Source organism: Pseudomonas sp. UYEF17 (assembly GCF_040546125.1).
Taxonomy (GTDB): domain Bacteria; phylum Pseudomonadota; class Gammaproteobacteria; order Pseudomonadales; family Pseudomonadaceae; genus Aquipseudomonas; species Aquipseudomonas putida_Z.
Genome location: NZ_JBEPNE010000012.1, coordinates 114,505 through 170,289 on the forward strand (window position 1 = coordinate 114,505; position 55,785 = coordinate 170,289).

Genomic DNA, 55,785 nt, shown 5'->3' on the forward strand with positions numbered 1-55,785 from the left:
CATCGAGCTCGTTCCGTCAGTCACTGCGTCGCCTGTGGGGTCAAGACAAGTTCAGCTACAGCATCCGGGTCACCATCGCCCTCACCGGCAGCCTGGCCCTGTGCTGGTACCAGAACGAAATGGCCCTGCTGATTCCGCTGTTCCTCGGCATCATCGCCAGCGCCCTGGCCGAAACCGATGACAGCTGGCAGGGTCGCCTCAGCGCCCTGGCCGTCACCCTGGTGTGTTTTGCCATCGCCGCACTGGCGGTCGAACTGCTGTTCCCCTACCCGTGGGCATTCGTCATTGCCCTGGCCTTGGCGGCCTTCGGCCTGACCATGCTCGGTGCCCTGGGCGAGCGCTATGGCGCCATCGCTTCAGCGACCCTTATCACTGCGGTGTACACCATGATCGGCGTGGACCAGCGCGGCGGCCAGGTCACCGACTTCTGGCACGAACCATTGCTGCTGGTGGCAGGTGCGGCCTGGTACGGGCTGCTGTCGGTGCTGTGGCAGGCGCTGTTTTCCAACCAGCCGGTGCAGCAGAGCCTGGCCAAGCTGTTTTTCGAGCTGGGCAGCTACCTCAAGCTCAAGGCCAGCCTGTTCGAACCCATCCGTACCCTTGACGTCGAAGCCCGGCGCCTGGAGCTGGCCCAGCAGAACGGCAAGGTGGTAGCGGCGCTCAACGCGGCCAAGGAAATCATCCTGCACCGGGTGGGCAACAGCCAGCCGAACTCCAAGGTCAGCCGCTACCTCAAGCTGTACTTCCTGGCCCAGGACATCCATGAACGGGTCAGTGCCTCGCACTATCCCTACAACGCCCTGACCGAGGCTTTTTTCCACAGCGACGTGATGTTCCGCTGCCAACGCCTGCTGCGCAAGCAGGGCTCGTCCTGCCAGGAACTGGCCCGCTCGATCCGCCTGCGCCAGCCGTTCGTGCTGGCCAGCGGTTATCCCGAAGCCCTCGAAGACCTCAACGCCTCGCTGGAACACCTGCGCATGCAGAACAACCCGGCCTGGCGTAGCCTGCTTCGCTCGCTGCGGGCGCTGGCGGCCAACCTGGCGACGCTCGACCGCCTGCTCAGCGCCGCCAGCAACCCGGACAGCCTTGCCGACACCAGCGATAGCAGCCTGCTCGACCGCTCGCCACGCTCGCTGAAGGATGTGTGGACCCGCCTGCGCACCCAATTGACGCCGACTTCGCTGCTGTTCCGCCATGCCCTGCGCCTGCCGCTGGCGCTGTCGATCGGCTATGGCATGGTGCACCTGATCCACCCCACCCAAGGCTACTGGATCATCCTCACCACGCTGTTCGTGTGCCAGCCCAACTACGGTGCGACCCGGCGCAAGCTGGTGCAGCGGATAGCCGGCACCGCCGTCGGCCTGACGGTGGGCTGGGCATTGTTCGACCTGTTCCCCAACCCGGTCATCCAATCGTTGTTCGCCGTGGTCGCCGGGGTGGTGTTCTTCGTCAACCGCACCACCCGCTACACCTTGGCCACGGCCGCGATCACCCTGATGGTGCTGTTCTGCTTCAACCAGATCGGCGATGGCTATGGCCTGTTCCTGCCGCGCCTGTTCGATACCCTGGTCGGCAGCCTGATCGCCATCCTCGCGGTGTTCCTGTTCCTCCCCGACTGGCAGGGGCGGCGGCTGAACAAGGCGCTGGCCAATACCCTGGCCTGCGCCAGCGTGTACCTGCGGCAGATCATGCAGCAGTATGCCCACGGCAAGCGCGATGACCTGGCCTACCGCCTGGCCCGGCGCAACGCCCACAACGCCGACGCGGCGCTGTCCACCACCCTGGCCAACATGCTGATGGAGCCGGGGCATTTCCGGAAGGAGGCCGACGTCGGCTTCCGCTTCCTGGTGCTGTCGCATACCTTGCTCAGCTACCTCTCGGGGCTGGGCGCGCACCGCGACACGGCCTTGCCGGCGGAGGTGCAGGAACAGTTGATCGAAGGTGCTGGGCAAAGCCTGGCCAGCAGCCTGGACGAGATTGCCAACGGTCTGGCCGCGCGGCTGCCGGTGGCGATTCACAGTGATGCCGAAGAAGCGCTGGCCAATGCCTTGGAGCAGATGCCGGAAGAGCTGGATGAGCACCAGCGGCTGGTGCAGACGCAGCTGGCGTTGATCTGCCGGCAGCTGGGGCCGCTGCGGACCTTGGCAGCGCATTTGATCAAGGAAGGTGCACCGGCCTGAATGCATTGTTACCTGCTCTGGCCTCTTCGCGGGCACGCCCGCTCCCACAGGAACATCACAAACCTCAAGTCCTGTGAGATACCTGTGGGAGCGGGCATGCCCGCGAAGAAGCCAGAACAGGCGTTAAAGATCAGAAGCCATGCTGCCGCATGAGCCGCGCATAGCTGCCATCCGCCTTCATCGCTGCAATCGCCTGCTCGAACCGCTCGACGATCCGCGCATGCTCCGGGTTTTTCAGGCTGACCAGGATATGCAGGGTGTTCTCCCCCAACGGCGGCTCCACCAGCATCACCCCATCGCGTACCTCCGGCAGTTCGCGCTGCAAGTTGTAACGGGCCACGTACTCGTCCTCCACCGCCAGGTCCACCCGCCCCGCCGCCAGCATGCGTACCGCAGAGGGAAAGTTGCGCACCGCCACCTTGTGCAGGTGGGTGTCGCGGTCGAACTCGGGGGAATAGGCGTAATCACGCACCACAGCGATGCTGTAGGGGTATAAGTCTGACTGGCGCTTGTAGCGAAACGCCTCGCCCTTGCGTTGCAACAGGCGAATGCGGTTGACCAGGTAGGCTTCGGAAAACTGCCCGATGCTGGCGCGCGAGTCGTTGTACCAGGCGTTGATCAGCACGTCGTAACGCCCCTCGCTCACCCCCAGCAGAGCCCGCGCCCAAGGTGCCTCTTCGACCCCACTGGTGTAGCCGGCCCGGGCCAGCGCCGTGGTGACGATGCTGGTCGCCAGGCCACCGCCCGGCATGCTGGCATCGGTGAACGGCGGCCAATTGTCAGCCACCAGGCGTAGCTTTTCGTAACCCGGGGCGGGTGTTGCAAGCATCATTGCCAGCAACCCCAGAACACAAAGCAGTGGCTGCATGCTCACGTCCTTTCGCAATGGAGGGCACACACTGCCGACGAGATTACACAAAGCCGTCGCCGAGGGCAGCGGCCAATAGTGTCATTTAGCCTCTATTTTGGCCGTGGCCCATACATCATGCGATGATCGACGGCCCACTCAAGGAGTTCGCGCCAATGTCCATCGACTGGCTCTGCAAGCACCACACCGATCTCAGCAAGGACCAGCTCTACGCCATTCTGCAATTACGCACTGAAGTGTTCGTGGTCGAGCAGCGCTGCGCCTACCAGGAAGTCGATGGCCAGGACCTGACCGGCGATACCCTGCACCTGATGGGCTGGCAGGATGACAGGCTGGTGGCCTATCTACGCCTGCTCGACCCGCAATCCCAGGGTGGGGATGTGGTGATCGGGCGGGTGGTGACTGCACCTGCGGCGCGCGAGCTGAAGCTGGGGCACCCCCTGCTGCTCAAGGGCTTGGAGGCAGCGGAGCATTGCTGGCCGGGGGTGCCGGTCTATCTGTCGGCGCAGGCGCATTTGCAGGGGTTCTATACCCGGCATGGGTTCGCGGTGGTGGGCGAGGAATATCTTGAGGATGACATTCCGCATATCGGGATGCGCAAGGGTTGAGATCGCCGGGGGTGCTTCGCCCCCCTTTCGCGACACAAGGCCGCTCCTACAAGGGAACGCGATTACCTGTAGCAGCCCCCAGTGGATCAGGGATACCCCAGCACTTCGCGAACCTGCCGCAGGTGCCGGATGATCCACTGCTTGTCGATCGCCCCCCAGTCATGAATGCGGTAATGCCCGGCGTGGTTGCGCGCGCCTTCCTGCTGTTCGAACTCGCAGACGATATCCAGGTCGGCCAGCGCCGCAATGGTGTCCTGGGCGGTGCGCCGGGGCATTCCGGTGGCCTCCATCAGGGCCGGCACGCTGGTCGCGGTCTGGCTGTCGATCAGCCAGGCCACGTACAGGCGGCGGTAGAAGCTGCTCTTGGTCTTGCTCACTTCCATGCTGCGTGGTCCTTAACAGTTGCCCGGCAGCTCCCGATAGGTCAGGTAGACGCGCAGGTCGAATTCCAGTTGGTGGTAGTCCGGCTCCATGTGCTGGCAGAGCTGGTAGAACGCCTTGTTGTGGTCGCGCTCGCGCAGGTGTGCCAGTTCGTGCACCACGATCATGCGCAAGAATTGCGGCGCGGCCTCCTTGAACAGCGAGGCAATGCGGATTTCCTTCTTCGCCTTGAGCTTGCCGCCCTGCACCCTCGATATCGCCGTATTCAGGCCCAGGGCCCGATGGGTCAGGTCGAGACGATTGTCGAACAGCACCTTGTCCAGGTTCGGCGCGCTGCGCAAGTATTGCTGGCGCAAATCCTGGGCATAGCCGTACAACGCCTTGTCGTTCTGCACGTCATGGCGGTCGGGGTAGCGGCGCTGCAGGTACTCGCCCAGGCGGTCGCTGTCGATCATCTCCCGCACCTGCTGCTGCAGGTGCGGGGGGTAGGCTTGCAAGTATCGTAATACGGTCATGGCGCTGCATTCGGTGTAACGAATGCCGATTCTAGCCAATCATGGCCCCGGCCAGGAGAAAATCACCGGGAAGCTGCTGGCATCCGTGGCGGTCATCGGGTATGCCACCAGGAACCCCTGCACGTACTCACAGCCATTGGCCTTGAGCCAGGCCGCCTGGGCCGGGGTTTCAACCCCCTCGGCGATCACCGTGATGCTGTAGTCGGCGCACAGGCCGATGACGCTGCGCACCAGCGCGGCATCCACCGCCGAGTCGGGCAGGCGCGCGACCAGGTGGCGGTCGAGCTTGAGGGTATCGATCGGCAGGTCGCGCAACATGCGCAACGAGCAGTCGCCCGCACCAAAGTCATCCAGCGCCACCCGCACACCCAGCTCGAGCAAGCGGTGTATCTGTTTCACCGCCGCATCGATGTTGTACATCAGCGAGGTTTCCGCCACCTCCACTTCCAGCTGCGCCGGGTCCAGCTGGTAAAGCTGGATGACCCGGTGCAGTTCGTCGACCAGGCTTGGCATGGCGAACTGCGCACGGCTCAGGCTGATACCCAGCACCAGGTCCGCCGGGAAACGCTGGCACCAGGCCTGGCGCTGAGCCGCGCCCTGGCGGTAGATCCAGCTGGCCAGGCGGTTGATCAGACGCGCCTCTTCCAGCAACGGGATGAACAGCCCCGGCGGCACGTCGCCGACACTGGGATGCTGCCAACGCAGCAAGGCCTCGAAGCCACGCAGGTGGCCATCGTTGAAGCCAACCTGCGGCTGGTAAACCAGAGTGAAGTCTTGCTGCTCCACGGCCGTGCGTACGCTGTCCTCCAGCATCAGCCGCGAACGCGCCCGGCCGTTGAGCTCCTGATCGTAGAAGCGATACTGCTGGCGCCCCGCCTGCTTGGCCGCGTACATCGCCGCATCGGCCGCACGCAAGAGGCCTTCGACATTGGCGCCGCAATCCGGATAGGTGGCGATACCGATGCTCACCCCAAGGCTCACATCCAGCCCTTCCACCTGGTGGCTGATGGAAATACGTTCCAGCAACCGCTCGGCATAGCGCCCGGCCTGCTCCGGGTAAGGCAGGCTGTCGAACAGTGCGGTGAACTCGTCCCCGCCCATGCGCGCCAGCAGCGCTTCACTGCCCAGGCAATCCTTGAGCTGTTCGGCTACCCAGTGGAGCACCCGGTCGCCCGCGTCGTGGCCAAGCGAGTCGTTGATGCGCTTGAAGCCATCCAGGTCCATGTACATCAGCGCCTGCGCCTTGTCCGAACGCTCGTTGCGCAGCAGCGCCCCTTCGGCGGCCTGGTAGAACCCGCGGCGGTTGAGCAGGCCGGTAAGCGGGTCGGTGACGGCCTGGTACTCCAGCTGCTGGTGCAGGTTGCGCACCACCGACATGTCCAGCACGGTGACCACCATGGCCTGCTGCTCGGCCGGCAGTGGCGCACAGGACAACGCCACCGGCACCAGCTCGCCGCCAAGGGTGCGCAGCTGGGCATCGTGCACGCGGAAGATACGCCGCCCCAGGTAGGCTTGGTAGAAATCCGATTCGTTCCACAGGCTGGCACTGGTCAGTTGCACCAGGTCGAGCAGATGGGCGCCCTGCAACTGCTGCACCGGCGCTGACAACAAACGGGAAATGGCCGGGTTGGCAAAGCTGATGATGCCTTGGGCATCCACCACCAGAATGCCCTCGGCGGCGTTCTCCAGGATCGATGCGTTGAAGGCCCTGGCCGCTTCCAGCTCGCGGGTCAGCCGCTGCAGCATGCGCCGGTTGCGCTGCTGGTCGAGCAGGGCCTGGACCTTGGGCTTGAGGATTTGCGGGTCGAACGGTTTGAACATGTAGTCCACGGCGCCGCTGGCATAGCCCTTGAGCACGGCCGCTTCGGACTGTTCGTTGGCGGTGAGGAAAATGATCGGAGTCAGCCGGGTACGCTGGCTGCCGCGCATCAGCCGGGCGACTTCGAAGCCGTCCATCTCCGGCATCTGTACATCCAGCAGGACCAGGTCGACATCGTGCTCGAGCAACGCGCTCAGGGCTTCCATCCCCGAGTTTGCCGTCAGCACCTGCCAATCCTGACGGGCCAGCAATGCCCGCATGCTGATGAGGTTTTCGGGGTAATCGTCTACCACCAGAAGAACCGAGCTGCCATCCAGTGGCTGAGGTTGGGGGTGAGGGTGAGCGCCATCCATGCTGCTTCTCTATTATGTGACCGACTTCAAGATACGGTTGGATCCACTAGTACTCTAGACCTGAGCGGATAACACGCAATGCAATCAGAACGCTATCAGTGCCTCAACTATACGGTAGCCGACTAACGGTCGCTTTGCCGGGAATATGTGCCGCCCTCTTCGCGGGTAAACCCGCTCCCACAAGTTCCTCACTGTTTTCCAGGCAAGCGAGTAACCTGTGGGAGCGGGTTTACCCGCGAAGAGGCAGGCACAGGCATAAGGTTCTAACACCCAAAAATGAAAAAACCCGCATTTCTGCGGGTTTCTTGTGTTGCCAGTGCAATCAGTTGACCTTGGCGGCCAGCTCACCTTTCAGGTAGCGCTGGTACATGCCTTCCAGGGAGATCGGCTTGATCTTCGAGGCATTGCCAGCGGTGCCGAAGGCTTCGTAACGGGCGATGCACACGTCACGCATGGCCTTGACGGTTTCACCGAAGAACTTGCGCGGGTCGAACTCGCTCGGGTTCTGCGCCATCAGGCGGCGCATGGCACCGGTGGAAGCCAGACGCAGGTCGGTGTCGATGTTGACCTTGCGCACGCCGTACTTGATACCTTCGACGATTTCCTCGACCGGTACACCGTAGGTTTCCTTGATGTCGCCGCCGTACTGGTTGATGATCGCCAGCCACTCTTGCGGTACCGAGGACGAACCGTGCATCACCAGGTGGGTGTTGGGGATGCGCTTGTGGATTTCCTTGATGCGGTCGATGGCCAGCACGTCACCGGTTGGTGGCTTGGTGAACTTGTAGGCACCGTGGCTGGTACCGATGGCGATCGCCAAGGCATCGACCTGGGTCTTCTTGACGAAGTCGGCGGCTTCTTCCGGGTCGGTCAGCATCTGGCTGTGGTCCAGCACGCCTTCGGCGCCGATACCGTCTTCTTCACCGGCCATGCCGGTTTCCAGCGAACCCAGGCAACCCAGTTCGCCTTCTACCGAAACGCCACAGGCATGTGCCATGGCAACGGTCTGCTGGGTAACGCGGACGTTGTACTCGTAGTCGGTCGGAGTCTTGCCGTCTTCACCCAGCGAGCCGTCCATCATGACCGAGCTGAAGCCCAGCTGAATCGAGCGCTGGCAAACGTCAGGGCTGGTGCCGTGGTCCTGGTGCATGCACACCGGGATATGCGGGAACTCTTCGATGGCAGCCAGGATCAGGTGGCGCAGGAACGGAGCACCGGCGTATTTGCGGGCACCGGCCGAAGCCTGGACGATCACCGGGGAGTCGGTCTTGTCGGCCGCTTCCATGATGGCGCGCATCTGCTCGAGGTTGTTGACGTTGAAAGCTGGTACGCCGTAACCGAACTCGGCGGCGTGGTCCAGCATCTGGCGCATGCTAATGAGTGCCATTGTGTATCTCTCTCCCGACAAGCGTCGTTTGTTTCGTGCAAGCCTGCCGCAGGGGCGGTTGCTGTTCAAGTAGTGTGGGCCACCCTCGCGGCCCGGCCAGTCACGGTGCCTTGCAGCCCCGCCCAATCAGATCGTTGGTTGCCACCCAGTACACCAGGCCTTCTTCGCCCTTGGTATGGAAGGCCAGCATGCCATCGCTGTACAGCGCACCCGAGGCACCCGGCTCGGCCTTGAGCCGGTAGACCTGGTCGCCGCCACCAAGGCGCACATCGACCTGGTCGCGCTGCGCATCGGCGAAGCGCCACAGCACTTCAGCCTGGGTGTCGCAGACCCAACGGGTCCAGTCGTCTGCCGGGGCGGGTTGCGCCGGCTTCAGCAGCGAGCATCCTGCCAGTGTCGCCAGGGCCGTCACGGCCAAAAGCGCTTTCATTCAGTTTCCTCGATTGGGGGCTGCTGTGCAGCCCTTCGCGGGCTTGCCCGCTCCCACAGGTACAGCGCTTGACCTGTGGGAGCGGGCAAGCCCGCGAAGGGCCGCACAGCGGCCCCTACCTCAAGACCACAAATCAGCCTTCAGGTTGCCTGTTACCCGATCAAGGGCAACCCGGCGCCTTGCGCTGGTGGTCTTCGTCGTACTTTTCCAGGCCTTCCGGGCCCACGCGCTTGCTGATGACCGGCACGGTCTCGGCCTGCCACTCGGACTGGTAGCAACCGCCCTTGGGCGGCTGCGCCGGGTCGGCATCCGAGGCCGGGCTGCCGGCGCATGCGCTCAGCAGGCCAGCCAGCATCATCACAGGCAATTGCTTGACCATCAGGCCGCTCCCTTTGCCAAGCGCCGACGTCATCAGGCCTTGGCCCGCTCTTCCAGGATTGCCACGGCCGGCAGGACCTTGCCCTCGACGAACTCGAGGAAGGCGCCACCACCGGTAGAAATGTAGGAGATATCGGCGCCAACGCCATATTTGTCGATGGCAGCCAGGGTGTCACCGCCACCGGCGATGGAGAACGCGGCGCTGTCGGCGATGGCCTTGGCCAGCACCTTGGTGCCGTTACCGAACTGGTCGAATTCGAACACGCCGACCGGGCCGTTCCACAGGATGGTCTTCGACGACTTCAGCAACTCGGCGAAATTGGCTGCGGTTTGCGGGCCGATGTCCAGGATCATGTCGTCAGTGGCAACGTCGGCAATGGCCTTGACGGTGGCTTCGGCGCTCTCGGCGAACTCTTTGGCAACCACCACGTCGACCGGCAGAGGCACGCTGACCTTGGCGGCGATGGCCTTGGCGGTGTCGACCAGGTCAGGCTCGTACAGCGACTTGCCCACCGGGTGGCCGGCTGCGGCCAGGAAGGTGTTGGCGATGCCACCGCCAACGATCAGCTGGTCGCAGACCGAGCTCAGGCTGTTCAGCACATCCAGCTTGGTGGAGACCTTGGAACCGGCAACGATGGCTGCCATCGGTTTGGCCGGGGCCTTCAGGGCCTTGCCCAGGGCTTCCAGCTCGGCTGCCAGCAGCGGGCCGGCAGCAGCGACCTTGGCGAACTTGGCAACGCCATGGGTCGAACCTTCGGCACGGTGGGCAGTACCGAAAGCGTCCATGACGAACACGTCGCACAGGGCGGCGTATTTCTGCGCCAGCTCGTCGGCGTTCTTCTTCTCGCCCTTGTTGAAGCGCACGTTCTCGAACAGTACCAGGTCACCAGCCTTGACCTCGACACCGTCCAGGTAGTCGGCAACCAGCGGCACGTCGCGGCCCAGGGCCTTGCTCAGGTAGTCGGCGACCGGCTTGAGGCTGTTCTCGGCAGAGAACTCACCCTCGGTCGGGCGGCCCAGGTGCGAGCAGACCATTACCGCCGCGCCCTTCTCCAGGGCCAGCTTGATGGTCGGCAGCGCTGCCAGGATACGCGCGTCGCTGGCTACCACACCGTCCTTCACAGGCACGTTGAGGTCTTCGCGGATCAGTACGCGCTTACCTTGCAGGTCGAGGTCGGTCATCTTCAACACGGTCATGAATGCAGTCCTTCAGGGCTGTTTGTTGCGGGTTGGGTGGACGACGTGCAGATAGTGTTCGGCAACGTCGAGCATACGGTTGGCGAACCCCCATTCGTTGTCGAACCAGGCCAGCAGGTTCACCAGGCGAGGGCCGGAAACACGGGTCTGGCTGGCATCGACGATCGCCGAATGCGGGTCATGGTTGAAATCACAGCTGGCGTGGGGCAACTCGGTGTAGGCCAGCAAGCCTTTCAGCGGGCCTTCCAGCGCCGCCTCGCGCAGCACCCGGTTGACTTCGGCCGCGCTGGTATCGCGGGCGGTCTGCAGGGTGATGTCCAGGCACGAGACGTTGACGGTCGGTACGCGTACCGCTTTGGCCTGGATTCGCCCGGCAAGTTCCGGAAGCAGGCGCTCGATGCCACGCGCCAGACCAGTGGACACCGGGATCACCGACTGGAAGGCCGAACGCGTGCGGCGCAGGTCTTCGTGGTGGTAGGCGTCGATCACCGGCTGGTCGTTCATCGCCGAGTGGATGGTGGTGATCTGCACGTACTCGATGCCGAATGCCTGGTCCAGCACGCGCAGCAGCGGCACGCCGCAGTTGGTGGTGCACGAGGCGTTGGACACCAGGCGCTCGTTGCCGGTCAGGCAGGCCTGGTTGACGCCGTAGACCACCGTGGCATCGACGTCGGCCTCGCTGGCCATTGGCTGCGAGAACAGCACCCGCGGCGCGCCGGCGTCGAGGAAACGCTGGCCATCGGCGCGGGTGTGATAGGCGCCGGAGCACTCCAGCACCAGGTCGATGTCCAGGGCGGCCCAGTCGATGCCTTCGGGGGTGGCACTGCGCATCACCTTCACGCAGTCGCCATTGATATGCAGACAGTCGCCATCGACCTTCACCTCACCGGGGAAACGCCCGTGGGTGGAGTCGAAGCGTGTCAGGTATTCCAGGCTGGCCTGGTCGGCCAGGTCGTTCAGCGCAACGATCTCGAAACCGGCCTTTGCCCCCCGCTCGAACAGCGCGCGCAGGACACAGCGGCCGATACGGCCATAACCGTTGAGTGCAACTTTGTAGGGACGCAGGTGGGGCATTCGTTGGCTCGCTAACGCATGATGGCTGTTGGGGCCGCGTTGCGGCCCATCGCGACACAAGGCCGCTCCTACAAGGAGCTGCATGCGCAGTACCCTGTAGGAGCGGCCTTGTGTCGCGATGGAGGGCGAAGCCCTCCCCCTTGCACGACCTGGAGGGCGTCACTGCCCTCCATTGATACATCAGTCTTCCAGCAGCTCTTCGGCAGTACCGAGGATGTTCTCCAGGGTGAAGCCGAACTCTTCGAACAGTGCCGAAGCCGGCGCCGACTCACCGTAGGTGGTCATGCCGATGATACGACCTTCCAGGCCGACGTACTTGTACCAGAAGTCAGCGTGAGCGGCTTCGATGGCGATACGCGCACCTACTTCCAGCGGCAGCACGGACTGCTTGTAGGCAGCGTCCTGGGCGTCGAACACGCTGGTGCACGGCATGGAAACCACGCGCACCTTGCGGCCTTGTTCGGTCAGCTTGGCATGCGCCTGAACAGCCAGGCCCACTTCGGAACCGGTGGCGATCAGGATCAGCTCAGGCTCGCCGGCGCAGTCCTTGAGCACGTAGCCTCCGCGGCTGATGTCGGCGATCTGCTGGGCATTGCGGTCCTGGTGCTGCAGGTTCTGGCGCGAGAAGATCAGCGCCGAAGGGCCGTCCTTGCGCTCCAGGGCGTTTTTCCAGGAAACGGCGGATTCCACCGCGTCGGCTGGGCGCCAGGTGTCCAGGTTCGGCGTGCTGCGCAGGCTGGTCAGCTGCTCGATCGGCTGGTGAGTCGGGCCGTCTTCGCCCAGGCCGATGGAGTCGTGGGTGTAGACGTGGATCACGCGCTGCTTCATCAGCGCCGACATGCGCACGGCGTTGCGGGCGTATTCCATGAACATCAGGAAGGTCGCGCCGTAAGGCACCAGGCCACCGTGCAGGGCAACGCCGTTCATGATGGCGGTCATGCCAAACTCGCGCACGCCGTAGAACACGTAGTTGCCGCTGGCGTCGTTGGCTTCGACACCCTTGCAGCCCTTCCACAGGGTCAGGTTGGAACCGGCCAGGTCGGCCGAACCGCCGAGGAACTCTGGCAGCAGCGGGCCGAAGGCGTTCAGGGCGTTCTGGCTGGCCTTGCGGCTGGCGATGGTTTCGCCCTTGGCGGCCACTTCGTTGATGTAGGCCTGGGCCTTCTCGCTGAAGTCGGCCGGCAGCTCGCCGCTGTCACGGCGCTTGAACTCGGCAGCCAGCTCCGGGTAGGCCTTGGCGTAGGCGTCGAAGCGCTGGTTCCAGTCGGCTTCGGCCTTGGCACCGGCAGCCTTGGCGTCCCACTCGGCGTAGATCTCGGCCGGGATTTCGAACGGGCCGTGGTTCCAGTTCAGTTCCTTGCGGGCCAGGGCGATTTCGTCGTTGCCCAGCGGTGCGCCGTGGCAGTCTTCCTTGCCCTGCTTGTTCGGCGAGCCGAAACCGATGATGGTCTTGCAGCAGATCAGGGTCGGGCGATCGCTCTTGCGGGCGGTATCGATGGCGGTCTTGATCTCGTCGGCGTCATGGCCGTCGACGTTGCGGATCACCTGCCAGTTGTAGGCTTCGAAGCGCGCCGGGGTGTTGTCGGTGAACCAGCCGTGCACTTCGCCGTCGATGGAAATGCCGTTGTCGTCGTAGAAGGCGATCAGCTTGTTCAGGCCCAGGGTGCCGGCCAGCGAGGCGACTTCGTGGGAGATACCTTCCATCATGCAGCCGTCGCCGAGGAACACGTAGGTGTTGTGGTCGACGATGTTGTGGCCGTCACGGTTGAACTGGGCAGCGAGCACTTTTTCGGCCAGGGCGAAGCCCACGGCGTTGGCGATACCCTGGCCGAGCGGGCCGGTGGTGGTCTCGACGCCTGGGGTGTAGCCGTATTCCGGGTGGCCCGGGGTGCGGCTGTGCAGCTGGCGGAAGCCTTTGATGTCATCGATGGTGACGTCGTAGCCGGTCAGGTGCAGCAGCGAGTAGATCAGCATCGAACCGTGGCCGTTGGACAGCACGAAGCGGTCACGGTCGGCGAAACTCGGGTTGCTCGGGTTGTGCTTCAGATAGTCGCGCCAAAGCACTTCGGCGATATCCGCCATGCCCATGGGGGCACCTGGGTGGCCGCTGTTGGCCTTTTGCACGGCATCCATGCTGAGGGCACGAATGGCGTTGGCACGTTCACGACGGCTGGGCATCGCTGATCTCCTGGGGGGCTTGAATAGGTGGTGTCACGAAAAAAGGCGGCCATTTTCGCCCACTGGGGGGGCTTGGGGCAATGACGTATGGTCGCAGTCGGGGGATTTTCCTCTGATTGGCACTGATTTCGGGGCAAAATCTGGAAATCGGTGCCGACTTCTTCGCGGGTGAACCCGCTCCCACAGGGTCGCACCAAGGCTGAGGGCAGTGCTGAACCTGTGGGAGCGGGTTCACCCGCGAAGAGGCCCGAAAGGGCAACCCCGCACTCCGCCCATCAGCCAATATCAAAACTTTTTGATATTGGCCTTGCTAGGGCAACGATGCCTGTCTAGACTGCCGCACCATGAACCTCCGTGCGCAATCGATCCCCGAGCAACGCGAAGCATTGGCAGCCCTGTGCAAAGCCAGTGGCGACGAGTTGCGCCTGAACGTATTGCGCGCCCTGGCCAACGACTCGTTCGGCGTGCTGGAGCTGGCGCAGATCTTCGACGTGGGCCAGTCGGGCATGAGCCACCACCTGAAGGTGCTGGCCCAGGCCGAGCTGGTGGCGACCCGCCGCGAGGGCAATGCCATCTTCTACCGCCGCGCCCTGCCCGACAGCCTGCGCCTGGGCGGTCGGCTGCACGCGGCGCTGCTCGAAGAAGTGGACGACCTGGCCCTGCCGCCTGACGTGCAGGCGCGCATCGCCCAGGTACAGCAACGCCGCGCAGCCACCAGCCAGGACTTCTTCCTGCGCGTGGAAGAGAAATTCCGTGCCCAGCAAGACCTGATCGCCGGCCTGCCGCAGTACCGCGAAAGCCTGCTGGCGCTGCTGGACAAACTGAATTTCGACCCGGCCGCCAGCGCCCTGGAGGTCGGCCCCGGTGACGGTGGTTTCCTGCCCGACCTGGCCCGGCGCTTCGCCCAGGTCACCGCCCTGGACAACAGCCCGACCATGCTCGAACTGGCGCGCCAGGTGTGCCAGCGCGAAGGGCTCGACAACGTGAACCTGCAGTTGGCCGATGCACTGGGTGCAACGGATGTGGCCGCCGACTGCGTTGTGCTGAACATGGTGCTGCACCATTTCAGCGACCCGGCCCTGGCCTTGCGCCAGCTGGCCAAACGGGTGAAGGCAGGCGGCAGCCTGCTGGTAACCGAACTGTGCAGCCATGACCAGGGGTGGGCGCGCGAAGCCTGCGGCGACCTGTGGCTTGGCTTCGAACAGGACGACCTGGCCCGTTGGGCCAACGCCGCCGGGCTGGCCCCCGGGGACAGCCTGTACGTGGGCTTGCGTAACGGTTTCCAGATTCAGGTCCGCCATTTCCAGCGGACGGCTGGCGACATACAACATCGGTAAATTTCAGGAACCTTCGAGATGAGCGAATACTCCCTTTTCACCTCCGAGTCCGTGTCCGAAGGGCATCCGGACAAGATCGCCGACCAGATTTCGGACGCCGTCCTTGATGCCATCATCGCCCAGGACAAATACGCCCGCGTAGCCTGCGAAACCCTGGTCAAGACCGGTGTCGCCATCATCGCCGGCGAAGTCACCACCTCCGCCTGGGTCGACCTGGAAGAGCTGGTGCGCAAGGTCATCATCGACATCGGCTACAACAGCTCCGACGTCGGTTTCGACGGCGCCACCTGCGCCGTGATGAACATCATCGGCAAGCAGTCGGTGGACATCGCCCAGGGCGTCGACCGTTCCCGCCCGGAAGACCAGGGCGCCGGCGACCAGGGCCTGATGTTCGGCTACGCCAGCAACGAGACCGACGTGCTGATGCCGGCACCGATCTGCTTCTCGCACCGTCTGGTCGAGCGCCAGGCCGAAGCGCGCAAATCGAAACTGCTGCCATGGCTGCGCCCGGACGCCAAGTCGCAGGTCACCTGCCGTTACGAAAATGGCAAGGTTGTCGGCATCGACGCCGTGGTGCTGTCGACCCAGCACAATCCTGAGGTTTCGCAGAAAGACCTGCAGGAAGCCGTGATGGAGCTGATCGTCAAGCACACCCTGCCTGCCGAACTGCTGCACAAGGGCACCCAGTACCACATCAACCCGACCGGCAACTTCATCATCGGTGGCCCGGTGGGTGACTGCGGCCTGACCGGGCGCAAGATCATCGTCGACTCCTACGGCGGCATGGCCCGCCATGGTGGTGGCGCGTTCTCCGGCAAGGACCCGTCCAAGGTCGACCGTTCCGCCGCCTACGCCGGCCGCTACGTGGCCAAGAACATCGTCGCCGCCGGCCTGGCCGAGCGTTGCGAGATCCAGGTGTCGTACGCCATCGGCGTGGCCCAGCCGACCTCCATCTCGATCAACACCTTCGGTACCGGCAAGGTCTCCGACGACAAGATCATCCAGCTGGTGCGCGAGTGCTTCGACCTGCGTCCTTACGCCATCACCACCATGCTCGACCTGCTGCACCCGATGTACCAGGAAACCGCTGCCTACGGCCACTTCGGCCGTACCCCGCAGCAGAAGACGGTCGGCGACGACACCTTCACCACCTTCACCTGGGAGCGCACTGACCGCGCCCAGTCGCTGCGTGACGCTGCCGGCCTGTAAGTTTCCTACGGCGCTGGACGAAAGCCCCTGCCGAGCAATCGGCAGGGGCTTTTTTGTGACATATGGGCTGACAAACACTGCATGGCGACCCGCACGCTACCTGCCTAGGCTGAGGGCTCCCACCCGCCATGCAAGGATGCTGGCCATGCCGCTCATGCTGCTTTTTGCCCTACTGTTGACGTTGAATGCTCCCCTGGCCCGTGCCGCCACATGCCCCACCTGGAACTCGCAACAAGTCGAGGCTGAAGTGAGCCGACTGCGCGCCACGCTTGCCCGCTGGGACGACCATTATCATCGTCAGGGCATCGCACTGGTGGCCGATGAACTGTACGACCAGAGCCGCCAGCGCCTGGCGCACCTGCAGCAATGCTTTGGCATCGCGACCACCCCGTCCCCGCTGGCCAGCGCTGGCGGGCCAATCCCGCATCCGGTGCCACATACCGGCGTCGACAAGCTGGCCGACCGCCTGGCTGTAGAACGCTGGCTGGCCGGCAAGGCCGATGTCTGGGTGCAGCCAAAGGTCGATGGCGTAGCGGTATCCCTCATCTACCGACAGGGCCGGCTGGTGCAGTTGATCAGCCGGGGGGACGGCGTGCAGGGGCACGACTGGAGCCGCCACATCCCCCTGCTCGACGCAATCAACCGGCAGCTGCCCCAGGCCATCGACCTGCAACTGCAGGGCGAACTTTACCTGCGCCTGGATGCGCATGTGCAAGCCAAGGCAGGCAGCGCCAACGCCCGAGGGACGGTAGCCGGGCTGCTGGCTCGCAAGCAGCTGGCCCGTGAGCAAGGCGAGCGCATCGGCCTGTTCGTGTGGGACTGGCCGCAAGGCCCCGAGCAGCAGGCCGAACGCCTCGCGAAGCTGGCGGAACTGGGTTTTGCGCACAGCCAGGATTACAGCGTCGCCATAGAAACAGCGGACGATGCCGCGCACTGGCGTGAGTACTGGTACCGCTCACCCCTGCCCTTCGCCACCGATGGCGTGGTGTTGCGCCAAGGCGTCCGGCCGCCGGCCGAGCGCTGGCAGGCCAAGGCACCCTACTGGATCGCGGCGTGGAAGCACCCGTACACGCAGGCCCTGGCCGAAGTGCGCGAAGTACGCTTCCGCGTTGGCCGCACAGGCAGGGTCACGCCAGTGTTGCACGTGCTGCCAGTTACCCTGGATGACCGGCGAATCACCCAGGTGAGCCTGGGCTCGCTGGCTCGCTGGCTCAAGCTCGACATCCGCCCCGGTGACCAAGTGGCCGTCAGCCTTGCCGGGCTGACCATCCCGCGCCTGGAGCAAGTGGTGCACCGCGCCGCCGAGCGCCAACCGGTAACCGCACCAGCGCCCGGCCAACATCATGCCCACAGTTGCTGGCAGGCCAGCGAAGGCTGCGAGGACCAGTTCATCGCCCGCCTCACCTGGCTCAGCGGCAAGCAGGGGCTGGCCCTGCCGCGCACCGGCCCCGGCACCTGGCGCCGACTGGTGGCTGCCGGGCTGGTGACCTCGATGACCGACTGGCTGCATCTGGATGCCGAGCGCCTGGGCCAGGTAGCGGGTATCAGTGACGCAACGGCTGCGCAGTTGCTGGGCAGTTTCGAGCAAGCCCGCTCACGGCCCTTTGCCCAATGGCTGCGCGGGCTGGGCGCACCCACGCCCACCGGCATGCAGGTGACAGGCGACTGGCTGGAGCTTGCCGCCCGCACAAACCTTGAATGGCAAGCCATGCCCGGTATCGGCGAAAAGCGCGGGCAACAGCTTGCAGGATTTTTTGCGACCACCGAGATTCAAACCATTGCAACGCAGCTGGCCAAGGCCGGGATCGACGGATTCCGGATCGACAGGCAAAGCATCGAGCAATGATTATTTACCAATTTACCCGTAGGAAAATCCCGAGATTAAGCCGGAAAACCGCAACAAGGGTTTCTAAATGGGCAAAACCAAGGCAGGATTTCCCCCAACTTTTGCTGCCCCGCCCCGTCAAGGAGGCTTTTCATGAAACGTATTTCGACCCTTTTCCTGCTCGCGACACTGGGCCTGGCCGCTGGCGCCGTACAAGCCGCCCAGCCGGATGCCGGCCTGACCGGTTGCGCCGCCAAGCGTAGCGCCATCGAGAACCAGTTGAAGATTGCCCGTGACCACAGCAACAACGATCAGGCCGCGGGGCTTGAAGAGGCGCTGCGAGGGGTCGACAACTGCACCGATGCCGGCCTGCGCAAGGAACGTGAGCAGAAGGTGCTCGACGCCCGTCACGAAGTGGCGCAGCGGGAAAGGGATTTGAAGAAAGCCGAGAAGAAAGGCGATTCGGAGAAGATCAACAAGCGCAAGGACAAGCTGGCCGAGTCGCGCAAGGAGCTGCAGGAAGCGGTGGAAGATCTGGATCGCTGAGGCCCCGACCGGGCAAACGCGATCATTGTAGGAGCGGCCTTGTGTCGCGATGGGCCGCAAAGCGGCCCCGGCGATTTGTGCATCAGCTGAAATCCTGGGGCCGCTGCGCAGCCCTATCGCGACACACGGCCGCTCCTACACAGGGCAATGCAGTCCATCAATGATTGCGGAATTCGGTATGACAAGCCTTGCAAGCCGCTTCGACCTTGTCCATCGGCGCCTTCAACTGCGCAGCGTCCAGAGGCTGACCACGGGTGACATCGACCAGTTCGCCAGTGACGCCTTCCAGCTGCCGGGCCAGGTCATGAAAGCGTGCCTGACGCTCCCATACCTCGGCACGCGCGCTACTGTCGCCACCATCACGCGCCTGTGGGAAGTGCTGCCAGGGCTGGTGCGAAAGGTTGTCCAGCTTCAGCGCACCGTCGGCAAACTTCACCCCGTCGAACGGCAACCGCCCACGCAACATGCCGCCCAGGTCTTCGCTGGTCTTGAGCATGTCCTTGAAGATCACCTTGCGCTTGCCCAGCGGGGAGTTCGGGTCAACCCGGTCACAACCACCCAGGGCCAGCGTTGCCAGCAGAACAACGGTCAATCGCTTCAACATCACGGTCACTTCGGCCTACGCAAATGGGCGGCCAGTATCGCTGCCCAGCGGCCAAAGACCAATAGCCACATAAAAAACAGGGGCGAATATCCGTGTTCACCCATGACAGGAACGTACTCATGAAATCTGCCCTGCGCCATCTGGCCTGGACACTCCCGGCGCTGGCCCTGCTGGCCGGCTGCAACGGTGGCGAAAGCGCCAAACCTGAGCCCCATGCCATCGCCACCTACGCCAATGCCACCTGGCAGGACCTGCCTGCCGTCAGCGACAGCGACCTGGTGGCGGGCTTCCAGGCCTGGCGCAACGGCTGTGAAAAGCTCAAGCGCGACACCGTCTGGGCCAGCACCTGCGAAGCAGCCGCCAGCGTGCCCGACAATGCCTTGCAAGTGCGCGCCTTCCTGCAACAGAACCTGCAGGTATACGGCCTGCGTTCGGCCGAAAACAATGCCAACGGCCTGATCACCGGTTACTACGAACCGGTCTACCCTGGCAGCCTGAGCCAATCGGCAACCAACCACGTGGCGGTCTACGGCATCCCCGACGACATGATCGTGGTCGACCTGGCCAGCGTGTACCCCGAACTCAAGGGCAAGCGCCTGCGCGGTCGCCTCGATGGCCGGGTGCTAAAGCCTTACGACACCGCCGAGGTGATCAACCGTGACGGCGTCAAGGCACCGGTGCTGGCCTGGCTGACCGACCCGATGGACCTGCAGTTCCTGCAGATCCAGGGTTCCGGCCGGGTACAACTGGAAGATGGCCGCCAGCTGCGCCTGGGTTACGCCGACCAGAACGGCCACCCCTACCGGCCGATCGGGCGCTGGCTGGTGGAACAGGGCCAGTTGAAAAAGGAAGAAGTGAGCATGGGCGCCATTCATGCCTGGGCCCAGGCCAACCCGCAGCGGGTGCCGGAACTGCTCGCCAGCAACCCCAGCTACGTGTTCTTCAGCACCCGCCCGGACAGCAACGAAGGGCCGCGGGGTTCGCTGAACGTGCCGCTGACCGCTGGCTACAGCGTGGCCATCGACCGCAAGGTGATTCCGCTGGGCAGCTTGCTGTGGCTTTCCACCACTCGCCCGGATGGTACGCCGGTGGTACGCCCGGTGGGGGCTCAGGATACCGGTGGGGCAATTACCGGCGAGGTGCGCGCGGACCTGTTCTGGGGCACCGGGCCGCAAGCCGGAGAGCTGGCCGGGAACATGAAGCAGCAGGGGCAGATCTGGATGCTGTGGCCCAAGGGCAAGCCGCTGCCAGAGGTGCCAAAAGTGCCTTGATCGGTGCTTGGATTCTTCGCGGGTAAACCCGCTCCCACAGGATCATCTCAGCTCTCAAGAGCGGTGATGTCCCTGTGGGAGCGGGTTCACTCGCGAAGAAGGCGACGCGCTCTCAGATGGAAACCACGAAGAAGGCCACGATCATCGCCATCCCGGCAAACCACACCAGCGATCGCAGCATGGCCCAGTCAGCCAGGTAACAGATGATGTAGAGCAGCCGGCTGGTGATGTACATCACCCCCAGCACATCCTGGGTCACCTGCTCGGCATTGCCGACGATATCCGCCACCAGCACCGCCGCGGCAAATGCCGGGAAGGCTTCGAAACTGTTCTGCTGGGCAGCATGCGCGCGCCGCGGCAACCCGGACAGGGTATCCAGGAAGGCGCGCGGGTCGTGGTTGTCACGCAGGCGGAAGCGGCCACTACCGACTTTGGCGATCAACGCACACAGTGGCGGCAAGAACAGCGCAATCAGGATGCACCACAGGGCAACAGTCATGGACAGGACTCCTTGTTCAGTCTTCGGGTCAAAGCTTCATTACCAGCATGCCGGCCAACACCAGCCCGCAAGCTAGGAGTCTCGGTCCGCCAAAAGGTTCTTTCAGGTAGCGCATGCCCAGCAGCACCACCAGGATCACGCTCAACTCCCGCAACGCCGCCGCTTCGGCCACCGACCCCAAGTGCATGGCCCAGAGCACCAACGCGTAACTGAGCAATACACACAGCCCCACTGCCAGCCCCAGGCGCCACTGCAGGCGCCAGAACAACACGAACAGCGCACGCCGCACCACGCTGGCCAGCAACGGGAAGGGCCAGGCACTGAGCAAGGTCAGCCACACCAGGTAATCCCAGGGTTTGCCCCACAAGCGCACGGCCTGGCCGTCGAACCAGGTGTAGCAGCCAATACACAGGCCGATCAGGGCAACCACCGGCAGCATCGACCAGGGTAGCCGGTCACCGCCACCGCCCTGCCACAACAGGCAGGCCATGCCACAGGGGATCAGCAGGATGCCGATGATCTGCTGCTGGCTCAGCGATTCGCCGGCAAAGGCCAGGGTCAGCCCCAGCACCACCAGCGGCGACAGCCCGCGCATCAGAGGATAGACCAGCCCCAGGTCGCCCACGCGGTAGGCCTGGATCAACAGGAAGCGGTACAGCTGCTCGGCCAGCGCCGACGCCAGCAGCCAGGGCCAGATGTTGGCCGGCGGTACCTCGACGAAGGGCACCGCCAGCACCGCGAAGGCCAACGCCACCGTATCCATGCTGGCGATCACCAGCAGGCGCTCGCCGCTGAATTTGATCAGGGTATTCCAGGTCGCATGCAGCAGGGCAGCGACCAACACCAGGGAAGTTGCCAGCACGCGAAATCGTCCTTGCCTTCGAGTCAGATTCGTTTGCAGCACTATACCTTGGGTAAAAGGTACGACTAAGGAAAAAGACTACAAACTCTGTGGAAGTTTCGTTACGCCTTGCAAGCCGGGGCTTGCCCCAAAACGCAATACACTCATCGCTCGCTGTGCCGCATGGAAACGCGTGATACCTCAAGGCGGCTACCCAAACGGAAACACACTCGCTTACGAAACGCGATTGACGCTTCAGGCTTTGCAGGATTAGGATCGCCGTAACGCATGGGGTTACCCGTGCCTACCTTCCGAGGCCCGCGATGCGCAAGCATGCGGGCTTTCGTGTTTCTGGGCCAAGGACACCCAGAAATCATGACGCATTATGTGGCCTACCTCGACGAATTCGGCCATGTCGGGCAATACATCTCGCGCACTCATACCCAATTCAAGACCAGTCCAGTGTTCGGGCTGGGTGGGGTGCTACTACCTGCAGAAGAAGTACGGGAGTTCGCCATCTTCTTCTATCAGCTGAAATGCCAGTTACTTGCCTGGGACATAAACCATGAAAACCCCAGAAGCCTCCCTCCCTATCAATGGGAAAAGAAGGGCTCAAAGTTATTCACGACACGTAACGTCACACAATATCGATCATTGAGACAGGCAACGTTTCGCCTGCTCAACCACATAGGAAAGATTGGTGGGTATGTCATTTATGCGGGTGAACACAAGACCGGCCCGGCCAGGCAGCACGACGCGACCAAGACATTCAGACGCCAACTGCTGCATGCGGTGAGAACGATCGATCGTTACTGCACGCAGTCCCGCTCAACCTTCATGCTCCTGCTGGATGAACAGCGTGCTGGCAACGAGTGGCGCGAGCAAAATGTAGAAGCCTGCACCCTGGCAATGTTCGAGGACCCCGCAGAAAAATGTCGGAGCCTGATAGAGCCGCCGCTGCAGGGCGAAAGCCACCTCTTCCAGACCCTGCAATGCGCAGACTGGATCTGCGGCCTTGTAGGTCGCTTGATGGCAATGGCTGTCTCGCCCGAGGAATATCCCGACTGGGAGCCTTTCGACAGGTATTTCTCGACACGAATCGCCGAGGTCGCCCTACCGGGCTCCGGCTTGCAGCACCAACCAGTCGAGCCAGAAAGCCACGAGTGCTCGACAGCAAGAACCGAAGCATGAAAAAACCCGGTGGAAACCTCACAACAGAAACGCGGTCTACCTGCACAGTCAAATAGTGTGTCCCGAACCCCGCGCCAGGTCATCAAAGAACTGCCCGAGCCATTCGGGTTACGACTTGGAAGCCACTGTTACAGGATTCGGGATGCTTGAACTAGTTGCCGCGTTTATCTGCCTTACCACCCTCCTCACCTATGTAAATTACCGTTTTATCGGCCTGCCCCCTGCCATCGGCGTGATGGTCACGGCGCTGCTGTTTTCCCTGATGCTGCAGGGCTTGAGCCTGATCGGCTTCCCTGGCCTGGAAGCGCGCGTCGAAGGGCTGATGAACCAGATCGACTTCAACGACCTGCTGATGCACTGGATGCTGGCGTTCCTGCTGTTCGCTGGCGCCTTGCACGTCAACCTCTCCGACCTGCGCAGCTACCGCTGGCCCATCGGCCTGCTGGCCACCGTCGGCGTACTGATTGCCACCGTGGTCATCGGCTACCTGTCGCACTGGGTGTTCGCCCTGTTTGGCTGGCAGGTGCCGCTGATCTACTGTCTGCTGTTCGGTGCGCTGATCTCGCCCACCGACCCGATTGCCGTGCTGGGCGCGCTACGTACCGCCAATGCCTCCAAACCGCTGAAAACCACTATCGTCGGCGAGTCGCTGTTCAACGACGGCACTGCGGTGGTGGTGTTCACCGTGTTGCTGGGCATCATCCAGCTGGGCGAGACGCCGAGCATGACCGATACCGCGATCCTGTTCGCCCGCGAGGCCATCGGCGGCGTGGTGTTCGGCGGCCTGATCGGCTATGCCACCTACCGCATGATCAAGAGCGTCGAGCAATACCAGGTGGAAGTGATGCTGACCCTGGCACTGGTCATCGGCGGCTCGGCAATGTGCTACGAGCTGCACGTTTCGGCGCCGATCGCCATGGTGGTGGCTGGGCTGATCATCGGCAACCTGGGGCGCAACCTGGCCATGAACGACATGACCCGTCGCTACATGGACGGCTTCTGGGAACTGATCGACGACATGCTCAACGCGCTGCTGTTCGCGTTGATCGGCCTGGAACTGTTGCTGCTGCCATTCAACTGGATGCACCTGGCGGCCGGCAGCGTGCTGGCGCTGGCGGTGCTGCTGTCGCGGCTGCTGACCGTGGCCCCGGCGATCGTGCTGCTGCGCCGCTGGCGCCCGGTGCCCAAGGGCACGGTACGGGTGCTGACCTGGGGTGGCCTGCGCGGTGGGGTGTCGGTTGCCCTGGCACTGTCGCTGCCACTGGGCGAGGAGCGTGACCTGCTGCTGTCGATCACCTACATCGTGGTGCTGTCGTCGATCCTGGTGCAGGGGTTGAGCATCGGGCGGGTGGTGCGCAAGGTCAGCGTCCAGCCTTGAGAATGCAGGGGCCGCTTTGCGACCCATCGCGACACAAGGCCGCTCCTACAGGAGATTGCATTCCCCTGTAGGAGCGGCCTTGTGTCGCGATGGGCTGCAAAGCAGCCCCAGAATGTTCATTCCACTGCAGAATCCGGGAACTGGTCCTGGATGTACTTGATCTCGGTCCGTCCATGCGCTGCCGGCAGCCCGTCCTCGCCAAGGTTGACGAAGACCATCTTGTCGACCGTGAGGATGGCCTTGCGGGTGATCTTGTTGCGCACTTCGCACTTGAGGGTGATCGAGGTGCGGCCGAACTCGGTGGCGGTGATGCCCAGCTCGATGATGTCGCCCTGGCGCGAGGCACTGACGAAGTTGATTTCCGATATGTACTTGGTCACCACGCGCTGGTTGCCCAGCTGGACGATGGCGTAGATCGCCGCCTCTTCGTCGATCCAGCGCAACAGGCTGCCACCGAACAAAGTGCCGTTTGGGTTGAGGTCTTCGGGTTTAACCCACTTGCGGGTATGAAAGTTCATCTGTACTCCTGACCTGCTTGGCTAACGTGTAGCAATGATGGCAGAGCGGCCGCTGTCGCTCCATTGAACATCGACTATCGTCGCGATTAATCGACAGAAAACCTTGGGCAAGCCGGCGGGCGCGGCTATAATCTCCGCCGCTTCACATGGCCGCCCACAGCGGCGCCATGCCCGCCACCCGTCCGAGGGGCGCTGCAGCAGGCTAGGCCTGTCAGGCTCGGATGGGGCGTTGCTCGCTCTCGCGGGCGCTTAACGCACAACGGCGCCCATTCGCACACTACGAATGGAGGCTCTCATGAGCGCTGCAAACATGCCTGCTGGTTTTACCGATTACAAAGTCGCCGACATCTCCCTGGCCGCCTGGGGTCGTCGCGAAACCATCATCGCCGAATCGGAAATGCCTGCACTGATGGGCCTGCGTCGCAAGTACCTGGCCGAGCAACCGCTCAAGGGTGCAAAGATCCTGGGCTGCATCCACATGACCATCCAGACCGCCGTGCTGATCGAAACCCTGGTTGCCCTGGGTGCCGAAGTGCGCTGGTCGTCCTGCAACATCTTCTCCACCCAGGACCAGGCCGCCGCGTCCATCGCCGCCGCCGGTATCCCGGTGTTCGCCTGGAAAGGTGAAACCGAGCAAGAGTACGAGTGGTGCCTGGAGCAGACCATCCTCAAGGATGGCCAGCCATGGGACGCCAACATGGTCCTCGACGACGGTGGCGACCTGACCGAGCTGCTGCACAAGAAGTACCCGCAAGTGCTGGAGCGCGTTCACGGCGTGACCGAAGAGACCACCACCGGCGTGCACCGCCTGCTGGACATGCTGGCCAAGGGCGAGCTGAAAGTCCCGGCGATCAACGTCAACGACTCGGTTACCAAGAGCAAGAACGACAACAAGTACGGCTGCCGTCACAGCCTGAACGACGCCATCAAGCGTGGTACCGACCACCTGCTGTCGGGCAAGCAGGCCCTGGTGATCGGCTACGGTGACGTGGGCAAGGGCTCGGCCCAGTCCCTGCGTCAGGAAGGCATGATCGTCAAGGTCACCGAAGTCGACCCGATCTGCGCCATGCAGGCTTGCATGGACGGTTTCGAAGTGGTTTCGCCGTTCATCGACGGTATCAACAACGGCACCGAAGCCAGCATCGACAAAGCCCTGCTGGGCAAGATCGACCTGATCGTGACCACCACCGGTAACGTCAACGTCTGCGACGCCAACATGCTCAAGGCGCTGAAGAAGCGTGCCGTGGTGTGCAACATCGGCCACTTCGACAACGAGATCGACACCGCCTTCATGCGCAAGAACTGGGCCTGGGAAGAGGTCAAGCCGCAGGTGCACAAGATCCACCGCACCGGCGCTGGCAGCTTCGACCCGCAGAACGACGACTACCTGATCCTGCTGGCCGAAGGCCGCCTGGTAAACCTGGGTAACGCCACTGGCCACCCAAGCCGCATCATGGACGGTTCGTTCGCCAACCAGGTACTGGCGCAGATCTTCCTGTTCGAGCAGAAGTTCGCCGACCTGTCGGCCGAGAAGAAAGCCGAGCGCCTGACCGTTGAAGTACTGCCGAAGAAGCTCGACGAAGAAGTGGCCCTGGAAATGGTCCGCGGCTTCGGCGGCGTGGTGACCCAGCTGACCAAGCAGCAGGCCGACTACATCGGTGTCACCGTCGAAGGCCCGTTCAAGCCGCACGCCTACCGCTACTAAGCGGCAGCTTGAAGCTTCAAGCGGCAATCAAAGGCAGACCATGCCGTTGCCGCTTGCAGCTCAAGCATAAAGGATCTTGAACGATGCCCAAGCCAGGCCGGCCATAACCGATCTGGCTTTTACTTGCAGCCTGCCGCTTGAAGCTTGCTGCCAGAGGAACGCCTGATGTCCCAGGAACGCCGTTACAGTTTCGAGTTCTTCCCGACCAAGACCGATGCCGGTCACGAAAAGCTGATGGGCGTCGCCCGCCAGCTGGCCGCCTACAACCCGGACTTCTTCTCCTGCACCTACGGTGCCGGTGGCTCGACCCGCGACCGCACGCTGAACACCGTGCTGCAGCTGGAAAGCGAAGTGAAGGTACCTGCCGCACCGCACCTGTCGTGCGTAGGCGACACCAAGGCCGAACTGCGTGCCCTGCTGGCCGAATACAAGGCTGCAGGCATCAAGCGCATCGTCGCCCTGCGTGGCGACCTGCCATCGGGCATGGGCATGGCCAGTGGCGAACTGCGCTACGCCAGCGACCTGGTCGAATTCATTCGCCAGGAAACCGCCGATCACTTCCACCTGGAAGTGGCCGCCTACCCGGAGATGCACCCCCAGGCCCGCAACTTCGAGGCTGACCTGGCCAACTTCGTGCACAAGGTCAAGGCCGGTGCCGACAGCGCCATCACCCAGTACTTCTTCAACGCCGACAGCTACTTCTACTTCGTCGAGCGCGCGCAGAAGCTGGGCGTGGACATCCCGGTGGTACCCGGCATCATGCCGATCACCAACTACAGCAAGCTGGCGCGCTTCTCCGACGCCTGTGGCGCCGAGATCCCGCGCTGGATCCGCAAGCAGCTGGAAGCCTATGCCGACGACACCGCCAGCATCCAGGCATTCGGCGAAGAAGTGATCACCCGCATGTGCGAACAGCTGCTGCAAGGCGGCGCACCGGGCCTGCACTTCTACACCTTGAACCAGGCCGAGCCGAGCCTGGCGATCTGGAACAATCTGAAGCTGCCGCGCTGAAATTTTTTGCAAAATCTGTTTAAGATTTGATTAAGGCTTTGGTCATAGACTAAAGCCTTATTCATTTTCCGGTTACACAGGTCTTGCCTGCCATGCAGCCCCTCCAGCCATCGCGTCCACAGCTCGTCTACCTGGCTTTTGGCCCGGCAACCTACCATCAGGAAGCCTGCTTCAGCATCATCAGCGCCCTCGCCCATCTGGGCACAGGCGAAGCCATGGACATTCAGGTCTACACCGACAACCCGCAGCCCTATGCCGGCCTGCCGGTCACCGTACACCTGCTGGACGAAGCCACGCGTCAGGCATGGAACGCCCCTCACGGTTATCACTTTCGCAGCAAGCATGTGCTGTTGCGTCAGGTGCTGCAGCAACACCCGCTGGCAGTGCTGATCGACACCGACACCTTCTTCCGCAAGTCGCCGCTGGAGCTGTTCGCCCGAGTGGCCCCAGGCCGCCTGCTGTGCAATGCCATCGGTGCGCGCTACGGCAGCAACCAGAAGTGCCTGCTGTACAAGAACCTGCTGGCCATCCTCGAGTCCAGGGGCCTGGCCGATTGCCAGATGCCACTGGTCAACTCGGGGGTGATCGGCCTCAGCGCCGAAGACGCCGGCACCCTGGACCGCTCCATCGCCATGATGGACGAGTTCCACCCCCTGGCTCGCGAGGCTTATACCCTCGAGGAGTTCTGCCTGGCGGTGGCAGCCTACCGCACGCTGGAGCTGGCCGAATGCACAGATGTCATCCACCACTACTGGAGCCGAAAGGCGCAGTTCCGCGCCAAGATCCAGGCCTGGCTGCGCAAGCACGGCCATGACCCGCTGAGCCACGCGGCGCTGGCCGACGTGTCCCTGGTCAATGACCAGCTGCCACGGCCGCCGGCCCTGCAACGCTTGGGCTACAAGGCGCTGAGCATGACCCTGCCCAGCCATGAGCGCCAGTTCGCCCGCGAGCTGCTGTATGGCTGCTACCCCTACCCCAATGAGTTCGACCGCGCCTGCGCGCCGGCCTGGTGGGACAAGGCCCTGGAAAACCTCAACGCCCGCCATGGCCAGGTGGAGCCCGAGCAACTGCGCCAGTGCCTGCGTCACCCGGGGTTGCGCCTGTCACTGGGCGAGCGGCGCAAGGATATCGAGGCGCATCTGCTGAGGTCATCCCACACTTGAGTGAACCTGTGTCGGCCTCTTCGCGGGTAAACCCGCTCCCACAGGATCTCTGCTGGCTTGCAGGCTTGTGCTGTACTTGTGGGAGCGGGTTTACCCGCGAAGAGGCCAGCACAGGAGAACATCATCCTCACTGGCCTTGAACAGGCCGAGCGCGTAATCTCCGGCCATGCCACACGTCGCCCGTCTGTTCTGGATCCTGTTGCTCGCCTGCCTGAGCCCGCTGGCCCTGGGCGAGCGCCTGCGCCTGGTGACCGACGACTGGGCACCCTATGCGTACCAGCACGACGGCCAGCCGCGCGGCATCGACTACGAAGTCACCACCCAGGTGTTCGAACGCCTTGGCGTCGAGGTGGAGTGGGAGTTCCTGCCATGGAAGCGCTGCCTGGCAATGATCGAGCAGGGCTTGGCCGACGGCATCATGGACATCTTCCAGACCGAGTCGCGCCAGCCCTACCTGGTGTACGCCCCCGAGCCCATGTCGGAGGTCGAGTTCGTCCTGTTCCAGGCCCGCGCACGTCCCCATGCCGTCAAGGCGCTGGATGACCTTGCCGGCCTCACCGTCGGCACCTCACCCGGCTACGCCTATGGTGCCGCGTTCAACGAGGCCGTACATTTCAGGCGCGAAGCCGCGCCTACCCATGAAGCCAACTTCGGCAAACTGATGCTGGGCCGCATCGACCTGGCAATCACCGACCGCAGGGTCGGCCATTACCTGCTGCGGCATCTGGGCCTGCAACAGCAGGTCGAGGAGCTGCCGCTGGTGATCAGCCGCCAGGCGCAGTACCTGGGGCTGGCGCGCAAGCCGGGGCGGGAGGCACTGGCCCAGGCCTTCGCCGTGGAGCTGCGGCGCTTCAAGCAGGAACCGGCCTATGCAGCGATCAGCAGCCGCTACACAGGCGACATCGGAAACATTCTCAACGCCGTTGAGCAGCAGGAAAGCAGCACAGCGCGATAGCTCTGTTATACTCGGGCCTTCCCGCCCGGCTCACGCCCGGACGCTCGGCCTCGCAACAGGCATCCCGATCGGCATCGACGCGCCTTCGCGTCCACCCTCCGCTAACCGGATGTGCAGTGAAAGCCCAGCTGGACCGGACGCGATCGCATCCCACCGATGCCCGTCGCGCCAGGCAGAACATCCCAAACGGGCCCAGCCCACACGAGAACAGGATTGCCCATGTCCTTTGCTTCCCTCGGTCTCTCCGAGGCTCTTGTCCGCGCTATCGAGGCTGCGGGCTATACCCAGCCGACCCCCGTGCAACAGCGGGCGATTCCCGCCGTGTTGCAAGGCCGCGACCTGATGGTCGCCGCACAGACAGGTACTGGTAAAACCGGCGGTTTCGCCCTGCCGATCCTCGAGCGCCTGTTCCCGGCCGGCCACCCCGACAAGTCGCAGCGCCATGGCCCGCGCCAACCTCGCGTGCTGGTCCTGACCCCGACCCGCGAACTGGCAGCCCAGGTGCATGACAGCTTCAAGGTCTATGCCCGTGACCTGCCACTGGTCAGCGCCTGCATTTTCGGCGGCGTCGGCATGAACCCGCAGATCCAGGCCATTGCCAAGGGTGTGGACGTGCTGGTCGCCTGCCCGGGCCGCCTGCTCGACCTGGCCGGCCAAGGCAAGGTTGACCTGGCCCACGTGGAAATCCTGGTGCTCGACGAAGCCGACCGCATGCTCGACATGGGCTTCATCCATGACGTCAAGAAAGTCCTCGCCCGTCTGCCGGCCAAGCGCCAGAACCTGTTGTTCTCGGCCACCTTCTCCAAGGACATCACCGACCTCGCCGACAAGCTCCTGCACAACCCGGAGCGTATCGAGGTCACCCCGCCGAACACTACCGTCGAGCGTATCGAGCAGCGCGTCTACCGCCTGCCCGCCAGCCACAAGCGCGCACTGCTGGCGCACCTGATCACCCAGGGTGCCTGGGAACAGGTACTGGTGTTCACCCGCACCAAGCACGGCGCCAACCGCCTGGCCGAGTACCTGGAAAAGCACGGCCTGACCGCCGCCGCGATCCACGGCAACAAGAGCCAGAACGCCCGCACCAAGGCTCTGGCCGACTTCAAGGCCAACAGCGTGCGCGTGCTGGTCGCCACCGACATCGCCGCCCGTGGCCTGGACATCGACCAGTTGCCACACGTGGTCAACTTCGAGCTGCCGAACGTCGAGGAAGACTACGTCCACCGTATCGGCCGTACCGGCCGTGCCGGGCGTTCGGGCGAGGCCATTTCCATGGTCGCGCCGGATGAAGAGAAGCTGCTCAAGAGCATCGAGCGGGTGACCAGGCAGAAGATCCCGGACGGCGACCTGATGGGCTTCGACGCCAGCCAGGTAGAGGCCGAAAAGCCTGAAGTACGCGAACGCCAGCAGAACAACGGCCGTGGTGGCCGCAACCAGCAGGCCCGCGGCGAAGGCGGCAAAGACGCCAACGGCGGCCGCAAGGACAAGGGCAAGGATAAAGGCAAGGCCAAGCAACAGGCCGCTGACAAGCCGGCCGACAAGGAAAAGAGCGGCGACAAGCAACAGCAGCAACGTAAGCCGCGTGACAAGAAGCCGCGCCAGCAGCAACAGCAGGCCAGCAACAGCAACGTGCCGAAAGTGCCTGTCGACCGCGATCCGGAAGAGTTCCTGGACGACGATATCGACAACTTCGGCAACCGTGCCGACTATGTCAGCCCGTACCAGGGCAAGAACCAGGGCCGCAATCGCCGCCCGGGTGGCAATGCCGGCCAAGGTCAGGGCCAGGGTAATGGCCAGCGCAGCAACGCCGGTGGCCAGGGTCGCAATAGCGGCCAGCCGCGCAGCGGCGGCGAGAAACGTCCGGCCCGCGCCAACAATGGTGGCGGCGCCCGTCGTGATGGTGGTGGCCGTGGTCGCCCGGCCCGTGACGATGCTGCCCGGCAGGAACCGGCCGTGCGCAACCCGCGCCAGCCGGAAAAACAGCCAGTGATCATCCGCAAGGAATCCAAGCTCGACCGTTATCCGACGCCAGAGCAGCTGGATGACCTGCCGAGCCGCCCGCGCGGTGAGCGCCCGGCGCTGCTGACCCGCAAGGGCTGACAGAAGCACCGAGGGGGCTGCTTCGCAGCCCTATCGCGACACAAGGCCGCTCCTACAGGGTTACGTAATTCCCTGTAGGAGCGGCCTTGTGTCGCGATAGGGACGCAAAGCGGCCCCCTCAGTTTTCAGCAGGTAAGAATTACTTCTGCTTCACACCTTCAACACTGATATCCAAGTCCAGGGTCTGCGAGGTAGCGCCCGGGCCCTTGATGCCGAAGTCGTTCAGGTTCAGCGTGGTGGTGGCGTTGAAACCAGCGCGCTCGCCGCCCCATGGGTCCTTGCCTTCACCGTTGAAGGTGGCCTTGAAGGTGACCGGCTTGGTCACACCGTGCATGGTCAGGTCGCCAGTCACGTCAGCAGTCTTGTCGCCAGTCGACTTGACGCTGGTGGAGACGAACTTGGCTTCCGGGTACTTCTTCACATCGAGGAAGTCGGCGCTGGCAATGTGCTTGTCACGCTCGGCGTGGTTCGACCACAGGCTGGCGGTTTTCAGGTCGACGTTGATCTTGCTGGCTTCAGGCTTGGCGCTGTCCCAGGTGAAGTTGCCGTCGAAATCCTTGAAGGTACCGTGAATGAAGCTGTAGCCCAGGTGGCTGATCTTCCAGTCAACGAACGCGTGCTGGCCTTCCTTGTCGATCTTGTACTCGGCAGCCATGGCCTGGCCGGCGGAGAGCAGAGCGGTACCGAGCGCCAGAGCGGCAAAAGTCTTTTTCAACATCCTTACTTCCTTCCTATGCAATTGAGGTTGAGAGTCAAGCTTTGCGGCCCAGCATGCGGGTCAGGGTCGCGTCACGGTCGATGAAATGGTGCTTGAGCGCTGCCAAGCCATGCAGCACGGCAAAAATCACCAAGCCCCAGGCCAGCCAGAGATGAATCACGCCAGCCAGGTCTGCCTGGTCGGGCAGGTCGCTGACCAGTGCCGGCACTTCGAACAGGCCGAACACCGGAATGCCGACACCGTCGGCGGTAGAAATCAGGTAACCGGCAATCATTACCGCGAACAGCCCCAGGTACAGGGCCAGGTGGCCCAACTTGGCTGCCAGGCGGGTAAGTGCGCCGTGGTTGGCCGGTGCCGGTGGTGGCGGGCTGATGAAGCGCCAGACCACCCGCAGCAGCATCACCGCCAGCAGCACCAGGCCGATGCTCTTGTGCAGGTCCGGGCCGGCCTTGCGCCAAGGGCTGTAGTAGTCGAGGCCGACCATCCACAGGCCCAGGCCGAACAGGCCGAAGACTGCCAGAGCCACGCCCCAGTGCAGGACGATGCTGACCACGCCGTAGCGAGAAGATGAATTGCGCAGTTGCATGTTGACGTGTTTCCCCGTGAAAGCTATGCACAGACTAACGCGTAACGCATCGAATAAAAGCGTAAAAAATTGCTTTGGATTATCGAGAAATCCGATATGTATTCTGTAAGCTTCCCATTAAGGAAACATTAACGATAGTTGGGTAATCAGCGGTTGCCAGTGCCGGCCCTTTCGCGGGTAAACCCGCTCCCACAGGGTCGGCGCAGTTCCTGATACCTGTGCCGGACCTGTGGGAGCGGGTTTACCCGCGAAAGGGCCGGCACTGTCAATAAATCAACCGGCCTTGGCTTGGGTATTGGCTACAGCTTTCTTGGCCGGTTCGGACTTGGCAGTCGTCTTTTTGGTCTGGGCTGGCTTGTGCGCCGGTGCGCGCTTGGCAGGTGCAGCCTTGGTAGCAGCAGGCTTGGCCGCCGCTTCCTTGACCACAGGCGCTGGCGCAACCGGGGCCGGCGCAGCTTGCGGGGCTGGCGCAGGTGCCGGCGCCACTTCCTCGGCCTTGGCAATCGGCTCGGCCTTCACCTCAGGCTTGTCCGCCCCGCCAAACAGGCGCTTGAAGAAGCCCGGCTTGTCCTGCTTGGCCTCATCGACCGGCTTCGGCTCGGCCTTGACCGGGGCCTTGTCAGCCTTGTCGCCCTTGTCGGAAGAACCACCGAACAGGTTGGAGAAGAACCCGCCCTTGCTCTCCTTGGCCGCCACGGCGCCTGCAGCTGCTGCTGCCGCCACCGGTGCCGCCTTGGCCGGGTCGAACGACTTGCCGGCCAGCAGGTCCTGCACCTGGCTGGCCGCGCGCTGGCCACTGCGCAGGGCGCCTTCCAGGGTGCCTGGGTAGAGGGCGTCGGTATGCTCACCGGCAAAGGTGATGCGCTGCACCGGGCGCTCCCACAGGCGCCAGTACTTGCTGATCTGGCCCGGGCCATAGGCCAGGTAGGCGCCGCCGGTACCGGCGTCGGTGCTGTAGCGCTTGACCTCGTAGCCGGTGAACGAGCCACGGGCCTGTGGGTAGAACGCATGCAGGCGGATCAGCACCTGATCGACCATCTGCTTGTCGCCGAACGCCTGCAGCAGACGGGCGTTGTCGCCCGACAGGTTGATCACCACGTTGGCGCCACCCTTGAGCGCGGGTTCGATCCACAGCATGCCCAAACCAGCGTTACTGAAGATTTCGCCCGACATGCGCGCGCGGCTTTCCCACACCGGCTTCTTGAACTTGAGCATCAGCTGGTCGCGCCAGCCATAGTTGGTGCCCTTCAACGCCGCCAGGTGCTGGCTGTCCAGACCCGGGGTCATCTGGATCTTGGCCAGGGCGCGCAGGGGCACGGCCATGACCAGGTAATCCGCCTGGTAGCCGACGCTGCCGACCTTGACCGTGACACCGTCCTTGTCCTGGACGATGGAGGTCACCGGCGAACTGGTCTTGATGGTCTTCAGTTGCTTGACGAACGCCTGGGCCAGCACCGGGCTGCCGCCAGGCAGGCGCGCGGCACGCAGGTCACGGTCGCTGACACCGCGATACACGCGGTTCTGCTGGGCGAAGTACAGCAGCGACAGGCGCGATGGCTCATCGTAACGGGTACGGATCTGCTGGTTGACCAGCTGACGGGCGGTGGTCGGCAGTTGCAGCTTGTCCAGCCAGGTGGAGACGTTGATCTGGTCGAGGGCGAACAGCGTGCTGTTGGCTTGCGGGTTCAGCGGGTCGTCGATCGAACGGGCCAGGTCATCGAGGGTTTTCTCGTAACGTTTGAGCGCATCGGCAGTAGCCGGCTGCTTGGTGGCCAGGTCGGTGGCGCTGAAATACTCGCCGTCGATCAGGTAACCGGGGGTACGCACAAACTCCGGTGCCGGCAGTGTTTCAAGTTTGAAACGGTCGAGGTACTGGTTGAGCACCGGCTGCGCCTTGGCGTTGCCGATCCACTCGCTGGTGGCCAAGCCCGAGCGCCCGCCCATGCCCGCCTTGGCTTCCAGCAGCGTCACCTGCCAGCCTTTGTTCTGCAGCTCGTAGGCGGCCGTCAGGCCCGCCAGGCCGCCACCCACGACGATCGCCGAAGGTGTCTTGTCCTTTGCCAGCGCGGCGCCGCTGGACACACCAATCAATACCAACGCGCACAGGCGCACCCAAGCAGCAGCCATGTCGGCGAACTCCGAGTCAGGGGGTTACAGAAACGGGGAGAGGCAGGAATGCCCCGGGAGAGATGCGTTAAGAATACGTCAGGTCCGCCGACCCTGCCAGCGCAGTGACATCAAGTCCTTTTCGCCACTGACATTTTTGCCTGCAGCGATTCCACGCGGTGGCAAGCTCAGCTGGCAAGCCGATGAGAAGCGGCGGTTGTCCTGCCCTGCGGCATTGCTTAGGCTTACGCGGTCGAACCAAGCCGCAAAGCCAGGAGAAGTGCCCATGGGCCTCAATGATCAGTGGATGCAACGCGACCTCAAGGTCCTGTGGCACCCCTGCACCCAGATGAAAGACCACGAGCAGCTGCCGCTGATCCCGATCAGGCGCGGCGAAGGCGTGTGGCTGGAAGACTTCGAAGGCAAGCGCTACCTGGATGCGGTGAGCAGCTGGTGGGTCAACGTGTTTGGCCACGCCAACCCGCGTATCAACCAGCGCATCAAGGACCAGGTCGACCAGCTGGAGCACGTGATCCTGGCCGGTTTCAGCCACCAGCCGGTGATCGAGCTGTCCGAGCGCCTTGTAGCCATGACCCCCGCCGGCCTCGACCGGGTGTTCTATGCCGACAACGGTTCGTCGTGCATCGAAGTGGCGCTGAAGATGAGCTTCCACTACTGGCAGAACGTCGGCAAACCGGGCAAGAAGCGCTTCGTCACCCTGACCAACAGCTACCACGGCGAAACCATCGCCGCCATGTCGGTCGGTGATGTGCCGCTGTTTACCGAAACCTACAAGGCGCTGCTGCTCGACACCCTCAAGGTGCCCAGCCCCGACTGCTACCTGCGCCCCGAGGGCACGAGCTGGGAAGAGCACTCGCGCACCATGTTCCAGGCCATGGAACAGACCCTGGCCGAGCACCACGCCTCGATCAGCGCGGTGATCGTCGAACCGCTGATCCAGGGTGCCGGCGGCATGCGCATGTACCACCCGGTGTACCTCAAGCTGCTGCGCGAGGCCTGCGACCGCTACGACGTGCACCTGATCCACGACGAAATCGCCGTGGGCTTCGGCCGCACCGGCACCATGTTCGCCTGTGAACAGGCCGGCATTCGCCCGGACTTCCTGTGCCTGTCCAAGGCCCTGACCGGCGGCTACCTGCCGCTGGCAGCCTGCCTGACCACCGACAAGGTGTACCAGGCGTTCTACGACGACTACCCGACCCTGCGCGCATTCCTCCACTCGCACAGCTACACCGGCAACCCGCTGGCCTGCGCCGCGGCGCTGGCGACCCTGGACATCTTCGAGCAGGACAACGTGATCGAGGCCAACAAGGCCCTGGCCACCCGCATGGCCAGCGCCACCGCGCACCTGGCCGACCACGCGCATGTGGCCGAGATTCGCCAGACCGGCATGGCCCTGGCCATCGAGATGGTCCAGGACAAGGCCGGCAAAATTGCCTACCCGTGGCAAGAGCGTCGTGGCCTGAAAGTGTTCGAGCATGCCCTGACGCGTGGCGCCCTGCTGCGCCCGCTGGGCAGCGTGGTGTACTTCCTGCCGCCGTATGTGATTACGCCAGAGCAGATCGACTTCCTGGCAGAAGTGGCCAGCGAAGGCATCGACATTGCCACCCGCGATAGCGTCAGCGTGGCCGTACCGGCCAACTTCCACCCCGACTTCCGCGACCCGGGCTAAGCCCGGAAGCCCGCCGCGTACTCTGTGGGAGCGGGTTCACCCGCGAATGCAAGAGTGGAGTCACCGCCGCATTCGCGGGTGAACCCGCTCCCACAGGGACCACCTTCTCCCTTTAGCTTGAGCTCAACCATGAGACTGTCCCGCTTTTTCATCGACGCCCCCCTGAGCCTTGGCGAGCATGACCTGCCCGAAGCCCAGGCCCACTATATCGGCCGCGTTCTGCGCATGGCCCCCGGCGACGCCGTGCAGCTGTTCGACGGCAGTGGCCAGGAATACCGCGGCCAGTTGCTCGAAGTGGGCAAGAAAACCGTGCGCGTCAGCCTCGACCAGGCCCTCGCCGGCCAGGCCGATTCACCACTGCACGTGCACCTCGGCCAAGGCCTGTCCCGTGGCGAGCGCATGGACTGGGCAATCCAGAAAGCCACCGAACTGGGCGCCAACGAAATCACCCCGATCGTCAGCGAACGCTGCGAAGTGCGGCTGAAGGACGAGCGCGCCGACAAGCGCCTGGCCCACTGGCGCCAGGTGGCCATCAGCGCCTGCGAACAATGCGGCCGCTCGACCTTGCCGGTCATCCACCCGCCAGTGACCCTGGCCGAGTGGCTGAACAGTGCCAAGGCCGACCTGAAACTGGTCCTGCACCCGGTGGCCGAACCGCTCACCAGCCATGCCAAGCCGGCCACGCTGGCCTTCCTGATCGGCCCCGAAGGCGGCCTGAGCGAGGCGGAGGTCGACCAGGCCAAGGCTGCCGGTTTCCACGCAGCACGCCTGGGCCCACGCGTGCTGCGCACCGAAACCGCACCGGTGGTGGCACTGTCGGTGGCACAGCAACTGTGGGGCGACTTTTAACTAGCGCACGTAGAACGACACCGCCACGAAGTGCATGAGGCTGCCGGCGATCACGAACAGGTGCCAGATGCCATGCCAGTGGCGGAAGCGGCTGTCGAAGGCGAAGAAGATGATGCCGACGGTGTAGAACACCCCGCCGGCGGCCAGCCAGGCAAAGCCTGCGCTGCCGAGCGAGTGCAGCAATGGCTTGACCGCCACCAGCACGATCCAGCCCATCACCGCATAGATGATGATCGACAGGATGCGCGCCTCGGATCGCGGCTTGATCTCCTGCAGCATGCCGATCACCGCCAGCCCCCAGACCACCCCGAACAGGCTCCAGCCCCAGGGTCCGCGCAGGCTGACCAGGCAGAACGGCGTGTAGCTGCCGGCGATCAGCAGGTAGATCGACAGGTGATCGAGCTTGCGCATGATCACCTTCGCCCGCCCGCGAGTGCTGTGGTACAGGGTAGAAATGCTGTAAAGCAACAGCAAGGTGCTGCCGTAGATGGAGAAACTGACGATCTTCCACGGGTCGCCCTGCAGGCCCGCGACCACGATCAGCCAGATGGCACCGATACAGGCCAGGACGGCACCGACCAGGTGGGTCCAGGCGTTGAAGCGTTCACCGTAGTACATGCAAACACAGACCTCCTGAGGTGGGCTGGGTTCCTGATGTGATGCTGATGGCCTCGCTCTTTGTGGGAGCGGCCTTGTGTCGCGAAAGGGCTGCGGAGCAGCCCCGGCAATCAGGGCTGTGGCAATGATATCCTGGGGCCGCTTCGCGCCCCTTTCGCGACACAAGGCCGCTCCCACAACCAAACGATCAGCCCTGTGCCTTGCATCCTACCCAAGCTCAGGTTGCAGTTCCGCGTCACGCACCAGCCGTTCCAGCGCAGCCAGGTCCGGCACCCGTGCCACCTGCTCACCCACCTGCACCGCCGCCAGCTCCAGGCGACCCAGCGCCACGTCCACGTAGTTCAGCTGGCTGTCGAGCTTGCACGAGCGCGGTATGTCCTGCAGCAACAACGCCAGGTAGCGCAGGCCGGTATCACCCAGAGCATTGAGCACCACCACGCGGGCCCGCTCGCCGCAGGGGGTCTCGCCACCACACGCGGCTTCGAAGCCGATCAGCGGCAGGCGCTGCTGGCGCCAGTCGATCCAGCCCAGGTGCCAGGCCGGCTCGCCGCGTTGGCACACCAGGTTGCGCTGGCCACTCAGTTCGGCCACCGCCACGTTGGGCAACACCAGGGTACGGTCACCCAACGGCAGCAAAAGCCCGGTCAGGCTGCTGCGTTGGCCGGCGATCAGTTCAAGCATGGGTCTGGCTCCAGTGGGCAATGCTCTGCAACAGAACCGACTCCTGGTACGGCTTGCCCAGGTATTCGTTGACGCCGATGGCCATGGCACGGTCGCGGTGCTTCTGCCCGGTGCGCGAGGTGATCATGATGATCGGCAAGTCTTTCAAGCGCTCGTCACGGCGGATGCGTGTGGCCACCTCGAAGCCGTCCATGCGCGGCATCTCGATGTCCAGCAGCAACACATCGGGGCGGTGTTCTTCCAGCAGTGCCATGGCATCGACCCCGTCCTTGGCCGTCAGCACACTCATGCCGTGGCGCTCCAGCAGGCGGCTGGTGACCTTGCGCACGGTCACCGAATCGTCCACCACCATTACCAGCAACGCCCGCCGTGGCGCCGGGCCGAACACCTGGCGCCGGGCCGCACCGCCACCCGGCAGGCGCGCCAGGCGCCGCTGCTGGCCACGCAACTGGCCCAGCAGGTCGAGAATCAGTACCACCCGGCCATCGCCCAGCAGCGTTGCCCCCGACAACCCGGCAACCGCGGCAAACTGCGGCCCCAGGCTCTTCACCACGATCTCGCGGCTAGGCGACAGGCTGTCGGCCTGGATGGCGAACGACTGCTCCTGGGAATGCACCAGCAGCACCGGCAGCGGCACGCTCTGCCCGAGCAATGCCGGGCGCGGCATGCCCTGCAGCAGTTCACCCAGGTAGCGCAGCTCGTATTCGTGGCCGGCGTACACATAACGCGGGGGGTCCAGCTGGTAGCACGCCGCCAGTTCGGCCGGCGGCACGCGGACGATGCCCTCGATGGTGTTCAGCGGAATGGCGTACTGCTCTTCGCCCAGGTGCACCATCAGCGCGCGGTTGACCGACACGGTGAACGGCAGGCGGATCAGGAAGCGCGCGCCCTTGCCCTGGGCCGACTCGATACTCATCGAGCCACCCAGTTGCTTGACCTCTTCGTGTACCACGTCCATGCCCAGGCCACGCCCGGAAATCTGGGTGATCTTCTCGGCAGTGGAAAAGCCAGGGCGCAGGATGAACTGGAGGATCTCGTGATCGCTCAATTGCGCCTGCGGGTCCAGCAGGCCGCGCTTGATGGCCTTGCGGCGCACCGCTTCCAGTGGCACGCCGGCACCGTCGTCGGTCATTTCGATAACGATGTCCGCGCCTTCGTGCAGCAGATTCAGGTGAATGGTGCCCTGCTCCGGCTTGCCGGCGGCCAGGCGCATTTCGCGGCTTTCCAGGCCATGGTCGACGGCGTTGCGCAGCATGTGCTCCAGCGGCGCCACCATACGTTCGAGCACGCTGCGGTCCAGTTCGCCCTCGGCATTGCCCACCACCAGCTCCACCTGCTTGCCCAATTCGCTGGCCACCTGCCGTACCACGCGCTGCAAGCGTGGCACCAGGCGCTCGAAGGGCACCATCAGGGTCGCGGTCAGGCCTTCCTGCAACTGGCTGTTCACCCGCGCCTGCTGCTGCAGCAGGCTGTAGGCCTCCTGGGCGCGCTGTGCCAGGGTTTCCTTGAGGTCGAGCAAGTCCGAGGCGGACTCGAACAGGGCCCGCGACAGCTGCTGCAGTTGCGAGTGGCGGTCCATTTCCAGCGGGTCGAAGTCGTCATAGGCATCGCCTTCGAACTGCTGCCGGCTGGACATCCGCCCTTGGGTCTCGATATCCAGGCGCAGCAACTGGTCGCGCATGCGCTCGAGGGTGGTTTCCATCTCGTTGAGGGTGAACTGCGCATCGTTGACCTGCTGCTCGATGCGCCCACGGATGATCGAGTGCTCACCGGCCAGGTTGCCCAGTTCGTCGAGCAACTCGGCATCGACCTTGACCATGTCGCCCGGCGCCCGCTCCGGCGCCGCCGCCGGCGCCTCACTGATCGCGGCCTCGACCGGCCCCTGGCCAGCGGCGCTGTCGGCCAGGGCCGAGAAGCTGAAGTTGCGGATGTAGTCGATCAGCGCAGTGGCGGCATGCAACGGCTGCCCCAGGCGCACGGCATCGAGCATGTGCGCCAGCCGGTCATGGCAGTTCTGCAGCAAGGCGAACAGTGGCGCGCTCGGCGGCATACGGCCTGCGGCCAGCAGCTCGTAGAGGAACTCCAGTTCGTGGGCCAGATCGCCGATCGGCGCAATTTCGACCATGCGTGCCACACCCTTGAGGGTGTGCAGGTCGCGCATCAGGTTGTCCACTTCGACGCTGTTGCGCGGGTCGGCCTGCCAGCGCGCCAGGGCTGCGGCGGCACTCTCGACGATGTCCGAGCTTTCTTCGAGGAAGACTTCCAGCAGCTCTTCGCCTGGGCTTTCCGGCTCTTCGACCAGCGGCTCGGCCACAGCCGGCAGCAAAGGGTTGTGCGCCGCCCCCAGGCCAAGGGTATCGGCCAGGTCCATGTCCGGGTGCAGCGGCGTGACCGTGTCGATGCCCACCAGGCCAGTGGCCTCCGGTGCCAGAGCCTGGCCCAGAAGGTTACGCAGGCTGTCGACCAGCTCCGGCCTTGGCGGGATGTCCTGCCCCGCCGCCACTTCGTCGAGCATGTCCAGCAGGGCTTCATGGGCCCGCTGCACGTGGGCGAAGAAGCGCGCATCGGCGGGCAGGCTGCCCTCCTCCACGGCGCCGTACAGGTCGAGCAAGGCCTCGCACACGTCATCCATCTGCCACAGGTCGGCCAAGTGTGCGGCGTGGCCCAGGGTTGTCAGCTCGTCGAGCAGGGTGTCCAGCGCATCGCGCTGGCCGGGCTGTTCCTGCCAGCGCGACAGCAACGACTCGGCATCCAGCAGGATATCCATGGCCTGGGCCAGGAAACTGGCGATCAACTGCGGGTCGCGCTTGCTGCGCCGCGCATGCTGCGGGTCGTCATGCAAGCTGGCCAGGTGCGCGTCCACCGCCTGGCCGACCTGCTCGATCAGCTCCGCGGCACCGGGGATGGCCGCCAGCGGCGTGCTGTCGAGTTGCGCCAGGCCCAGGTGGAACAGCGAGCGAGCAGCTTCCAGCCATTCGATCTCGGCCATTTGCAGGGGCAGCTGGTGGCCCTTGTATTCACGAGCCAGGCGGTCGAAGGCGGTGGCCAGTTCGGCGACCGGCATCACCCCGGCCATGGCGGCACTGCCCTTGAGCGTATGCAGGGCGCGCTGGAGGCCATCGCTGACCTGCGTATCGTGGCCGTCGGCGCCCTGCAGGAAAGCATCCAGGCTGGCCAGGTGGCCCTGCGCCTCGCTGCGGAAGATGTCGAGCAATTGCGGGTCGAGACCGTCGATGTCGGCCGCCACCGGGGCATCGTTTTCGGCAAGGGCATGCAGGTGCCCGGCCAGCTGCTCGATTTCCGTCAGTTGTGGCAGCTGGCCGGCGGCAAAGTCGGCCAGCAGGTCGGGCAGGTAGACGAATGCCTGCTGCAGGGCCACCACGCCTTCCGGGCTGAGCACGCTGCGACCCTCGAGTACCCGGTTCAGCAGGTGCTCGGCGCCCCAGGCCAGCTCGGCCACCGCCTCGGCATGCACCATGCGGCCGCTGCCCTTGAGCGTATGCAAGGCGCGGCGCACTTCTCCCAGTGCCTCGCGCTGCTGGTTGTCGGCACGCCAGCGCAGCCAGTGGCGCTCGATTTCGGGCAGCAGTTCACCGGCCTCGTCGAGAAACACTTCACGCAACTCGTCATCGATGCCATCAGCGCTGCCATCGTGGCCCGCGGTGGCCTCGACCAGCGCGCAGTGCACACCCAGCGTCGCCAGGCTGGCGCGCGCCATGTCGATGAAGGGCTGGCCATCCGCCAATGGGTCCGCCACCCGCCATTGCAGGTAGCATTCGGCAGCGCTCAGGGCCTCGGCCAGGTGCGTCAGATCGTCGGCAGGCGGCTCCACTTCCAGGTGCTGCAGCCAACGCTGCACATAGCTGGCGCAACCGGCAAACAGCTCGGCCACGGCCGGCAGCATCAACATCGCCAGCGCACCGCGAATCTGCTGCAACAGCCCTGGCAAGGGTTGCAGGCGTTGCCGCGGCCAGCCGGACTCCAGGCAATCACCGATCAGGTCCTTGGCTTGCTGCAGCACATTCAGCGACTCGTTCAACACCAGTTGGCGGATCTCGGCCAGGTCCGAGCCCGGCAGGCCGCCCTGGCCGTTTTCCTCCAGCGGGCCGACCATGCCATTGAGTGTGGCCTCCACGTATAGCAGGGCCCCCGCTACATCCATCAATACCGCGTCGTCCACGGCCCGCTCGCCCTGGGCCAGGGCCTGCAACGCCAGCACCTGGTCGATGATCACCCGGCGTGGCTGTTGGAAGCCCAGCACCGCCAGGGTGTCGGCCACGTGGCGCAGCGGTGCCAGCAGGGCATCGAGCTGCTCGCTGTGCTGGCGGTCGCCACGCACGAACTGGTCCAGGCGCTCCTTGATGCGCATCAGGTCGTCGCACAGCGCGGTCACCACCGAGCGCAGGGCATCGCGGCCCGGCCCGGCCTGCAACTGCTCGCGCCAGTTGCCCAGCGACAGGTCGAGGTTGGCCAGGTCGTCGGCACCGGCAAAGCGTTGGGTGGCGCCGCTGATCAGGCTGGCCTGGGCCAACGGCTCCTCGCCACGGCAGGCACGCAGCTGGTTGAGCAGCGGCAGCATCACCAGTGGCAGGTCGTGGCGGGCGCCGCGCAGGCGCTCCAGATACGACGGCAATTGCTCCAGGCCGCGGAACAACGCGCCCAGGCAATCACCGCGGGGGCTGACCTGGCCATCGGCCAGGGCCCTGGCGAACAGCTCCAGTTCTTCAGCCAGGCGCGTGGCGCCGCGCAGTTCGAGCATGCGCAGGCAGCCGTGCACCTGGTGCAGGTTGTCGACCACGAATGCCAGCATCGACAGGTCGCCAGGCTCGCCGGCAAAGCGCTCCAGCGCCTGGCGCGCCTGGCCCAGGCAGTCGAGGATGGCGGCCTTGGTCCAGGCCAGCGCCACTGTGTCGTGGCGCTCGGGGCTTACTGCAGCTACAGCCATGGGCACTCCTCGGCGCGGCTTTTCAGTAGAGCTCATCAGTAGGGCTCTTCACTTGGGCTCTGCTGGTGGCGGCAGAGTGAACCCGGACACCGAACGGCGCATCTCGCTGGCCATGCGTGCCAGGTGGCGGATGCTGTCGGCGGTGGCGCCGGAGCCGGCGGAGGTCTGCGCGGTAATCTGCTGGATGACTGCCATGGTGTGGGAGATCTGCCCGGCAGACGAAGTCTGCAGCTGGGCGGCATCGGAGATGCTGTGGATAAGGTCGGCGAGGTTCTGCGAGACGCCTTCGATCTCGGCCAGCGCCACCCCGGCATCCTGGGCCAGGCGGGCACCGCGCACCACCTCGGCGGTGGTCTGCTCCATGGAGATCACCGCCTCGTTGGTGTCGGCCTGGATGGTGCGCACCAGCGCCTCGATCTGCCGGGTGGCCGACGACGAGCGCTCGGCCAGGCGCTGCACTTCGTCGGCGACCACGGCGAACCCACGGCCGGCCTCGCCGGCAAGCGAGGCCTGAATCGCCGCGTTGAGGGCGAGGATGTTGGTCTGGTCGGCAATGTCGTCGATCAGGCTGACGATATCGCCAATTTCCTGGGAAGACTCACCGAGGCGCTTGATCCGTTTGGCGGTGTCCTGGATCTGCTCGCGAATGTTGTCCATGCCGTTGATGGTGTTGTGCACCACCTCGTTGCCCTTGTTGGCGATCGCCACCGAGCGCTCGGCAACCTTGGCCGACTCGTAGGCATGTGCCGAAACCCGGTCGATCGACTCGACCATGTCGCCGACCGCCTCGGATGCCTCGCTGATCTGCTCGGCCTGGTGTTCAGAGGCCTTGGCCAGCTGGCGTGCGGTGTTCTGTGTGTCCTGCACGGCGGCAGCGACCTGCACGGCGCTGTGGTTGATGGTGGCGACCAGGTCGCGCAATTGGTCCACGGAATAGTTGATCGAATCGGCAATGGCGCCGGTGAAGTCTTCGGTCACCGATACGGTCACGGTCAGGTCGCCGTCAGCCAGCTCTTCGATTTCGTCGAGCAGGCGCATGATCGCCTGCTGGTTGCGTTCGTTCTTTTCCGCCGTCTCGCGCAGCTGCCGGTTGGTGGTGCGCACCATGACCAGGCCGATGAGGATGATCGAAGCCAACGCCAGCAGGCCCAGGACATAGCCGCCGACAGTGTCGAGGGTGCGCCCGCCGGCCAGGTTCTCGAAACCGTTGGCCAGGTGCGAGGCCTCGTCGAGCAGGGTTTGCGACAGGCTGAAGATGTTGCCGGCAGCCTCGCGTACGCGGAACAGTTCTGGTGAGGTTTCGAGGATTTCATCCACCGAGCCGGCAACGAACTGGAACAGCTCGGCAATTTCAGCCAGGCGCGCACGGGCGTCGGCGTCCTCGACACGGGTCACCTGGATCGCCGCGCTGCCACTGAGCATGCCCTCCAGCACCTGGCCGAAGCGCCCGGCATCACGGCCAAAGGCATCCGCCGCCTGGGCCGCGGTGTCGTCACCGGCCAGCACAGTGTTGACCGAGCCGAGGATGCGTTCGGCCAGCAGCAACTGGCGCTGGGCCACCGCCACCTGGCTGGCCGGAGCGCCGCTCTGCAGCAGGATCTCGACCACTTTCTCGTATTCCACCTGCAACTGCGGCACGGTCTCGGCCAGGGTCGCCGCCACCTGGTGCAGCGACAGCACGGTCTGCTCGCTGGCCAGGATGGTATCGGTGTTCTTGCGCAGGTTTTCCCAGTCGCGGCGTACCGCTTCCATCTCGTCCCGCACCATGGGCGGCGCGGGTGGCAGGCCGGTGGACTTGTCACCTTCACGCAGGTAGCCCCAGCGCCGTTCGAAATCGTTGCGCGCGTCCGACAGCAGCTTGAAGGCCAGGGCCTTGCCGGTGGCGGCTTCGGTGGCGTTCTTGGCGATGCGCTGCGACAGCACCCGCAGTTCGCCGGCGTGGCCGATGTACTGCTTGTCGTAGTTGGACTGGGTGTTCAGGTAGGCAAAGTTGGCGAACAGCAGGATGATCGACAGGATCAGGATCAGGAACAGCACGGTGATCTGCGCGATGCTGCGGGTACGTGGGGTCACGGTGGTGACGGGGGTGGCAGGCTTGTTCACGTTCGCAGGTCCTATAACGCCACATCGAGAAAGCCCGGCGCCTGGGCCAGGGCGAAGGGGCTGAAGATCGCCCAGTTGCGTTCACGCGGGAAGTGCCCCTGCACGAAACGCGCAGCGGCGCGGATCAGGGGCTGTGGTGGCGACAGTTGCAGGCTGTCCAGGGCAAAGTGCTGCAGGCCCAGCACCTCGTCCACCAGCAGGCCGACGAACAGGTCCTCGTGGTCCAGCACCAGCACCCGCCGCTGCTTGCCCGGGGCGGCGTGGCCCAAGCCGAAGAAGCTGCTCAGGTCCATCACCGGCAACAGCCGGCCGCGCAGGTTGGCTACCCCGCACACCCACGGCTGCACACCGGGGACGCGGCTGCTGCGCGGTTCGCGCAGCACCTCGGCCACCTCGCCCATGGGCGCGACGAACCATTGCCCGGCAATACGAAAGCCAATGCCGCTCCACTGTTGCAGGCGGTTGTCCTGCGGCGGCTGGTCGGCGACCAGCAGGCGGCAGCGCCGGTCGATGTCCAGCAACAACTCGAAGGCGGTCAGCGACGCGCCCTGCGGGCGGGTGGTCAAGCCCCCAGCACTTCTTTGAGCTTGGCGATCAGCGCGTCCTCTTCCACCGGTTTGGTCAGGAAGTCACGAGCGCCCTGGCGCGTGGCCCAGATACGGTCGGTTTCCTGGTCCTTGGTGGTGACCACGATCACCGGGATGGCGCTGGTTTCCGGGTCCTTGCTGAGCTGGCGGGTGGCCTGGAAGCCGTTCATGCCGGGCATGACGATGTCCATCAGCACCGCGTCGGGCTTGTCCTGCCGGGCCAGGGCCACGCCATCGGCACCGTTGTTGGCCTTGAGCACCTGGTAGCCGTGCTTTTCCAGCCATTCGGTCAATCGGTACATCTCTGTCGGCGAGTCGTCGACAATCAGAACTCGGGCCATGCTGGTTCCCCATCAGGAAAGAAAGACCGTGCCATGGCGGGGCGCGGTCAGGGTGCGTGTTGTTGGGCTGCGGCAAAACCGGGCACGTGGGCGCGGATCGCGTCGAGCAGTTCTTCCTTGCTGAACGGTTTGGTCAGGAACTGGTCGGAGCCGACCACCCGGCCGCGGGCCTTGTCGAACAGGCCGTCACGTGACGACAGCAGAATGACCGGGGTGTCCTTGAAGGCACTGTTGTGCTTGATCACCGCGCAGGTCTGGTAGCCGTCCAGGCGCGGCATCAACACATCGACGAAGATGATGCTGGGCTGGTGGTCGACGATCTTGGCCAGGGCATCGAAGCCATCGCTGGCGGTGATCACCTCGCAGCCCGCTTCACCGAGCAACATCTGCGCGGTGCGGCGGATCGTGCGCGAATCGTCGATCACCATCACCTTCAGGGGTTGTTCCATCTGTTGGGCTACCATTTGCCGAAATCCTGGGGCCGTTGTGGGAGCGGCCTTGCGTCGCGAAAGGGCTGCGCAGCAGCCCCCATGGGCCTGTCATTCAGCACTATGACTGGCATTTTTAGCACACTCCGGGTGGCCGTTCCATCTGCGGCGCCCCTTGACCGGCGGCGTTCACGGCGCCACCCTGAGCCACTTTTCTTTCGATCCATCGCGGCCACGCGCCGCCAAGAGGAACCACCCCATGAGCGTTCGCCTCGGCATTGTCATGGACCCCATCGCGTCCATCTCCTACAAGAAGGACAGCTCGCTGGCCATGCTGCTGGCCGCCCAGGCACACGGCTGGAGCCTGTTCTACATGGAACAGCGCGATATGTACCTGGGCGCCGGCCAGGCGCGTGCGCAAATGCGCCCGCTGAAAGTGTTCGCCGACCCGGCCCGCTGGTTCGAGCTGGGCGACGAGCAGGACAGCGCGCTGGCCGAGCTGGACGTGATCCTGATGCGCAAGGACCCGCCCTTCGACATGGAGTTCGTCTACAGCACCTACCTGCTGGAGCAGGCCGAGCGCGAAGGCGTGCTGGTGGTCAACCGCCCGCAGAGCCTGCGCGACTGCAACGAAAAACTGTTCGCCACCCAGTTCCCGCAGTGCATGGCGCCGACCCTGGTCAGCCGCCGTGTCGACATCCTGCGCGAGTTCGCCAACAGCCGTGGTGACGTGATCCTCAAGCCGCTGGACGGCATGGGCGGTGCCTCGGTGTTCCGCCACCGCAAGGACGACCCGAACCTGTCGGTGATCCTGGAAACCCTGACCCAGCACGGCAACCAGCAGATCATGGCGCAGGAATACCTGCCGCAGATCGTCGACGGCGACAAGCGCATCCTGATGATCGACGGCGAGCCGGTGGACTACTGCCTGGCGCGTATCCCGGCCAGCGGCGAAACCCGTGGCAACCTGGCCGCCGGTGGCCGTGGCGAAGCACGCCCGCTGACCGACCGCGACCGCTGGATCGCCGCCCAGGTCGGCCCGACACTGCGCGAGAAGGGCCTGATGTTCGTAGGCCTGGACGTGATCGGCGACTACCTCACCGAAATCAACGTCACCAGCCCCACCTGCATCCGCGAGATCGATGCCGCCTACAACACCGATATCGGCGGGCAATTGATGGATGCCATTGATCGCCAGCTGAAGGCGCGCTGACCGCCGACGCACGGCAACAACCCAGAGTGGGGTATGATGCGGGTCCTTTTGGCCTGGCCTGCTACCCCGCCCTGCGGTTGCTGGAAACCTGATGACGCTGCCCGCTGACATCCCCGCCGACCTGCTGCCCCCCCGTGTTCGCCCGGTGGACCGGCTCGGCTTTACCCTGTTCCTGGCTGCCCTGGTGCACCTGGCGCTGATCCTCGGCGTCGGCTTCAGCGTGGTCAAGCCTGCCGAAATCCGCCACACCATGGACATCACCCTGGCCACCTTCAAGAGCGAGAAACCGCCGGAGAAGGCCGATTTCCAGGCCCAGGACAACCAGCAGGGCAGCGGCACCCTGGACAAGAAAGCGGTGCCCAAGACCACCGAACTGGCACCGTTCCAGGACAGCAAGATCAACAAGATCACCCCGCCACCCGCCGCGAAGCCCGAGGTGGTACCGCCCCCTGTCCCGCAGAAGTCGGCGGTAGTGACCACGGCGCCCAAGCCACAGAAGGTCGAGCCCAAGCCCAGGGAAAGCAAGCCGCAGCCCAAGCCGGCAGCCCCGGCACCGGACTTCGACAGCTCGCAGTTGTCCAGCCAGATCGCCAGCCTGGAGGCGGAGCTGTCCAACGAACAGCAGATGTACGCCAAGCGCCCGCGCATCCACCGGCTCAATGCCGCCTCGACCATGCGCGACAAGGGTGCCTGGTACAAGGAAGAGTGGCGCAAGAAGGTCGAGCGGGTGGGCAACCTGAACTACCCCGACGAAGCGCGCCGGCAACAGATCTACGGCAACCTGCGCATGATGGTGTCGATCAACCGCGATGGCTCGCTGTACGAGGTGCTGGTGCTGGAGTCGTCCGGGCAACCGGTGCTGGACCAGGCGGCGCAGCGCATCGTGCGACTGGCGGCGCCGTTTGCGCCGTTTACCGGGGACCTGGCCGAGTTTGACCGGCTGGAGATCATCCGCACCTGGCGCTTTGCCCGTGGGGACCGTTTGTCCAGTAACTGACCTTCGGCATTACGCGGTCCCTGTGGGAGCGGGTTTACCCGCGAAAGCGTCCGACTAAGCGACATCATTGCCTGATCTGGCGCATTCGCGGGTAAACCCGCTCCCACAGGGAACGCGCAAGCCTCGTTACGCACCTTGTCAGCCTCGCCACCTGGCGCCACACTATCCCCCATGAAAACCCTCACGCCGAGCTACCTCAAGCATCAGTTCCTGATCGCCATGCCGCACATGGCCGATCCGAACTTCGCCCAGACCCTCACGTACATCGTCGAGCACAACGCCCATGGCGCCATGGGCCTGGTGGTCAACCGGCCGCAGGAGCTGAACCTGGCCGACATCCTCGAGCAGCTGCGCCCGGACGAAATGCCACCGGCCAGCACCTTGCAGGTGCCGATCTATCAAGGTGGCCCGGTACAGACCGACCGTGGCTTCGTGCTGCACAGCAGCGAATGCAGTTTCCAGGCCACCGTGGCGCTGGAGGGGCTGTCGCTGACCACCTCGCAGGATATATTGCTTGCCATCGCCGCCGGGGTAGGCCCGAAACAGAGCCTGATCACTCTGGGCTATGCCGGCTGGGAAGCGGGCCAACTGGAAGCGGAGCTTGCCGATAACGCCTGGCTCAACTGCCCGTTCGACCCGGAAATCATCTTCGGCCTGACCAGCGACCTGCGCCTGGAAGCCGCCGCCGCCAGCCTGGGGATCAACCTGAACCTGCTGACCAGCCAGGCGGGCCACGCCTGATGGCCGAACTGCACCCTGAACTGCGTCTGCTGCTGGGCTTCGACTACGGCAGCAAACAGATCGGCGTGGCCGTCGGCCAGGTGGTCACCGGCCAGGCCCGCGAGCTTTGCACCCTGAAGGCACAGAACGGCGTGCCGGACTGGGCCCAGGTGGAAAAGCTGATTGCCGAATGGAAGCCCGACGCCATCGTCGTCGGCCTGCCGCTGAACATGGACGGCACCCCCAGCGAAATGAGCGCCCGCGCAGAAAAGTTCGCCCGCCGCCTGAACGGCCGCTTCAACCTGCCCGTGCACACCCACGACGAACGCCTGACCACCTTCGAGGCCAAGGGCGAGCGCATGGCCCGTGGCGGCCAGCGCGGCAGCTACCGCGACAACCCGGTCGATGCCATCGCCGCCGCCCTGTTGCTGCAAGGCTGGCTGGAGGCCAATACCTGATCATCTTTGCCGCCGGGCCCGCCCGGCGCACCCTTCCGAGGAGCCTGCAATGAGCCTACCCGATCCAGCCGAACTGATTCGGCAGATGGCCGTCGACCTTCGCGCCCACCTGGCCCGCCGGGCAATTACCGAACCGCGCTACATCGGCATCCGCACCGGCGGCGTCTGGGTTGCCCAGGCCCTGCAGGAAGCCATGGGCGACACCAGCCCCATGGGCACTCTGGACGTGTCGTTCTATCGCGACGACTTCAGCCAGAACGGCCTGCACCCGCAAGTGCGCCCGTCCGAGCTGCCGTTCGAGGTCGAGGGCCAGCACCTGGTGCTGGTGGATGACGTGCTGATGAGCGGCCGCACGGTGCGCGCCGCGCTCAACGAACTGTTCGATTATGGCCGCCCGGCCAGCGTCACCCTGGTCTGCCTGCTGGACCTGGATGCCGGCGAACTGCCAATCCGCCCGAATGTACTCGGCGCCACCCTGTCGCTGGCCGCCCATGAACGGGTAAAATTGACCGGACCCGCACCGCTCGCCCTCGAGCGCCAGGACCTCGCCTCCGCTTCCGCCCTTTAAGAGTCCCCCGCGATGACGCCAATCGACGCCAAGCGCCCGCTGCAGCTCAATGATCAGGGCCAGCTGCGCCACTTCCTCTCGCTCGACGGTTTGCCCCGCGAACTGCTCACCGAGATCCTCGACACCGCCGACTCCTTCCTGGAAGTCGGTGCCCGGGCCGTGAAGAAAGTCCCGTTGCTGCGCGGCAAGACCGTGTGCAACGTGTTCTTCGAGAACTCCACCCGTACCCGTACCACCTTCGAACTGGCGGCCCAGCGCCTGTCGGCCGACGTGATCAGCCTGAACGTGTCGACCTCCTCGACCAGCAAGGGCGAGACCCTGTTCGACACCCTGCGCAACCTCGAAGCCATGGCCGCCGACATGTTCGTGGTGCGCCACTCCGACTCCGGGGCCGCGCACTTCATCGCCGAGCACGTGTGCCCGGAAGTTGCCGTGATCAACGGCGGTGACGGCCGCCATGCGCACCCGACCCAGGGCATGCTCGACATGCTCACCATCCGCCGCCACAAGGGCAGCTTCGAGAACCTGTCGGTGGCCATCGTCGGCGACATCCTGCACTCGCGCGTGGCCCGCTCCGACATGCTGGCGCTGAAAGCGCTGGGCTGCCCGGACATCCGCGTGATCGGCCCGAAAACCCTGATCCCGATCGGTATCGAGCAGTACGGCGTGAAGGTGTACACCGACCTCGCCGAAGGCCTGAAGGATGTCGACGTGGTGATCATGCTGCGCCTGCAGCGTGAGCGCATGGCCGGTGGCCTGCTGCCCAGCGAAGGCGAGTTCTACCGCCTGTTCGGCCTGACCACCGCGCGCCTGGCCGGGGCCAAGCCCGACGCCATCGTCATGCACCCGGGCCCGATCAACCGCGGCGTGGAAATCGAGTCGGCGGTGGCCGACGGCAAGCACTCGGTGATCCTCAACCAGGTCACCTACGGCATCGCCGTGCGCATGGCCGTGCTGTCCATGGCCATGAGCGGGCAGAACGCGCAACGTCAATTCGACCAGGAGAACGCCCAGTGACCATCAGTATTCTCGGCGCCCGGGTCATCGACCCCAACAGCGGCCTGGACCAGGTCACCGACCTGCACCTGGACGGCGGCCGCGTTGCCGCCATCGGTGCAGCCCCGGCCGGCTTCAGCGCCAGCCGCACGATCCAGGCTGATGGCCTGGTCGCCGCGCCCGGCCTGGTCGACCTCGGCGTGTCCCTGCGCGAGCCGGGCTACAGCCGCAAAGGCAACATCGCCAGTGAAACCCGCGCCGCCGTCGCCGGCGGTGTCACCAGCCTGTGCTGCCCGCCGCAGACCAAGCCGGTGCTGGACACCTCGGCCGTGGCCGAACTGATCCTCGACCGCGCCCGCGAGGCCGCCAACAGCAAGGTCTACCCGATCGGCGCCCTGACCAAGGGCCTGGAAGGCGAGCAACTGGCCGAGCTGGTGGCCCTGCGCGACACCGGCTGCGTGGCCTTCGGCAATGGCCTGAAGGAAATCCCCAACAACCGTACCTTGGCCCGCGCCCTGGAATACGCCGCCACCTTCGACCTGACCGTGGTGTTCCACTCCCAGGACCGCGACCTGGCCCAGGGTGGCCTGGCCCACGAAGGTGCCATGGCCAGCTTCCTCGGCCTGCCGGGCATTCCGGAAACCGCCGAGACCGTGGCCCTGGCGCGCAACCTGCTGCTGGTGGAACAGACCGGCGTGCGTGCGCACTTCACCCAGATCACCAGCGCCCGCGGCGCGCGCCTGATCGCCCAGGCCCAGGCCCTGGGCCTGCCGGTGACCGCCGATGTGGCGCTGTACCAGCTGATCCTCACCGACGAATCGCTGCGCGAGTTCTCCAGCCTGTACCACGTGCAGCCGCCGCTGCGCACCGCCGCTGACCGCGACGGCCTGCGCGAGGCTGTGAAGTCGGGGGTGATCCAGGCGATTTCCAGCCACCACCAGCCGCACGAGCGCGACGCCAAGCTGGCCCCGTTCGGCGCCACCGAACCGGGCATCAGCAGCGTCGAGCTGCTGCTGCCGCTGGCCATGACCTTGGTACAGGACGGCCTGCTCGACCTGCCAACCTTGCTGGCCCGCCTGAGCAGCGGCCCGGCGGCGGCCCTGCGCCTGCCAGCCGGCGAGCTGAAAGTGGGTGGCGCGGCCGACCTGGTGCTGTTTGACCCGCAGGCCTCGACCGTGGCCGGCGAGCAGTGGTTCTCGCGCGGCGAGAACTGCCCGTTCATCGGCCACTGCCTGCCGGGTGCGGTGCGTTATACCTTGGTCGATGGGCATGTCTGCCACGAGGCCTGACAAAGCGCACACTCGCTTTGTGTAGGAGCGGCCTTGTGTCGCGATCGGGCCGCAAAGCGGCCCCAGCTAATCTTGCATGATGCCGAGATCCTGGGGCTGCCTTGCAGCCCTTTCGCGACACAAGGCCGCTCCTACATCGACCGAGTACGGTTAAGAGACCGAGCCGACCATTCATCCCCCACGGTTGAAATCCTTCCCCCCACCCCCATATGAGTCTGCATCAGGCACTTTCGCCCCGCTGCGTGGAGACTCTCCCCTTGACCACCATCGTTTCTGTCCGCCGTAACGGCAAAGTCGTCATGGGCGGCGACGGCCAGGTATCCCTCGGCAACACCGTGATGAAAGGCAACGCCAAGAAGGTGCGCCGCCTGTACCACGGCCAGGTCATCGCGGGCTTCGCCGGCGCCACCGCCGATGCGTTCACCCTGTTCGAGCGCTTTGAAGGCCAGCTTGAAAAACATCAGGGCCACCTGGTCCGCGCCGCCGTCGAACTGGCCAAGGAATGGCGTACCGACCGTTCCCTGAGCCGCCTGGAGGCCATGCTGGCCGTGGCCAACAAGGACGCCTCCCTGATCATCACCGGCAACGGCGACGTGGTCGAACCCGAAGACGGCCTGATCGCCATGGGTTCCGGCGGCGCCTACGCCCAGGCCGCAGCCCGCGCCCTGCTGAACAAGACCGACCTCTCGGCCCGTGAAATCGCCGAGACCGCCCTGAACATCGCCGGCGACATCTGCGTGTTCACCAACCACAACCTGACCATCGAGGAGCAGGACCTGGCCGAATAATCAGTTGTTCTGGCGTCCCGCTGCGAGCGGGACTTTTCCACGCTGATTCATTCCGCCCGAGGACCATTTTCATCATGTCCATGACCCCCCGCGAGATCGTCCACGAACTCAACCGCCACATCATCGGCCAGGACGACGCCAAGCGCGCCGTGGCCATCGCCCTGCGCAACCGCTGGCGGCGCATGCAGCTCCCCGCCGAGCTGCGCGCCGAAGTGACCCCGAAGAACATCCTGATGATCGGCCCTACCGGCGTCGGCAAGACCGAAATCGCCCGCCGCCTGGCCAAGCTGGCCAACGCGCCGTTCCTCAAGGTCGAAGCCACCAAGTTCACCGAAGTGGGCTACGTGGGCCGCGACGTCGAGTCGATCATCCGTGACCTGGCCGATGCAGCATTGAAGATGCTGCGTGAGCAAGAGATCATCCGCGTGCGCCACCGCGCCGAAGACGCCGCCGAAGACCGCATCCTCGACGCCCTGCTGCCACAGGCGCGGGTCAGCAGCTTCGCCGAGGAAGCCGCGCAGACCAGCACCGATTCCAACACCCGCCAGCTGTTCCGCAAGCGCCTGCGCGAAGGCCAGCTGGACGACAAGGAAATCGAGATCGAAGTGGCCGATGCCGTGGGCGTCGAAATTGCCGCGCCGCCCGGCATGGAAGAAATGACCAACCAGCTGCAGAGCCTGTTCGCCAACATGGGCAAAGGCAAGCGCAAGGCGCGCAAGCTGAAGGTTAAAGAAGCACTGAAGATGGTTCGCGATGAAGAAGCGAGCCGCCTGGTCAACGAGGAAGAGCTCAAGGCCAAGGCCCTGGAAGCTGTCGAGCAGCACGGCATCGTGTTCATCGACGAAATCGACAAGGTTGCCAAGCGCGGCAACGTTGGCGGCGCCGACGTGTCCCGTGAAGGCGTGCAGCGCGACCTGCTGCCGCTGATCGAAGGCTGCACCGTCAACACCAAGCTGGGCATGGTCAAGACCGACCACATCCTGTTCATTGCTTCGGGTGCGTTCCACCTGAGCAAGCCGAGCGACCTGGTGCCCGAGCTGCAAGGCCGCCTGCCGATCCGTGTGGAACTCAAGGCCCTGACCCCGGAAGACTTCGAGCGCATCCTGCAGGAGCCGCACGCGTCGCTGACCGAACAGTACCAGGCCCTGCTCAAGACCGAAGGCCTGAACATCGAGTTCCTCGCCGACGGTATCAAGCGCCTGGCCGAGATTGCCTACCAGGTCAACGAGAAGACCGAGAACATCGGTGCCCGCCGCCTGCACACCCTGCTCGAGCGTTTGCTCGAAGAGGTGTCGTTCAGCGCTGGCGACCTGGCCAGTACCCATGACGAAGCGCCGATCCAGATCGACGCGGCGTATGTGAACAGCCACCTGGGTGAGCTGGCGCAGAACGAAGACCTGTCGCGTTACATTCTGTAAGACCGCAGGGGGCCGCCTTGCGGCCCATCGCGACACAAGGCCGCTCCTACAGGGGAACGCGATCTCCTGTAATCGATGGACTCGCCCCCGCCGAGGCATCACAGTGCCACGGTGGCGTTCTAAGAAGCCAACGGCAGCGAGGGCGAGACCATGAAAAAGCAT

At 64.5% G+C, this 55,785-nt stretch carries 49 protein-coding genes and 1 riboswitch (1 of these 50 only partly in view); of the genes, 25 read left to right on the top strand and 24 right to left on the bottom strand.

Annotated elements, in window-relative coordinates; genetic code table 11:
• Nucleotides 1–2,180: the 3' portion of a YccS family putative transporter gene (yccS, locus tag ABIB24_RS18055; protein WP_286918120.1), read on the top strand. 4 nt of this gene lie to the left of the window's left edge; only the last 2,180 of its 2,184 coding nucleotides appear in the window; the start codon falls outside the window, past its left edge; it ends in the stop codon at nucleotides 2,178–2,180.
• A 130-nt stretch (nucleotides 2,181–2,310) separates the two neighbouring features.
• Here the strand turns inward: yccS and ABIB24_RS18060 are convergent, their stop codons facing one another.
• Nucleotides 2,311–3,048, bottom strand: a complete 738-nt coding sequence (locus tag ABIB24_RS18060) for a substrate-binding periplasmic protein (RefSeq protein WP_354316961.1) — start codon at nucleotides 3,046–3,048, stop codon at nucleotides 2,311–2,313.
• A 155-nt stretch (nucleotides 3,049–3,203) separates the two neighbouring features.
• On the opposite strand from ABIB24_RS18060, the gene ABIB24_RS18065 reads away from it, so the two are divergent.
• The gene (locus tag ABIB24_RS18065) at nucleotides 3,204–3,656 is read left to right on the top strand and encodes a GNAT family N-acetyltransferase (RefSeq protein ID WP_354316962.1); all 453 of its coding nucleotides are present in this window, start codon (nucleotides 3,204–3,206) and stop codon (nucleotides 3,654–3,656) included.
• A gap of 86 nt (nucleotides 3,657–3,742) precedes the next feature.
• Here the strand turns inward: ABIB24_RS18065 and ABIB24_RS18070 are convergent, their stop codons facing one another.
• From ABIB24_RS18070 to tkt, 9 genes are all read right to left on the bottom strand, one after another.
• Nucleotides 3,743–4,039, bottom strand: a complete 297-nt coding sequence (locus tag ABIB24_RS18070) for a winged helix-turn-helix domain-containing protein (RefSeq protein ID WP_075046570.1) — start codon at nucleotides 4,037–4,039, stop codon at nucleotides 3,743–3,745.
• Nucleotides 4,040–4,051: 12 nt separating this feature from the next.
• Nucleotides 4,052–4,552, bottom strand: coding sequence for a M48 metallopeptidase family protein (locus ABIB24_RS18075; RefSeq protein WP_084785286.1), 501 nt, complete (start codon nucleotides 4,550–4,552; stop codon nucleotides 4,052–4,054).
• A gap of 39 nt (nucleotides 4,553–4,591) precedes the next feature.
• Nucleotides 4,592–6,724, bottom strand: coding sequence for a putative bifunctional diguanylate cyclase/phosphodiesterase (locus tag ABIB24_RS18080; protein WP_274078211.1), 2,133 nt, complete (start codon nucleotides 6,722–6,724; stop codon nucleotides 4,592–4,594).
• A gap of 322 nt (nucleotides 6,725–7,046) precedes the next feature.
• Nucleotides 7,047–8,111, bottom strand: coding sequence for a class II fructose-bisphosphate aldolase (gene fba / locus ABIB24_RS18085; RefSeq protein ID WP_016712383.1), 1,065 nt, complete (start codon nucleotides 8,109–8,111; stop codon nucleotides 7,047–7,049).
• Between the two features lie 100 nt (nucleotides 8,112–8,211).
• The gene (locus ABIB24_RS18090) at nucleotides 8,212–8,541 is read right to left on the bottom strand and encodes an MliC family protein (RefSeq protein WP_013974499.1); all 330 of its coding nucleotides are present in this window, start codon (nucleotides 8,539–8,541) and stop codon (nucleotides 8,212–8,214) included.
• A gap of 160 nt (nucleotides 8,542–8,701) precedes the next feature.
• Nucleotides 8,702–8,953, bottom strand: coding sequence for a hypothetical protein (locus ABIB24_RS18095; RefSeq protein ID WP_025340881.1), 252 nt, complete (start codon nucleotides 8,951–8,953; stop codon nucleotides 8,702–8,704).
• Nucleotides 8,953–10,116, bottom strand: a complete 1,164-nt coding sequence (locus ABIB24_RS18100) for a phosphoglycerate kinase (protein WP_137162546.1) — start codon at nucleotides 10,114–10,116, stop codon at nucleotides 8,953–8,955. The genes ABIB24_RS18095 and ABIB24_RS18100 overlap by 1 nt, the downstream gene beginning before the upstream one ends.
• Before the next feature lie 12 nt (nucleotides 10,117–10,128).
• Entirely contained in the window at nucleotides 10,129–11,190 is a 1,062-nt protein-coding gene (gene epd, locus ABIB24_RS18105) for an erythrose-4-phosphate dehydrogenase (RefSeq protein ID WP_013974502.1), read from the bottom strand.
• A gap of 180 nt (nucleotides 11,191–11,370) precedes the next feature.
• Complete coding sequence (gene tkt, locus ABIB24_RS18110; RefSeq protein ID WP_274078212.1) at nucleotides 11,371–13,368, bottom strand: transketolase; 1,998 nt, start codon at nucleotides 13,366–13,368, stop codon at nucleotides 11,371–11,373.
• Between the two features lie 344 nt (nucleotides 13,369–13,712).
• Between tkt and ABIB24_RS18115 the strand changes: the two genes are divergently transcribed.
• From ABIB24_RS18115 to ABIB24_RS18130, 4 genes are all read left to right on the top strand, one after another.
• Nucleotides 13,713–14,705, top strand: coding sequence for an ArsR/SmtB family transcription factor (locus ABIB24_RS18115; RefSeq protein WP_025340884.1), 993 nt, complete (start codon nucleotides 13,713–13,715; stop codon nucleotides 14,703–14,705).
• A gap of 18 nt (nucleotides 14,706–14,723) precedes the next feature.
• Nucleotides 14,724–15,914: a methionine adenosyltransferase gene (gene metK, locus ABIB24_RS18120; RefSeq protein WP_015272060.1), complete on the top strand. Its 1,191-nt coding sequence runs from the start codon at nucleotides 14,724–14,726 to the stop codon at nucleotides 15,912–15,914.
• A 145-nt stretch (nucleotides 15,915–16,059) separates the two neighbouring features.
• The gene (gene ligB / locus ABIB24_RS18125; protein WP_137162549.1) at nucleotides 16,060–17,760 is read left to right on the top strand and encodes an NAD-dependent DNA ligase LigB; all 1,701 of its coding nucleotides are present in this window, start codon (nucleotides 16,060–16,062) and stop codon (nucleotides 17,758–17,760) included.
• A 132-nt stretch (nucleotides 17,761–17,892) separates the two neighbouring features.
• Nucleotides 17,893–18,285: a DUF1090 domain-containing protein gene (locus ABIB24_RS18130; protein ID WP_354316964.1), complete on the top strand. Its 393-nt coding sequence runs from the start codon at nucleotides 17,893–17,895 to the stop codon at nucleotides 18,283–18,285.
• Nucleotides 18,286–18,442: 157 nt separating this feature from the next.
• Here the strand turns inward: ABIB24_RS18130 and ABIB24_RS18135 are convergent, their stop codons facing one another.
• Entirely contained in the window at nucleotides 18,443–18,889 is a 447-nt protein-coding gene (locus ABIB24_RS18135) for a c-type cytochrome (protein WP_137162550.1), read from the bottom strand.
• A gap of 119 nt (nucleotides 18,890–19,008) precedes the next feature.
• On the opposite strand from ABIB24_RS18135, the gene mltA reads away from it, so the two are divergent.
• Nucleotides 19,009–20,160, top strand: a complete 1,152-nt coding sequence (gene mltA, locus ABIB24_RS18140) for a murein transglycosylase A (RefSeq protein ID WP_025340888.1) — start codon at nucleotides 19,009–19,011, stop codon at nucleotides 20,158–20,160.
• Nucleotides 20,161–20,272: 112 nt separating this feature from the next.
• On the opposite strand, the gene ABIB24_RS18145 is transcribed toward mltA, so the two are convergent.
• Both ABIB24_RS18145 and ABIB24_RS18150 read right to left on the bottom strand, forming a co-directional pair.
• Nucleotides 20,273–20,659 carry an MAPEG family protein gene (locus ABIB24_RS18145; RefSeq protein WP_025340889.1) on the bottom strand — a complete coding sequence of 129 codons (387 nt, stop codon included), beginning with the start codon at nucleotides 20,657–20,659 and terminating at the stop codon, nucleotides 20,273–20,275.
• A gap of 28 nt (nucleotides 20,660–20,687) precedes the next feature.
• Nucleotides 20,688–21,521, bottom strand: a complete 834-nt coding sequence (locus ABIB24_RS18150) for an EamA family transporter (RefSeq protein ID WP_354316966.1) — start codon at nucleotides 21,519–21,521, stop codon at nucleotides 20,688–20,690.
• Between the two features lie 354 nt (nucleotides 21,522–21,875).
• Here ABIB24_RS18150 and ABIB24_RS18155 point away from each other — a divergent pair, with 354 nt between their 5' ends.
• Together ABIB24_RS18155 and ABIB24_RS18160 are read left to right on the top strand one after the other, a co-directional pair.
• Nucleotides 21,876–22,691, top strand: a complete 816-nt coding sequence (locus tag ABIB24_RS18155; protein ID WP_137162552.1) for a DUF3800 domain-containing protein — start codon at nucleotides 21,876–21,878, stop codon at nucleotides 22,689–22,691.
• Between the two features lie 142 nt (nucleotides 22,692–22,833).
• Nucleotides 22,834–24,069 (top strand): cation:proton antiporter, encoded by a 1,236-nt coding sequence (locus ABIB24_RS18160; RefSeq protein WP_085587823.1) that lies wholly within the window; start codon nucleotides 22,834–22,836, stop codon nucleotides 24,067–24,069.
• A gap of 116 nt (nucleotides 24,070–24,185) precedes the next feature.
• On the opposite strand, the gene ABIB24_RS18165 is transcribed toward ABIB24_RS18160, so the two are convergent.
• Nucleotides 24,186–24,587, bottom strand: a complete 402-nt coding sequence (locus ABIB24_RS18165; RefSeq protein ID WP_003257757.1) for an acyl-CoA thioesterase — start codon at nucleotides 24,585–24,587, stop codon at nucleotides 24,186–24,188.
• Between the two features lie 178 nt (nucleotides 24,588–24,765).
• A riboswitch (S-adenosyl-L-homocysteine riboswitch) is annotated at nucleotides 24,766–24,862 on the top strand.
• Between the two features lie 20 nt (nucleotides 24,863–24,882).
• Here ABIB24_RS18165 and ahcY point away from each other — a divergent pair.
• The 5 genes from ahcY to rhlE2 all read left to right on the top strand — a co-directional run bounded on the left by ahcY (nucleotide 24,883) and on the right by rhlE2 (nucleotide 31,521).
• Nucleotides 24,883–26,292: an adenosylhomocysteinase gene (gene ahcY / locus ABIB24_RS18170; protein ID WP_025340892.1), complete on the top strand. Its 1,410-nt coding sequence runs from the start codon at nucleotides 24,883–24,885 to the stop codon at nucleotides 26,290–26,292.
• A 165-nt stretch (nucleotides 26,293–26,457) separates the two neighbouring features.
• Nucleotides 26,458–27,303 carry a methylenetetrahydrofolate reductase [NAD(P)H] gene (gene metF, locus ABIB24_RS18175; RefSeq protein WP_025340893.1) on the top strand — a complete coding sequence of 282 codons (846 nt, stop codon included), beginning with the start codon at nucleotides 26,458–26,460 and terminating at the stop codon, nucleotides 27,301–27,303.
• 92 nt (nucleotides 27,304–27,395) lie between these two features.
• Nucleotides 27,396–28,466, top strand: a complete 1,071-nt coding sequence (locus tag ABIB24_RS18180) for a hypothetical protein (protein ID WP_137162553.1) — start codon at nucleotides 27,396–27,398, stop codon at nucleotides 28,464–28,466.
• Nucleotides 28,467–28,632: 166 nt separating this feature from the next.
• The gene (locus ABIB24_RS18185; protein ID WP_137162554.1) at nucleotides 28,633–29,421 is read left to right on the top strand and encodes a substrate-binding periplasmic protein; all 789 of its coding nucleotides are present in this window, start codon (nucleotides 28,633–28,635) and stop codon (nucleotides 29,419–29,421) included.
• A gap of 219 nt (nucleotides 29,422–29,640) precedes the next feature.
• Nucleotides 29,641–31,521, top strand: coding sequence for an RNA helicase RhlE2 (gene rhlE2, locus ABIB24_RS18190; protein ID WP_354316968.1), 1,881 nt, complete (start codon nucleotides 29,641–29,643; stop codon nucleotides 31,519–31,521).
• Nucleotides 31,522–31,660: 139 nt separating this feature from the next.
• Here rhlE2 and ABIB24_RS18195 read toward each other — a convergent pair whose 3' ends face one another.
• From ABIB24_RS18195 to ABIB24_RS18205, 3 genes are all read right to left on the bottom strand, one after another.
• Nucleotides 31,661–32,239, bottom strand: a complete 579-nt coding sequence (locus ABIB24_RS18195) for a YceI family protein (protein ID WP_025340897.1) — start codon at nucleotides 32,237–32,239, stop codon at nucleotides 31,661–31,663.
• 34 nt (nucleotides 32,240–32,273) lie between these two features.
• Complete coding sequence (locus tag ABIB24_RS18200) at nucleotides 32,274–32,825, bottom strand: cytochrome b (RefSeq protein ID WP_025340898.1); 552 nt, start codon at nucleotides 32,823–32,825, stop codon at nucleotides 32,274–32,276.
• Nucleotides 32,826–33,098: 273 nt separating this feature from the next.
• The gene (locus tag ABIB24_RS18205; protein WP_137162555.1) at nucleotides 33,099–34,952 is read right to left on the bottom strand and encodes a flavin monoamine oxidase family protein; all 1,854 of its coding nucleotides are present in this window, start codon (nucleotides 34,950–34,952) and stop codon (nucleotides 33,099–33,101) included.
• 265 nt (nucleotides 34,953–35,217) lie between these two features.
• Between ABIB24_RS18205 and ABIB24_RS18210 the strand changes: the two genes are divergently transcribed.
• Both ABIB24_RS18210 and ABIB24_RS18215 read left to right on the top strand, forming a co-directional pair.
• The gene (locus ABIB24_RS18210) at nucleotides 35,218–36,624 is read left to right on the top strand and encodes an adenosylmethionine--8-amino-7-oxononanoate transaminase (protein WP_354316969.1); all 1,407 of its coding nucleotides are present in this window, start codon (nucleotides 35,218–35,220) and stop codon (nucleotides 36,622–36,624) included.
• A 129-nt stretch (nucleotides 36,625–36,753) separates the two neighbouring features.
• Complete coding sequence (locus tag ABIB24_RS18215) at nucleotides 36,754–37,473, top strand: 16S rRNA (uracil(1498)-N(3))-methyltransferase (protein ID WP_085691403.1); 720 nt, start codon at nucleotides 36,754–36,756, stop codon at nucleotides 37,471–37,473.
• Here ABIB24_RS18215 and trhA read toward each other — a convergent pair whose 3' ends face one another.
• The 7 genes from trhA to ABIB24_RS18250 form a co-directional block, all read right to left on the bottom strand.
• Nucleotides 37,474–38,091: a PAQR family membrane homeostasis protein TrhA gene (gene trhA / locus ABIB24_RS18220; protein WP_013974522.1), complete on the bottom strand. Its 618-nt coding sequence runs from the start codon at nucleotides 38,089–38,091 to the stop codon at nucleotides 37,474–37,476.
• Nucleotides 38,092–38,298: 207 nt separating this feature from the next.
• Nucleotides 38,299–38,772 (bottom strand): chemotaxis protein CheW, encoded by a 474-nt coding sequence (locus tag ABIB24_RS18225; RefSeq protein ID WP_025340902.1) that lies wholly within the window; start codon nucleotides 38,770–38,772, stop codon nucleotides 38,299–38,301.
• On the bottom strand, nucleotides 38,765–43,717 hold the full coding sequence (locus ABIB24_RS18230) for a hybrid sensor histidine kinase/response regulator (protein WP_354316970.1): 4,953 nt from the start codon (nucleotides 43,715–43,717) through the stop codon (nucleotides 38,765–38,767). Before ABIB24_RS18230 ends, ABIB24_RS18225 begins: the two co-directional genes overlap by 8 nt.
• 48 nt (nucleotides 43,718–43,765) lie before the next feature.
• Entirely contained in the window at nucleotides 43,766–45,820 is a 2,055-nt protein-coding gene (locus tag ABIB24_RS18235; RefSeq protein ID WP_025340904.1) for a methyl-accepting chemotaxis protein, read from the bottom strand.
• Between the two features lie 11 nt (nucleotides 45,821–45,831).
• Entirely contained in the window at nucleotides 45,832–46,386 is a 555-nt protein-coding gene (locus ABIB24_RS18240; RefSeq protein WP_025340905.1) for a chemotaxis protein CheW, read from the bottom strand.
• A complete protein-coding gene (gene pilH, locus ABIB24_RS18245; RefSeq protein ID WP_025340906.1) occupies nucleotides 46,383–46,748 on the bottom strand; it encodes a twitching motility response regulator PilH in 366 nt (121 codons plus the stop codon). Before pilH ends, ABIB24_RS18240 begins: the two co-directional genes overlap by 4 nt.
• Before the next feature lie 47 nt (nucleotides 46,749–46,795).
• Nucleotides 46,796–47,197 carry a response regulator gene (locus ABIB24_RS18250; protein WP_003257770.1) on the bottom strand — a complete coding sequence of 134 codons (402 nt, stop codon included), beginning with the start codon at nucleotides 47,195–47,197 and terminating at the stop codon, nucleotides 46,796–46,798.
• A 238-nt stretch (nucleotides 47,198–47,435) separates the two neighbouring features.
• On the opposite strand from ABIB24_RS18250, the gene gshB reads away from it, so the two are divergent.
• The 9 genes from gshB to hslU all read left to right on the top strand — a co-directional run bounded on the left by gshB (nucleotide 47,436) and on the right by hslU (nucleotide 55,623).
• Nucleotides 47,436–48,389 (top strand): glutathione synthase, encoded by a 954-nt coding sequence (gshB, locus tag ABIB24_RS18255; protein ID WP_354316971.1) that lies wholly within the window; start codon nucleotides 47,436–47,438, stop codon nucleotides 48,387–48,389.
• 91 nt (nucleotides 48,390–48,480) lie between these two features.
• Entirely contained in the window at nucleotides 48,481–49,386 is a 906-nt protein-coding gene (locus ABIB24_RS18260) for an energy transducer TonB (protein WP_013974528.1), read from the top strand.
• A 171-nt stretch (nucleotides 49,387–49,557) separates the two neighbouring features.
• The gene (locus ABIB24_RS18265) at nucleotides 49,558–50,127 is read left to right on the top strand and encodes a YqgE/AlgH family protein (RefSeq protein WP_015272081.1); all 570 of its coding nucleotides are present in this window, start codon (nucleotides 49,558–49,560) and stop codon (nucleotides 50,125–50,127) included.
• Nucleotides 50,127–50,564: a Holliday junction resolvase RuvX gene (ruvX, locus tag ABIB24_RS18270; protein WP_013974530.1), complete on the top strand. Its 438-nt coding sequence runs from the start codon at nucleotides 50,127–50,129 to the stop codon at nucleotides 50,562–50,564. The genes ABIB24_RS18265 and ruvX overlap by 1 nt, the downstream gene beginning before the upstream one ends.
• A 49-nt stretch (nucleotides 50,565–50,613) precedes the next feature.
• On the top strand, nucleotides 50,614–51,132 hold the full coding sequence (gene pyrR / locus ABIB24_RS18275) for a bifunctional pyr operon transcriptional regulator/uracil phosphoribosyltransferase PyrR (protein ID WP_025340908.1): 519 nt from the start codon (nucleotides 50,614–50,616) through the stop codon (nucleotides 51,130–51,132).
• Nucleotides 51,133–51,144: 12 nt separating this feature from the next.
• Nucleotides 51,145–52,149: an aspartate carbamoyltransferase catalytic subunit gene (locus tag ABIB24_RS18280; protein WP_003257774.1), complete on the top strand. Its 1,005-nt coding sequence runs from the start codon at nucleotides 51,145–51,147 to the stop codon at nucleotides 52,147–52,149.
• Nucleotides 52,146–53,417 carry a dihydroorotase gene (locus ABIB24_RS18285; RefSeq protein ID WP_354316973.1) on the top strand — a complete coding sequence of 424 codons (1,272 nt, stop codon included), beginning with the start codon at nucleotides 52,146–52,148 and terminating at the stop codon, nucleotides 53,415–53,417. Before ABIB24_RS18280 ends, ABIB24_RS18285 begins: the two co-directional genes overlap by 4 nt.
• Before the next feature lie 257 nt (nucleotides 53,418–53,674).
• Nucleotides 53,675–54,205 (top strand): ATP-dependent protease subunit HslV, encoded by a 531-nt coding sequence (gene hslV / locus ABIB24_RS18290; RefSeq protein ID WP_025340909.1) that lies wholly within the window; start codon nucleotides 53,675–53,677, stop codon nucleotides 54,203–54,205.
• A 74-nt stretch (nucleotides 54,206–54,279) separates the two neighbouring features.
• Entirely contained in the window at nucleotides 54,280–55,623 is a 1,344-nt protein-coding gene (gene hslU, locus ABIB24_RS18295) for an ATP-dependent protease ATPase subunit HslU (protein ID WP_015272084.1), read from the top strand.
• The last annotated feature ends 162 nt before the right edge of the window (nucleotides 55,624–55,785 follow it).

Coding starts and splice junctions, on each gene's coding strand:
- metK (WP_015272060.1), top strand. CDS start 14,724: ATGAGCGAATACTCCCTTTTCACCTCCGAGTCCGTGTCCGAAGGGCAT.
- trhA (WP_013974522.1), bottom strand. CDS start 38,091: ATGTACTACGGTGAACGCTTCAACGCCTGGACCCACCTGGTCGGTGCC.
- ABIB24_RS18265 (WP_015272081.1), top strand. CDS start 49,558: ATGAAAACCCTCACGCCGAGCTACCTCAAGCATCAGTTCCTGATCGCC.
- hslU (WP_015272084.1), top strand. CDS start 54,280: ATGTCCATGACCCCCCGCGAGATCGTCCACGAACTCAACCGCCACATC.
- tkt (WP_274078212.1), bottom strand. CDS start 13,368: ATGCCCAGCCGTCGTGAACGTGCCAACGCCATTCGTGCCCTCAGCATG.
- ABIB24_RS18115 (WP_025340884.1), top strand. CDS start 13,713: ATGAACCTCCGTGCGCAATCGATCCCCGAGCAACGCGAAGCATTGGCA.
- ABIB24_RS18160 (WP_085587823.1), top strand. CDS start 22,834: ATGCTTGAACTAGTTGCCGCGTTTATCTGCCTTACCACCCTCCTCACC.
- pilH (WP_025340906.1), bottom strand. CDS start 46,748: ATGGCCCGAGTTCTGATTGTCGACGACTCGCCGACAGAGATGTACCGA.
- ABIB24_RS18145 (WP_025340889.1), bottom strand. CDS start 20,659: ATGACTGTTGCCCTGTGGTGCATCCTGATTGCGCTGTTCTTGCCGCCA.
- epd (WP_013974502.1), bottom strand. CDS start 11,190: ATGCCCCACCTGCGTCCCTACAAAGTTGCACTCAACGGTTATGGCCGT.
- fba (WP_016712383.1), bottom strand. CDS start 8,111: ATGGCACTCATTAGCATGCGCCAGATGCTGGACCACGCCGCCGAGTTC.
- ABIB24_RS18075 (WP_084785286.1), bottom strand. CDS start 4,552: ATGACCGTATTACGATACTTGCAAGCCTACCCCCCGCACCTGCAGCAG.
- ABIB24_RS18210 (WP_354316969.1), top strand. CDS start 35,218: ATGGGCCTCAATGATCAGTGGATGCAACGCGACCTCAAGGTCCTGTGG.
- rhlE2 (WP_354316968.1), top strand. CDS start 29,641: ATGTCCTTTGCTTCCCTCGGTCTCTCCGAGGCTCTTGTCCGCGCTATC.
- ABIB24_RS18205 (WP_137162555.1), bottom strand. CDS start 34,952: ATGGCTGCTGCTTGGGTGCGCCTGTGCGCGTTGGTATTGATTGGTGTG.
- ABIB24_RS18090 (WP_013974499.1), bottom strand. CDS start 8,541: ATGAAAGCGCTTTTGGCCGTGACGGCCCTGGCGACACTGGCAGGATGC.
- ABIB24_RS18165 (WP_003257757.1), bottom strand. CDS start 24,587: ATGAACTTTCATACCCGCAAGTGGGTTAAACCCGAAGACCTCAACCCA.
- ABIB24_RS18225 (WP_025340902.1), bottom strand. CDS start 38,772: ATGCTTGAACTGATCGCCGGCCAACGCAGCAGCCTGACCGGGCTTTTG.
- ahcY (WP_025340892.1), top strand. CDS start 24,883: ATGAGCGCTGCAAACATGCCTGCTGGTTTTACCGATTACAAAGTCGCC.
- ABIB24_RS18215 (WP_085691403.1), top strand. CDS start 36,754: ATGAGACTGTCCCGCTTTTTCATCGACGCCCCCCTGAGCCTTGGCGAG.
- ABIB24_RS18280 (WP_003257774.1), top strand. CDS start 51,145: ATGACGCCAATCGACGCCAAGCGCCCGCTGCAGCTCAATGATCAGGGC.
- ABIB24_RS18080 (WP_274078211.1), bottom strand. CDS start 6,724: ATGGATGGCGCTCACCCTCACCCCCAACCTCAGCCACTGGATGGCAGC.
- ABIB24_RS18185 (WP_137162554.1), top strand. CDS start 28,633: ATGCCACACGTCGCCCGTCTGTTCTGGATCCTGTTGCTCGCCTGCCTG.
- ABIB24_RS18155 (WP_137162552.1), top strand. CDS start 21,876: ATGACGCATTATGTGGCCTACCTCGACGAATTCGGCCATGTCGGGCAA.
- metF (WP_025340893.1), top strand. CDS start 26,458: ATGTCCCAGGAACGCCGTTACAGTTTCGAGTTCTTCCCGACCAAGACC.
- ABIB24_RS18135 (WP_137162550.1), bottom strand. CDS start 18,889: ATGTTGAAGCGATTGACCGTTGTTCTGCTGGCAACGCTGGCCCTGGGT.
- ABIB24_RS18095 (WP_025340881.1), bottom strand. CDS start 8,953: ATGACGTCGGCGCTTGGCAAAGGGAGCGGCCTGATGGTCAAGCAATTG.
- ABIB24_RS18065 (WP_354316962.1), top strand. CDS start 3,204: ATGTCCATCGACTGGCTCTGCAAGCACCACACCGATCTCAGCAAGGAC.
- ABIB24_RS18130 (WP_354316964.1), top strand. CDS start 17,893: ATGAAACGTATTTCGACCCTTTTCCTGCTCGCGACACTGGGCCTGGCC.
- ABIB24_RS18230 (WP_354316970.1), bottom strand. CDS start 43,717: ATGGCTGTAGCTGCAGTAAGCCCCGAGCGCCACGACACAGTGGCGCTG.
- pyrR (WP_025340908.1), top strand. CDS start 50,614: ATGAGCCTACCCGATCCAGCCGAACTGATTCGGCAGATGGCCGTCGAC.
- ligB (WP_137162549.1), top strand. CDS start 16,060: ATGCCGCTCATGCTGCTTTTTGCCCTACTGTTGACGTTGAATGCTCCC.
- ABIB24_RS18070 (WP_075046570.1), bottom strand. CDS start 4,039: ATGGAAGTGAGCAAGACCAAGAGCAGCTTCTACCGCCGCCTGTACGTG.
- mltA (WP_025340888.1), top strand. CDS start 19,009: ATGAAATCTGCCCTGCGCCATCTGGCCTGGACACTCCCGGCGCTGGCC.
- ABIB24_RS18250 (WP_003257770.1), bottom strand. CDS start 47,197: ATGGAACAACCCCTGAAGGTGATGGTGATCGACGATTCGCGCACGATC.
- gshB (WP_354316971.1), top strand. CDS start 47,436: ATGAGCGTTCGCCTCGGCATTGTCATGGACCCCATCGCGTCCATCTCC.
- ABIB24_RS18100 (WP_137162546.1), bottom strand. CDS start 10,116: ATGACCGTGTTGAAGATGACCGACCTCGACCTGCAAGGTAAGCGCGTA.
- ABIB24_RS18180 (WP_137162553.1), top strand. CDS start 27,396: ATGCAGCCCCTCCAGCCATCGCGTCCACAGCTCGTCTACCTGGCTTTT.
- ABIB24_RS18060 (WP_354316961.1), bottom strand. CDS start 3,048: ATGCAGCCACTGCTTTGTGTTCTGGGGTTGCTGGCAATGATGCTTGCA.
- ABIB24_RS18200 (WP_025340898.1), bottom strand. CDS start 32,825: ATGCAACTGCGCAATTCATCTTCTCGCTACGGCGTGGTCAGCATCGTC.
- ruvX (WP_013974530.1), top strand. CDS start 50,127: ATGGCCGAACTGCACCCTGAACTGCGTCTGCTGCTGGGCTTCGACTAC.
- ABIB24_RS18195 (WP_025340897.1), bottom strand. CDS start 32,239: ATGTTGAAAAAGACTTTTGCCGCTCTGGCGCTCGGTACCGCTCTGCTC.
- ABIB24_RS18260 (WP_013974528.1), top strand. CDS start 48,481: ATGACGCTGCCCGCTGACATCCCCGCCGACCTGCTGCCCCCCCGTGTT.